Genomic DNA, 57,671 nt, shown 5'->3' with positions numbered 1-57,671 from the left:
GCGTTGGGGGCGGGGATTTTTTCGTTGAGGTAGGGGCCGCAGCAGGCGGAAAAAGGCAGGGGCTGGGGTTGGGCGGCTTTGGCCGGCTTGGCGGGATGTGCGGCAATGCGGCCACAGGGGCATGCGGCACTCATGCGTTCAAGGCCGGGTCGCTTGCGGGTTGCGCGCCCTTCAGGCGCATCCAGAAATTGTTCATGGTGTTGATTTTTACAGATGAGGGCGAGGCGAAAGGCTAGACCCATCACTGAACTGGCCCTATGATTCTGAAAATCCCTTGCGGCCTTGAAACCGCCATGCACCACAGCGGCCCTGACTGAACGTGGAAAACCCCAAGAAAGTTTTTTATGAAACACTTGCGATTTGGCCTGCTCTTTGTAGCCGCTGCCCTGGCGGGTTGTACTTCGACCCAGTTCGACCCCCAGCAGACGGCAAGCGCCCGCACAGAAATCTGCAAAGCGACGTCAGAAGCCGAGATTGCCGGCCTGTTTGATCGCTGGAACCGCTCCCTGCAAACAGGCGATGCGCAGCAGGTGGTCGCCAACTACGCACGGCAGTCCATCTTGTTGCCCACCGTGTCGAATAAGCCCCGGCTCACGCCGGCCGAAAAGCTCGACTACTTCCAGCATTTTCTGGAAAGCAGGCCCTCGGGCAAGATTGATTTGCGGTTCGTTGAGCTCGGCTGCAACACCGCCCTGGACGCTGGCCTGTACACCTTCACCTTCGCCAAAACCGGTGCATCGGTCAGCGGACGCTACAGCTACACCTATCGCTGGGACGGCGCCAAATGGCTCATCACCAGCCACCACTCGTCGGTCATGCCCGAAAAATGAAGCGCTGAACGCGCGCAAGCCCCCGCGCTGCCGTTCCAGATGCGCACGCGGGATGGGTCCCGGCTAGCGCACAAGAACCAACAACTTGACCAGCCCGGCGGCAATCAGCCCCAGCCCCAACAGCGATCCCAGCCGTTCGCCGCCCGGTGCCAATTTCTCCACCGAAACGGCCAGCGACAGCGCGGCGATCCAGGCCAGGTTCATGACCCCACCCACAAACAGCAGGGCCATCAACGCCCAGCAGCAGCCAACGCACAGCAGCCCATGCCGAAGCCCCATCACGAAAGCGCCTTGCCAACCGGCGCGCCACTCTCCGATAAGAAAGCCCATCGGGGTGCGGCAATGCGACAGACAAACTTGCTTGACGCGTGAAAACTGATAGACCCCGGCGATCAACAGCAGCAGCGCGGTCAGCAAAGCCGACGTGCTGACAATCATCGGGTTGACCCAGTTCATGGCTTGCAGCGCCCACTGTGCGGCCGTCGCCCCCACGCTGAAGACGAACCAGACGATCAGGTAGGCGGCGACAAAGCTGATTCCTCGCGTTCGCTCTCGCGTGCGCACGCACAGGTTAACAAAGGTCAGGATCATCGGCAGGGCCGACGGTAGCATCATTGCGGCCATCATGAGCGCCCACATGGCCCAGACCGCGAACACGGTAGCGGCGCGCCAGTTTGAAGAAGCCGGCATCGTCAGTTGCGCAAACGGCTGGCTCATGTCAACCGCGATCCAGACCAGGAATAGCCAGCAGACCATACTGAGGAGCAAGATCCCCGCCGCCAGCCTGGACTGCCCGGTAATCAGCAGAACCATGCCCGGTGGTGACTTGCCGGCTGAATCAGACGCTTGCTGTGGCATGAGTCGACCTCCTTCGCCAGTTGAATATACCGCCTGTACGATGCGTGTGTTCATGCAAAACGTCAAACGCGCGGCTTATTCGTTTCAGCAGAATCAACCTCCACACACACTGCTTACGTCCGTGACAAAGAAACGGCATGGTGAAGCCGCAGGCATCGGCATAGACTGGACGATGAGGTGCTGCCGCATCAGCAGCGAACAGTGTTCCTGCGCGCTGGCGCTCAAACAGGCACCTCCTTTTCAAGGAGTATTGTTATGACGACCTGGAGCATTTCCGGCCATTACATGGAAACTTGCAATTGCACATTTCTGTGTCCCTGCATCACCTCCAACCTCTCGGCACGGCCAACCGAAGGTGACTGCAAAGCCGCAATCGCATTGCAGATCGACAAAGGGGTGAAAGATGGCATCCCGCTTGACGGGTTGTCCTTCGTGGTCATGCTGCATTCGCCGGGGGCAATGGCGCAAGGGAACATGACCGTCGGATTGATTGTTGACGATAGCGCTTCTGACCAGCAAGTTGACGCCATCAGCGCCATTGCCACCGGCTCGGTGGGCGGTCCCATGGCGGCGCTGGCGGCGCTCGTCAGCAAGATTGCAGGCGTTGAGCGGCGGCCCATACGGTTTGAGGAAGACGGGTTGAATTACACCGTGAGCGCCGGTGAATTGCTTGAACAGGCTTGCGAAGGCATCGCCAGTGCCGCCGACCCGAAACAGGCCATTTGCATCGACAACACGGCGCATCCCGTGAACAGCCGGCTGTCCCTGGCCAAGGCCACGCGCAGTCGCTTCCACGTTTTTGGCATCAACTGGGATGATGCCACCGGCACGCGCAACGCGCAATTTGCGCCCTTCGCCTGGGCGGGTTGACGCGTCAGATCACGCGAAAGCATGCACCGGCACCGGCACCGGCATCAACCCAATCCGGTCCAGCGCCGCCGCCAGTTGACCCACCGTGCGGTCCACCCGGTGCCACTTTTCCAGCCCGAACAGTCCAACGCGAAAGGTCATGAAGTCGGCGCCTTCGTCGCATTGCAGCGGCACGCCGGCGGCGGTCTGCAGACCCTGGTCGAGGAATTTCTTGCCTGACTGGATGCCGGGGTCGGTGGTGTAGCTGACCACCACGCCGGGCGCTTTGAAACCCTCAGCAGCGACGCTGGGCAGGCCCCGGCTTTCGAACAGCGCGCGCACCTTTTCGCCCAGCGCTTCCTGCTCGGCCTTCACCTTGGAAAAACCATAGGCATGCGTTTCCTGCATGGCGGCGCGCAGGCGCGTGAGGGCGTCGGTGGGCAGCGTGGCGTGGTAGGCGTGGCCGCCTTTTTCGTAGGTTTCCATGATCTGCAGCCACTTTTTCAGGTCGCAGGCAAAGCTGGTGCTGACGGTGCCGTCGATGGCCGTGCGGGCACGTTCGCTGAGCATGACCATGGCGCAGCAGGGTGAGCTGCTCCAGCCTTTTTGCGGTGCGGAAATCAAGACATCGACGCCCGTGGCCTGCATGTCGACCCACATGGCGCCCGAGGCGATGCAGTCGAGCACGAACAGGCCGCCCACGGCATGCACGGCGTCCGACACGGCGCGCAAATAATCGTCGGGCAGGATCATGCCGGAGGCGGTTTCGACATGCGGGGCAAAGACAACGGCGGGCTTGTGGTGGGCAATGGCGGCCTGCACGTCGGCGATGGCGGCGGGCGCCCACGGGGCTTGCGCGCCGGGGCCGGTTTGCCGGGCCTTGAGCACGGTGGACGAGGCAGGAATGTTGCCCATGTCAAAGATTTGCGTCCAGCGGTAGCTGAACCAGCCGTTGCGCAGCACCAGCACATGCTTGGCCGTGGCGAACTGGCGCGCCACGGCTTCCATGCCGTAGGTGCCGCTGCCGGGCACCAGCGCCACGGAATGCGCGGCGTACACCTCCTTGAGGATGCTGGAGATGTCTGTCATCACGCCCTGGAAGCTGCGCGACATGTGGTTGAGCGCGCGGTCGGTGTAGACCACCGAGAATTCGAGCAGGCCGTCAGGGTCGATGTTGGGCAATAGTCCGGGCATGGTGTGGCCTCACTTTGGTTGGCAGAAGTCGGATGGTCAGCTTAGCACTGTGCGCCGAAAAAAGAGATAAGCGTGTGCAGCTCGAACAAGCGCATCCCCCACCGACCCGGCGGCCAGAAACTGCCCTGTCTCCCGGCGGATAGCGTCCCAATCGCTGGGCGGGGGAGACTCGGCGTCCAGCCGCGAAACCGGGGCGGCTCAATGTGCCGGATCAAGAAAAGGGGTGCCCGGGTCGCTCACATAAAAGATGACGACCCGCAAGGCGTCCGTGGCACTCTTGTTGTAGCCTGTCATTTTCACGTTGGGCGGCTCGACAAAAGCCTGCCCCGCGCTGAGGACGACGGGCGCCCTTCCCTCCAGGTCCAGCGTGAACTGGCCTTCGAGCACATAGACCGTGACCGGGGAGCGGTGCGTGTGAAACACGGTCTGGTCGCCGGGCTTGAACGAGGCGGTCAGCACCCTGACCTCCTGAGTGTCCGACTTGGGCATCTGCAGGACGCTTTCCTTCAGGACCAGATGCGGGGTTGCCTGGCCGGGCGTCTGAGCCTGCGCCGCCAGCCCGAAAACGGCGCCCAACGTCAAGGCCAGCAACGCAGCGAGCGAGCGGAATGTGGGTTGATGGTGCGGTTTCATGGCAAGACCTTTCATCGCGTTGGACAGACCGCCCAGTCTAGGCGCCCCCGCGCTCGGGCGCAAGATCGCCGACTCCCTGTGGGCGGTGTACGGCGGCCGCGACTATCTGGCGCAGCACGGCAGCCCCCACGGCATGCGGGAACTGGCGCAGCACGCCTGGGTCGGGTTCGACGAGACCGTGGCCAGCCACCGCGCAACGCAGTGGCGGCGGCAGGTGGCGCCGGTTGCCAGAAAAATGGCCAAGAGTGGCAGCGGGCTGGGAACGGCTCACTTCGCCAAAGCCAACCTGGGTCTTGCGGCGCTGCCAACGACGATCGGTGATGCCGAGCCCGACCTGGTGCGGGTGCTGGGGCCGGTGGCCGGTGGCCGAATTGACGCGCAGCTTGCGCCTGCTGACCACGCGCCAGCTCGGCGCACGCCCCGGGTTTCGGCCTTTTTAAAATTCATGGTGCAAGAGGTGCAGGCGCTTCGGCCCATGCTCACCGGCTGAGTGGTGCGCAAGCGGCACCGGACTCACGCATTTTGCCTGCGAAGCGCTTCAGCCAGGGCTCTGGCCAAGCAGCAAAACACTCGCTTTTCGGTAGCAACCTGTTGCGACAAAGCGAGGGCTAGCGGCCTCTTTGGCTTGCAACTGGCCACCATCCTGGCAACACCGGGCAGCCCTGCCAGCCTCAGGAACGTCAGCCCTTCTTGGTATTGCGCTCTTCCAGGGTTTCGGTCGGGGCGCCCTGCTTTTTCCACTCGGCATAGCCGCCATCAATGTGGGCGACATTGCGCATGCCCATGTCCTGCAGTGTCTTGGTGGCCAGCGCGCTGCGCCAGCCGGCTCCGCAAAACAAAATGAACTCCCGGTTTTCGTCGGCAAACACCGGCTTGAAATACGGCGACGCCGGGTCAACCCAGAACTCCAGCATGCCGCGCGGTGCATGGAAGGCGCCGACAACCGTGCCGTCCTGCTCCAGTTCGCGCGGGTCGCGGATATCGATGATCTGCACGTTCGGGTCCGACAAGCGGGCTTGCACCGACTCGACCGAATAGGTCTTGACCTCTTCCATGGCCTCATCGACGAGAACCTGGAAACCTTTGGTAATGGGCATGCTGACTCCTTATGCTGAAAAAATCATTATCGACATTGCTGACGCATCACGCTTGTCACCCTCTTCCGCCTTTGCCTTTTAAAAAGGCAAAGGCAACCAAGCCTACTTGCGCCAGAACTGGCCGGTGAACAGCACCAGAAACGACAGCAGTTCGAGCCGGCCCATGAGCATGGCAAAGCTCAACACCCACAGCTGAAAGTCGTTGAGCACGCCGAAATTACTCGCCGGCCCGACCATGCCCAGGCCGGGGCCAATGTTGTTGACAGTGGCAATCACGGCTGAAAACGCGGTGACCATGTCCAGCCCGGTGAGCAGCAGCACCATCGTCAGGCCGACAATCACGGCGCCGTAGATCAGCATGAAGCCAAAGGTGGCGGTCATGACCGACATCGGCAGCACCACGCCGCCCAGCGTGACAGGGTTGACCACGCGCGGGTGCACGATGCGCACCAGCTCGCGGCGCGCCTGCTTGATGAGCAGGATCATGCGGATCAGCTTGATGCCGCCGCCGGTGGAGCCGGCGCATGACACAAAGCAGCCAAGAAACAACAGCAGCACCGGCGCAAACACCGGCCACAGCGCGTAGTTGGCAGAGGCGTAGCCGGTGGTGGTGGCCACCGACACCACATGAAAGGCGCTGGCGCGCAAGGCTCGCGCCACATCGGGATAAACATCGTGCACCCGCAGCAGCACGGTGATCAGGACAATCGAGACCAGCAGCACCATGACGTAGGTACGAAACTCGCGGTCGTGCAGCAATGGGCGGATGGAGCGGTTGCGCAGCACGATGAAGTAGCGCAAAAAATTGATGCCGGCCAGCGCCATGAACAGCGTCGCCACCATCTCGATCTGGGCCGACTTGAAATGCCCCAGGCTGTCGTCGTAGGAAGAAAATCCGCCCAGCCCCATGGTCGAGCACATGTGCATGAAGGCGTCGACCCAGCTCATGCCGGCCCAGCGGTAGGCCAGCATGCAGGCAACGGAAAACACAAAGTACACGCTCCACAAGCCGCGTGCGGTCTCGGCAATGCGCGGCGTGAACTTGGCTTCTTTCAGCGGCCCCGGCGTTTCGGCCTTGTAGACCTGAAAACCGCCCAGCCCCATCATGGGCAGCACCGCCACCACCAGCAGCATGATGCCCAGGCCGCCGAGGTACTGCAAAAAGCAGCGCCACACGTTGACCGAGGCGGGCAACGCATCCAGGCCGCTGAGCGCGGTGGCTCCGGTGGCCGTGATGGCGCTCATGGCCTCGAAATAGGCCTTGACCCAGGTGATGTCGGGCACGGTGTACATCAGCGGCAGCGCCGCATAGGCCGGCAGCACCAGCCACACCAGGTTGACCAGCAAAAAACCGTCGCGCGGCTGCAGCTCGCGGCGCTGATGGCGCGTGGCCAGCATCAGCACCAGTCCGCTGACCAGCGTCAGTGCGAAGCAGGCCGTCCACAGCACCGCCTGCTCCTGGGCATCAAGGGCAATCGCCCAACCCAGGGGAACGAAGAAGGCCGGCGAAAAGGCCAGCAGAATACGGGCAAAAACGCCCAGGACAGGAAGCAGGCTGTACATGCGGGGCGCGATCAGCCGAAGAAGGTCGCGCTGACCTGGAACAGCTTTTCGACCTGGCGCACATCGCGCTTGTTCGGGATGAAGATGATGATGTGGTCATCGGTCTGGATCACCGTGTCGTGGTGCGGCATCATGACTTCACATTCGCTGCCCTGCCCTCGCACGATGGCGCCAATGGCCGCGCCCTTGGGCAGCTTGACTTCCTCAACGCTCCGGCCGACCAGTTTTGAGGTCTTGGCGTCGCCACGCGCCACGCCTTCAAGCGCCTCGGCCGTGCCGCGCCGCAGGCTGTGCACCGCGGCCACGTCGCCGCGTCGCAGGTGGGTCAGCAACTCGCCAATGACGGTGTGCGCCGGTGAGATGGCGATGTCGATGGTGCTGCCCTGCATCATGTCGGCATAGGCGCGGCGGTTGATGAGCGAGAGCACGCGCCCGGCGCCCAGCCGCTTGGCGAGCATGGCCGACATGATGTTGTCCTCGTCGTCGCTGGTGAGCGCCAGGAACATGTCCATCATGCCCACGTTCTCGCCACGCAACAGGTCCTCGTCAACGCCGTCGCCATGCAGAATCAGCGTGGAAGACGGCAGCTGGCTGGCCAGGTAGTCGCAGCGCTCGGCGTCGCGTTCGATGATTTTCACCTCGCACTGGTCCAGCAGACTGCGCGCCAGGCGCAAGCCGACCCGGCCGCCACCGGCAATCATCACGCGCTGCACCGGCTTGTCGCGGTGGTGGATGGCGTGCAGCACCTGCCGGATCTTGCGCGCATCGGCCAGCACGAACACCTCGTCGCCACTCATGATGCGGGTGTCGGGCGTGGCCTCTATCTCGGTGTCGAGCCGGTACAGCGCCACGATGCGCATTTCGATGTCCGGGAACAGTTCACGCAGTTGCGCAATGGTGCGGCCGACCGCATCGCCCCGGGACGCACGCACCACCATCAGGCACGCCCTCTGCTGCGAAAACGTCACCACCTGCAGCGCCTCGGGGTGGCGGATGAGCTGGTGGATGTAGCGCGTGACCGACTCCTCTGGGCAAATCACGTGATCGACCGCAAAACCGCCCTTGCCCAGCAGTTCGCTGCCTTCGACGAAGTCGGGCGAGCGCAGCCGCGCCACCGTGTTGGACACGTTGAAGATCTGGTGCGCCACCTTGCAGACCACCAGATTGGTCTCGTCGTCGGCAGCGCAACCGATCACCATGTCGGCGTCTTGCGCACCGGCCTCGCGCAGCACCGACGGCTGGATGCCGTTGCCCACCACCCCGCGCAAGTCAAAGCGCTCGCCCAACTGGCGCAGCCGCGCCGCATCGGTGTCAATCACAGTGATGTCGTTTTGCTCCAGCGCCAGGCTTTCAGCCACGGTTTCACCGACGCGGCCTGCGCCAAGAATAATAATGTTCATGGAACAAAATAATACGTTAACGACGCGCTGCGCCCGGCAGGCAGGCAAAGCATCAGGGCGTCACAGCGGCCAGACCAGCAGCAGCATTGGGATGCTGACCGCCGCCACGAGGATTTCCAGTGGCAGGCCGAGGCGCCAATAGTCGCCAAAGCGAAAGCCTCCGGGGCCGAGGATCAGGGTGTTGTTCTGATGGCCGATCGGCGTCAGGAAGGCACAGGACGCGCCGATGGCCACGGCCATCAGGAAGGAATCCGGGTTCACGCCAAGCGCCGAAGCCGTGCCCAGGGCAATCGGGCACATCACGGCGGCAGTCGCGGCGTTGTTCATCAGGTCGGACAAAAACATGGTCACCACCAGGATCAGCGCCAGGCCGACGACAGCGTGCCCTTGTGCGACGTTTTCCAGCAGCAAACGCGCAATCAGGTCTGCCGTGCCGGTGGTCTGCATCGCGCCGGCCACGGGAATCAGCGCGGCCAGCAGCACGACAACCGGCCAGTCGATGGCCTCGTACACGCCGCGCGGCGGCACGGTGCGCAGCGCCATGGAGGCCAGCACGCCCATGGCAAACGAGATGGCTGCCGGCAGCAGGCCAAACGCCGCCATGCCGACCGAAAAGGTCATGATGCCGACGGACAGCCAGGCCTTGCGCTGGTTCGGGATGCGCAGTTCTCGCTCGGCCAGCGGAACGCAGCCGTTGTCGGCGGCAAACTCGTTGATGGCGTCGGGCGACCCCTGCATCAGCAGCAGGTCGCCAGGCTTGATCGGCAACAGGCGCAGCCGCAGCCGCTGGGTATCGCCCTGGCGCGACAGCGCCAGCATGTTGATGCCGTAGCGCGTGCGCAGCAGCACATCGCTGGCAGAGCGGCCCGCCAGCATCGACCCGGGCAACACCACCAGCTCCATCAGCACGATTTCCCCCGCCGTGTCGGTCTTGTCGTCATCGGGCTCATCGTCTGCGTCTTCGTCTGCTTTGTCCTCGCCTTTAGCCAAGGCGGCGCTCGCAGCAAGGCCCTGGCCGGTCTTGTCGCGGCGTGGGTCCTGGCTTTGTTCAACCACCTTCGCCTTCGTTTTCGCTTTCTGCTTTGCCTTTGTCTTCGACTCCAGATCAGCGGCAACCGGGTTTTCGTCGTCCTCTGGCTCCGGCGGGCGTCCGGATTCCTCCAGCCTGAGCTCCAGGCTGGACAGCAGGCCGGACAACGCATCGGCCTCGGCCTCGATCACCAGGATGTCGCCGGCATGGACCCGGCGCATCAAACCGGGTGCGGTCATGCGAATCTCGTTGCGCACCAGCCCGACGACCTGTGCGCCCGCCTCGTCCAGCACGGTTTCCAGCTCCAGCAGGCTCTTGCCTATCGACTTGCTGTCAGGCAGTACCCTGGCCTCGGTCAGGTAGGAACTGGTTTCAAAACCATCCAGGCCGGACTGCTTGCGCGCCGGCACAAGTCGCCAGCCAGCCAGCGCCACAAACACCACCCCGACGAGTGCCACCGCCAGGCCGATGGGCGTGAAGTCGAACATGCCAAAGCCGCCCGCGCCCGTTTCGGCACGAAAACCGGAAACGATCAGGTTGGGTGGTGTGCCGATCAGCGTGGTCATGCCGCCCAGGATGGTGCCAAAGGCCAGCGGCATCAGCACCTGGCCCGGTGTGAGTTCGAGCCGCTTGGCCAGCTGGATTGCCACGGGCATCAGCAGCGCCATGGCGCCGACATTGTTCATGAAGCCCGACAGCACGGCGCCCAGTCCCATCAGCGCGAGCAGGCTGAGCGTGGGGCCGGATTTTTTCGGCAGCGCATAGCGGGTCAGTACATCCACCGCGCCCGACGTCAGCAAGCCACGGCTCATGACCAGCACGCAGGCCACGGTGATGACGGCCGGGTGGCCGAAACCGGCGAGCGCATCGACTGCCGGCAACACGCCGGCCAGCACGCACGCCAGCAACGAGCCCATGGCGACCATGTCGTGCCGCCAGCGCCCCCACAGGAACATGCCCACGGTGCAGGCCAGAATGGAAAGAATGAGAATCTGGTCTTGGGTCATGGGCGCTTGGTTGGCTGCAGGATGGAAACGCCCGGCCCCTGCGGGACCAGCGCCACAGCGCGAGCGTCAGCTATGGCGAGGACTTCAAGCCAGCGCGCGCTGGATGATAATCTTTTGCACGTCGCTGGTGCCTTCGTAGATCTGGCAAACGCGCACATCGCGGTAGATGCGCTCGACCGGGAAGTCGCTCACATAGCCATAGCCGCCCAGTGTCTGGATGGCGGCGCTGCAGACTTCCTCAGCCACTTCGCTGGCAAACAACTTGGCCATTGCCGCTTCTTTGAGGCACGGCCGACCGGCGTCGCGCAGGCTGGCGGCGTGCCAGATCAGCTGGCGGGCGGCTTCAAGCTTGGTCGCGCAATCGGCCAGCCGAAAGCCCACAGCCTGGTGGTTGAAGATGGCAGTGCCGAAGCTCTGGCGGTCCTTGGCATAGTTCAATGCCACCTCGAACGCGCTCCTGGCCATGCCGACGCTTTGCGCCGCAATGCCGATGCGCCCGCCTTCCAGCCCGCCCAGGGCAATCTTGTAGCCTTCGCCTTCGGCGCCGATCAGGTTTTCAACCGGAATGCGGCAGTCGTCGAAGTTGACCTGCGCCGTGTCGCTCGAATGCTGGCCGAGCTTGTCTTCCAGCCGTGAGGCGGAATAACCGGGCGCGTCGGTCGGCACGATGAAGGCGCTCATGCCTTTTTTGCCGGCGCCCTTGTCGGTGACGGCAATGACGATGGCGACCTGGCCGTTCTTGCCGCTGGTGATGAACTGCTTGACGCCGTTCAGCACATAGGCGTCGCCGTGCTTGACAGCGGTGGTACGCAGCGATGAAGCATCGCTGCCGGTGTGCGGCTCGGTCAGGCAAAAAGCACCCAGCATGTTGCCCTGCGCCAGCGGCATCAGCCACTGCTTTTTCTGCGCGGCATTGCCGTAGCGCATCAAGATGGCGTTGACCGGGCAGTTGGTCACGCTGATCGCCGTGCTGGTGCCGCCATCGCCAGCGGCGATTTCCTCCAGCACCAGCGCCAGCGTGAGGTAGTCGAAGTTGGCGCCGCCGTATTCCTCAGGCACGCAGATGCCGTAGGCACCCAGCGCTGCCAGGCCCTTGTGCGCCTCGACGGGAAAGTAATGTTCCTTGTCCCAGCGCGCAGCATGCGGCCAGAGTTCTGCCTGGGCAAAAGCGCGCACCGCGTCGCGTACCTGTTCCTGGTCTTGTGTCAGCAGCATGCTTGTGTTCTCCGGATCGTGATGAAGGAAATTACCACCCGGCAAACCGACTGCCATCGTGGTGTAAAAACTGGCCCTTGTGGGCGGCTGTGAGCATGCACAGTGTGGCGCGTAGGTCGTCAAACAGCTCGCGCGTGGGCGGCGACAGCGCCGTGCCGCAGGCATAGACGCCGGCCACGTAGAGCGCGGTGTCGATTTTTTCGCCGTCAAGTTGCCAGGCCAGGCCGCTGACGCTGGCTGGCTGGCTCGCGTCCACGGTCAGCACTTCGGCCCCCAGCGCCTGCACGCGCCCGGCGGCGTCGCGCACGGTGGCAATGACGCAGTCGCCCGCTTCGGTGTACTGGCGAACGAATTCGAGGCCCAGCCCGCGCGAAGCACCGATGACCAAGACGACAGCCATGGCGATTACAAGCCAAAAGTGCCTGTAGCGCATATCCAGAAAGCGCTAGCAGCTATTATTTCAGGAGTAATCATGAAGTCTTTGCCCCTGACTGAGTTGGGCTGCATCATGGCTTCGTATGGCTGGGGCTCAGAGCACTTCAATTGCCAGCGCCGTCGCTTCGCCGCCGCCGATGCACAGCGTGGCAACGCCTTTTGTCAGGCCGCGTGCCTTCAGCGCATGGATCAGCGTGACGATGATGCGCGCGCCGCTGCAGCCAATCGGGTGGCCGAGTGCACAGGCGCCGCCATTGACGTTAACGACGTCATGGCTGATGTTCAGCTCTTTCATGGCGGCCATGGGCACCACGGCAAACGCTTCGTTGATTTCCCACAGCTCCACATCCTTCACGCTCCAGCCGATTTTTTTCAGCAGCTTGTTGACCGCGCCGACCGGGGCGGTCGAGAACCACTCGGGCGCCTGGGCAAAGGTGGCGTGGCCGACGATGCGGGCCATCGGCGTCGCGCCGAGTTCCCTGGCGGTGGATTCACGGGCCAGCACCAGGGCGGCAGCGCCGTCGCTGATCGACGAACTGGACGCGGCGGTGATGGTGCCGCCCGTCTTGAACGCGGGCTTGAGCGAAGGAATCTTGTCGAGCTTGATCTTGCCCGGCGCCTCGTCGATGGCCATCACGGTCTCGCCGGAACGGGATTTGACCGTAACCGGCGTGATTTCAGCCTTGAACGCACCAGACTCGGTGGCCGCCTTGGCGCGCTGCACGCTGGCGGTGGCAAAGGCGTCCTGCTGCTCGCGGGTGAAACCGTATTTGGCAGCACAGTCTTCGCCAAAGGTCCCCATGGAGCGACCAGCCTCATAAGCGTCTTCCAGGCCGTCAAGCATCATGTGGTCCATCACGCGGTCGTGGCCGATGCGCATGCCGCCGCGTGCCTTGGGCAGCAGATACGGCGCGTTGGTCATGCTTTCCATGCCGCCGGCAACCACCACATCGCGGCTGCCCGCGATCAATTGGTCATGCGCCAGCAGCGTGGCTTCCATGCCGGAGCCGCACATCTTGGACAACGTGACCGCGCCGGTGCTGGCCGGCAGGCCACCCTTGAAACCGGCCTGGCGCGCCGGCGCCTGGCCCTGGCCGGCCATCAGGCAGTTGCCGAACAGCACTTCGTCGATGCGTTCGGGCGAAACACCCGCGCGCTCGACAGCGGCCTTGATGGCAGCGCCGCCCAGGTCGTTGGCCGACAGGCTGGCGAACTCGCCCTGGAAAGCGCCCATGGGGGTCCGGGCGGCGCCGAGGATGACGATGGAATCAAGCATGTTTTTCTCCTTGAAGGGGGTTGGAAATAAAGGAAATAGCGAAAATAAAGAAATTGGACTGCGCGGCCTCAATCGGCCTGCGCCGGGGCATGGATGACGGCGAAGCGTTTGTTCTGCTCGTACGGAAACACGTCGTACACATGGCCGGCCCGGATGCGCGTCTGGTGGCTTTGCCAGAAGGCGGCGTCCAGCAAGTCGGCATGGCGCTTCATAAACACTTCACGCACCGTGTCGTTGCCGAGCAAAAAGGGCTCGAAGGTCTCGGGAAACACGTCCTTGGGGCCGACCGAATACCAGATTTCGCCGCTCATTTCCTCTTCTTCATTGCGCGGCGCGGGCACCTTGCGGAACTTGCAGTCGGTGATATATTCGATCTCGTCGTAGTCATAGAAAACAACTTTTCCGTGGCGGGTGATACCGAAGTTCTTCCACAGCATGTCGCCCGGAAAGATGTTGGCCGCGACCATGTCCTTGATGGCATTGCCGTATTCGACCACGGCGCGACTGATCTGCGCCTTGGCGGCGGGTTCGTCCACGCCCATGTCGAACGCTTCCTGCAGGTAAATGTTGAGCGGGATCATGCGCCGCTCGATATACACATGCTTGATGATGACTTCCATCTGGCCGTCACCGTCGCGGTCGCTGATTTCCAGCTGGCTGGGCGCAAATTTCTCGATCTCGGCGATCAACTCGTCGCTGAAGCGGTCGCGCGGGAACGCCACCAGCGTGTATTCCTGCGTGTCGGCCATGCGGCCCACCCGGTCGTGCTGCTTGACCAGCAGGTACTTGCCCTTGATCTGCTCGCGCGTCGTGTCTTTTTGCGGCGGGTAATAGTCCTTGATGACCTTGAACACATACGGAAACGATGGCAGGTCGAACACCAGCATGACCATGCCCTTGATGCCGGGGGCGATGCGAAACTTGTCGGTGCTGTGCCGCAGGTGGTGCAGAAAGTCGCGGTAAAACAGCGTCTTGCCCTGCTTGGCCAGTCCCAGCGCGTTGTAGATTTCGGCGCGCGGCATGCGCGGCATCATGCTGCGCAAAAACTGCACATAGGCCGAGGGAATGCCCATGTCGACCATGAAGTAGGCGCGCGCAAAGCTGAACAGGATCAGCAGGTCGTCTTCGCCAAACAGCGCCGCGTCAATCACCAGCCGGCCAGCGTCGGACTGGCCGGCAATGCCCCGGGTCTCGGCCACCAGCGCCTGCCCGGGTGCCGGCTGGCGGTGCAGGATTGGCAGGGCAAACGCAATCTCGCTGAAGCCGTTGATCAGCTTGCCGACAACGTAGGCGCCCTTGTTGCGAAAGAACAGGCTGGACAGCACCTGGATCTGGAAATTGGCCCGCAGCTTGACATCGCCCAGGCGGCCGGTCATGGCGTCAGCCACGTATCCAGCATCGCGCGCAAGGTCTTCAAACTCGCACGACAGGCCAAAATCGTTCACCAATGCGACCAGCGTCCCGTGCATGCTGGCGCGTGTCGGGTAGTAGGCGCGGTAGGTCGGCTGCGCGGTCGACTCGTCGTTCTCGATGTACTCCGTGCTGACGGCGGGTCGGACAAAGATGAAATCGTTCTGAAAGTAGCTGCGGTGCAGTATCTTGGTGGTGACCGAGTTGAAAAAGGTTTCGGCCAGCTCGGGCTGGTGGTGGTTGACCAGCAGCCCGATGTAGTGCAGCTTGACCTGGTGCCAGACATCCATGGGCTGCTCGCCGGCCTTGAACTCGCGCTCCAGCCGGATCGACGCTTCACGCACCCGCAGGTCGTAGAACTCGATGCGTTCGCGCTGGGCGCGTTGCTGGCCATGCCAGTCGGCAGTTTCAAAGCGGTGCTTGGCGCGGCTTGATTCGGTGCGAAACAGTTGGTAGTGCCGGTTGAAACCGTCGATCATCGCCTTGGCGATGGCGTAGGCGACGGTGGAATCAAGGCGCTGGGGAAACATGGTGGGGCGGTGTTGATGTTGCAGAGGTTGCGGATTGAGGCAGTGTCAACGCCGGGTTTCCGACACCCCGGCAATGGCAGCACGGTACAGGGACGCCATGCCGTCAAGGCTGTTCAGCGTGATGTGCAGGTCCTGCAGCAGCCCGTCCTTCAGGCCATAGACCCAGCCGTGCAGGGTCACGCGCTGCCCGCGCGCCCAGGCGTCCTGCATCACGGTGGTTTGCGCCACATTCATGACCTGCTCGATCACATTGAGCTCGCACAGCATGTCAATCTGCGCTTCCGGCGCTGCCGCCTCAAGCATCGCGGCATGGCGGTCGCGCACATCCTTGACGTGGTGCAGCCAGTTGTCCACCAGCCCCAGGCGCTGGTTGTGCAGGGCGGCCTTCACGCCGCCGCAACCATAGTGGCCGACGACCATCAGGTGCTCGACCTTGAGCTGGTCCACCGCAAACTGGATGGTGGACAGGCAATTGAGGTCGGTCGGCACCACCACGTTGGCCACGTTGCGGTGCACAAACACCTCACCCGGGTCCAGTCCGGTGATCTGGTTGGCAGGCACCCGGCTGTCGGAGCAGCCTATCCACATGTATTTGGGATTTTGCTGGCTTTTAAGGCCGGTGAAAAAACCGGGACGCTCACGTTCCATTTGCGCAGCCCATGCGCGGTTGTCGGTGAAGAGGTCTTGAAGGGAGCTGCTCATAAAGGTATTTTGTCGCCCAGCGCCATCACATGGTTTCGGCAAACAGCTCGCGGCCGATCAGCATGCGGCGGATTTCACTGGTGCCAGCGCCAATTTCATACAGCTTGGCATCGCGCCACAGGCGGCCCAGCGGGTAGTCGTTGATGTAGCCGTTGCCGCCGTAGATCTGGATGCCCTCGCCGGCCATCCAGGTGGCTTTTTCAGCGCACCACAAAATCACCGAGGCGCAGTCCTTGCGCACCTGACGCACATGGTCGGTGCCCAGCATGTCGAGGTTCTTGGCGACGGTGTAGGCGAACGAGCGGCCAGCCTGCAGCACGGTGTACATGTCGGCGACCTTGCCCTGGATCAGCTGGAATTCGCCAATGCTCTGGCCAAACTGCTTGCGGTCGTGGATGTAGGGCAGGACGCTGTCCATGACCGACTGCATGATGCCGAGCGGCCCGCCGGTCAGCACGGCGCGCTCGTAGTCGAGGCCGCTCATGAGAACCTTCGCGCCGCTGTTCAGGCCGCCCAGGATGTTTTGCGCCGGCACTTCGACGTTGCTGAACACCAGCTCGCCGGTGTGGCTGCCGCGCATGCCCAGCTTGTCAAGCTTTTGCGCCACCGAAAAACCGGCCATGCCTTTTTCAATCAGGAATGCGGTGACGCCGCGCGCGCCAAGCTCGGGCTCGGTCTTGGCATAAACCACCAGCGTGTCGGCGTCGGGGCCGTTGGTGATCCACATCTTGCTGCCGTTGAGGACGTAATAACCGCCCTTGTCCTCGGCCTTGAGCTTCATGCTGATGACATCGCTGCCGGCGCCCGGCTCGCTCATGGCCAGCGCGCCGACATGTTCGCCGCTGATGAGTTTGGGCAGGTATTTCTGGCGCTGCGCTTCGGTGCCATTGCGCTTGATCTGGTTGACGCACAGGTTGCTGTGCGCGCCGTAGCTCAGGCCGACCGAGGCGCTGGCGCGGCTGATTTCTTCCATCGCGATCATGTGCGCCAGGTAGCCCATGCCAGCGCCGCCGTATTCCTCGCCGACGGTGATGCCCAGCACGCCGAGCGAACCCATTTTTTCCCACAGGTCCATCGGGAACTGGTCGGTGCGGTCCAGTTCGGCAGCGCGCGGTGCGATTTCCGCCTGGGCAAAGTCGCGCACTGCATCGCGCAGGGCGTCGATGTCTTCGCCGAGCATGAAATTGAGTCCTGGCATGTTGTTCATGGTTGAAATCTTTCTCTAAAAATGATGGAGGGCGCGTGGGAATCAATAGGTTTTGGGCACGGGCGCAAGGGTCTGCTGCATCAGTGCGCAGGCGCTGGTCTTGCCGTCGGCGTCCAGGTGCGTCACGTCAGCCGTGGTCACGATGATGCGCTTGCCGGCCCGCATGACACGGCCCACAGCGCGCAACTCGCCGTCCTTGAAACCGGCCAGGAAATTGATCTTGTATTCAACGGTGGTCACTTCCATGTCCGGAGCCACCTGGGTCAGCGCTGCATAGCCGCCAGCAATGTCGGCCAGCGCCCCCATGGCGCCGCCATGAAAGCCGCCCTGCTGCTGGTTGACACGCTCCGAATAAGGCAGCGCCACCTCGCACAGGCCGGGCTCGACCCGCACCAGCCGCGCACCCAGGTGCTGCATCAGCCCCTGGCGCAGGAAACTGGCTTCGATTCGCTGAAACAGTGCTGACGGTGCGGCGGATGCATCCATGAAAATTCTCTGTGCTGACAGGTCAAAAAAATGCTTTCGATCCGGTTTTTGATTGACGTTTACGTAAACGTTAATTATCGCTTATTTTGACTTTTCAGCCTTTGAAAGCAGCATTCTGGTTTCTTTCTCACGAACGCGAAGTTCGTCCAGATTGGACTGCAGATCGGCCAGCTGCGCTTCAAGCTTTTGGCGGTGATCGGTCAGGATGTCCAGGAATTTCCTCAGTTGTGGCGCCGTGTCGCGCGGGCTGTCGTAAGAGTCGATGATTTCCTTGGCCTCAACCAGGGAAAGCCCCAGGCGCTTGGCACGCAACGTGAGCTTGAGCCGGGTTCGGTCGCGCGCCGAATAGACGCGACTGCGTCCGCCTGGCCCTTCCCTGCCAGGCTGAAGCAGTCCCATGTCTTCGTAAAAGCGCATGGCGCGGGTGGTCAGGTCAAACTCTTTGGCGAGATCGCTGATGGTGTAAGTAGTGGCCATGAGAGGAAATAAAAGCCCAATTAAAGCAACAACACAACAACGCAAACCGGTGCCAAGCTGCAACCGCAATCCGTGGCGTCTTACGTTTACGTAAACGTCAAATATAACGTTAATGGAAGAAGCTGGTTTTCAGGTCGCGCGCTGAAAACAGTCTTGTCACTATGCACCGCACCGCCGATGGTGAAAACCAGGCTCAGGAAACGACGGGTTGCATTTGCGGCAGCGACATGAAGAAGCTTGCGCCCATGTGGTCGGGGCTTTCAGCCCATGCCGTACCGCCATGCAATTGCGCCACACGCTTGATGATGGCCAACCCCAGCCCATTTCCGGGGAAGTCGGCGGAAGAGTGGAGGCGCTGAAACGCCGTGAACAGATTGCCACTGTAGACCGGATCGAACCCTGCGCCGTTGTCTGCCACCACCAGGGTCAATTCGTCCGCCTGCTTGCCAGGCAGCAGCCCGACCTTGATCCAGGCTTCGCTTTTTTTGTCGCTGAATTTCCAGGCATTGTCCAGCAGGCAGTGCAAGGCAGTTACCAGAAGACCCCGGTTTCCGACGACTGTCAGGCTGCTGTCCATTTCGATGGTCACATTCCGGTCCGGATTGAGCTTGCGCAGATCGGCGAACAGGGAGCGACAGACGGGTGCCAGATCAACCATCTCCAGCGTACCGGAGCGAAGCGGCAACTGGGCCAGCGTTCGCAGGTCATCCACCAGCCTGGCGAGCTGGCTGATGCTGGACTGAATGCGCTTGACGTAGTGCAGGCCCTGATCGTCCAGCACCGGAGAATACTTTTCAGCCAGCCTGGCCGCAAAACCCTGGGCTACATGCAGCGAATCCTGCAGGTCGGTAGAGACTGCCTGGGTAAAGGTGAGCAGGTCATGCCTGGCATTTTTCAGTTCGGCCTGTTGCACGAGCAGGGTCTGTTGCAGTTCGGCATTCGATTTTTTGAGGGCCGTGTCGGCAATGTGCCGGTCGCTGGTGTCCGCCAGGCTGACCAGCATCGCCTGGCTACCATTCCACTTGACCTGGCTCCAGGCGAGTTCTACCAGGACTTCCTTCCCGTCCATTCTTTTCTGCCGACACAGCCGCATCTCGGACTGGCCTTCCTTGCCGACATGCATCGAATCCAGCAATTCAGCGCCTTCTCCCTCGGGGAAAAGCGCATTCATACCAAGCGTCGTAAAGGTCTTTCGCGCGATTCCATAAAACCTGATGGCGGCCTGGTTGACCGCAAAGATTTGCAGTGAAGTCCGGTCGAATACCCACATGGCGTTCGGATTGGCTTCAAAGATCAACTGGTTGTAGCGCTTGCTGTCTTCCAGCAGACGCTGGTATTTTTGCGCCGGTCCCGCTTCGCGCAGATTGACGATGTAACCGGCAGCGCATCGCCGCAGTGTGTATTCAGCCCAGCTGTTCGTATGACTTTCATGGATAACGAAAACGTATTGGTCCGAATCCGCGAGTGCCCGTTCGGCTGCCTCTTCATGCTGGCTGGCGATCTCCTGCGACACAACATCCCACAGGCTGTAGCCGCTGATAGCAGACAGGGAGGTGTGCAGAAAAACGAGAGCGCGTGGATTGGCGTCAACAATCACGAGCTTTTGGTCAAGCAGAACGATGCCGTCCAGCGTCAGGTCCCCAACGCCCCATTCATGCCGTGCTGGTGGCACGATGGCGTTGACATCATGCGGGTTGTCTGCGGGCACGTTGTCTGGCGGGTTTGGCTGGAAATTGTCCAGAAATCGGGTCATGGCAGGCAAACGCGCGCAGGTGGTCAGGGTCTGGAATAAGCATCGGCAAGCAGGTCAGCGCCACTTGGCATTGGCCATGACCAGTGCCGTGACATAACCTTGCAGCCAGTCGAAATTGACCGGCTTTTGAACCAGGCGTGCCTGTGGCGGAAGACCGCCGCGAGCAGCAATGGCTTCCACCGCCATTCCGCTGATCACCACAATCTGCATGTCTGCAAGTTGCTGGTTTCGCTTGATGGTCCTGAGCATCTCGATCCCGTCGACGCCTGGCATGGACAAATCGGCAATCAGCAAGTCAGGCCGCATGCTTGCAATGTCCATCAGGGCATCCAGCGCCGATGGCATCCAGGTGCAGTCAACCGGCAGGTCCCACTCGTCAAAATGGCATCGGTACAGGTCACGCGTTGCCTCGTCGTCTTCGACCACCAGCACGCGCAAGCGGTGCTTCGGGTGAAGATCGGCACGCGAAAGTTGTGGACTGTGCTTGGCCAGATAGGCATTGAGCGATTGCAGGGCAATGCGCCGATGACCACCGAGCGTTTTCCAGGCATCGATTTCACCTTTTTCAACCAACGACTGGACTGTGGCCACGGACAAGCCCAGCATCTTGGCTGCATAGCTGGTCCCGCAGTAATCATCGCTGGAAAAATCAGTGGCGGTAATGGCAGCTTCGAAAGTTTTTGGTTCACGCGACATCAAGGGACTTTAAAAATGGTTTAAATTTGTCACAGTTGTAATCTTAATCAGTTTAGTGAATTTTATTTTGATAGGGGCAAAATTCACATTCAAATACACAATCAGACAACAACTGATGCCGCTTGGCGTGTGTTGGACTAGGACAGAGTGAAGAAAAATGTCGTGCCACATTCCGGAGCTGACTCAACCCAAATGCGGCCCCCGTGGCGCTTGACAACGCGGCTGACAGTGGCCAGGCCGATGCCAGTCCCTAAGAACTCAGACGCACTGTGCAGCCGTTGAAATGGATGAAACAGCTTGTCGACGTAAGCCATGTCAAAGCCGGCACCGTTGTCTTTTATAAAATAGACCGGCAAACCTGCATGGTCAGGTTGCTGACCAACGCTGATTTCAGCCTGCGCCTTTTGCCCGGTGAATTTCCACGCATTCGCCAGCAGGTTTTCCATGAGAACCTGGACCAGTCGTTCATCGCCATGCGCCTGCAGTTTATTTTCCACTGTCACGCTCACCTTCCGCTCAGGTTCGCGGGTGCGCCATTCCTGCAGCAGTTTGTGCGCCATAAGGGACAGGTCTACAGATGCTCTGTGCAGGGGCGCTCGAGAGACCTGTGACAGGGACAGCAAATCCTCGATCAACTGCCCCATTTGTGCCACGCCTGCCTGAATACGTGTCAGGTAATGGCCCACTTTGTCACCGACATTCCCTGCTATATGTGGCGTCAACTCCTTGGCGAGCAGCCGACTGAATCCATCGATGGTGTTGAGCGGCGAGCGAAGGTCATGGGATACGGAATATGAAAAGGCTTCCAGTTCCTGATTCGACAGCCGCAATGCCGCTTCAATGGCTTTGACTTCCGTGATGTTTGCATCGATTCCAACCCAGAAAGCCAAATCGCCGTTTTCATCCATCACCGGGGATGCGCGGTAAGCCATCGTGTGAAAAACGCCATCGCTGGCCAGAAATCGCCGAAGTCCCGCGTACGCGGACTGGTTTTTCCTGGAAACGGCCCATGCACACTTGACATCAGCAACATCGTCCGGATGAACAGCCGTCAGCCATTGGTAACCGCTCCAGTCGTCCAGTGTTCCGCCCATCAAGTCAAACCATGCCCGGTTGAAGTACGTGGCCCGCCCGTCCGGGCTGGCAGTCCAGACCATCTGCGGGGCCTGCTCGGAAAGCGCCCGAAATAATGCTTCCTGGCGCACCAGCGCAGCTGTTCGTTCAGCTACTTTCTGTTCCAAGCCTTCATTCAGTCCACCGATTTCCTCGAGGAGTTTCGAGTTTTCCAGGCCGGCTGAAGCCAGGTGGCTCAATTCCAGTGCAACGTATTCGTCCTGCTTGGTGAAATCGCCTTCGTATTTGTCAGACAGTTGCAGGACACCGATATTTTTTCCGTTCCGGCTCATCAATGGGACAGCCAGCCATCCCCGCACGGGAGGAGGCAGGCCCCCGTAGCTGCCAAAATTTCGCCATCCGGGGTGCGATTCAAGTTCGGCCTGGGTCATCCGTACAACACGGTTGTTCTCGCAGACGTCGGCATGGATGGCGCTGCCGTCGGTCGGCTTTGCCAGGCGGCGATAAGATTCATACTTTTGCGAGAGCGAGAGCGCATGCATTGTTTGTGGATACATGCTGTTGGCGCTCAGGCACACGGCTGCTTGGTGCGCACCGATAACGCCTCGTGCCTGCTCGGCGATCTCCTGCATGGTCCCTTCGAGCGTCTGATGCCAGATGATGGCCTGGGCGGCATCTGCCGCGCGCTGAAGGGTGAACAAATATTCCTGCGCATCCTTTTCGGTTTTTTCCTGGGCGGTCTTGTCCAATGCAATGACAAAGCACGCATTTCGGCCGGCATACTGCACAGGCTGGGAAACCGTCTCGACCGCGAACAGTGAACCATCCTTGCGCATATCGTGCCACTCGGCATTTTTTCGCAGCGGATTGCCCAGCGACCGGCGCAGTTCCTCATGTTCGGCGGCGGGTCGCATGTCAAAAATGCTCATCGCCAGGAATTCTGTTTCCGAATACCCATAAGCCTGGCAGGCAGCTTCGTTCACGGCGAGATAGCGTTTGGTCGCAATGTCGTAGACCCACATGGAAACCGGCGCTGTATTGAACAGTGCGGCATAACGCTGTTCGCTGTTGACGAGCGCTTGCTCAGCCCGTTTGCGTTCGGTGATGTCGCGTTCTACAGCCACCCAGTGAGTAAGCCCACCTTTCTCGTTTGCGAGGGGAACAATGTCCATTTCGACCCAGAATTCGCTTGCATTTTTGGTGTAGCTGACCAGTTCGGACCGGACCGGTTGCCCTTTTTCAAGCTTTTTCTGTATGGGGTCAAGTTCGCTGTGCTGGGTGTTGTTGCCCAGCAGAAATTGCGGCGACTTTCCCACTGCTTCTTCACGGCTGTACCCGGTCATGCGCTCGAAGGCATGATTGACAAAAACGATGTGCGGCTCCGGCGTCTCGACCGATCCGGCTTCGGTGATCATCACCACGTCGTTCAGGTGGGAAAGACAGGTTTCCAGCAAGCGCGCATGCGCGTGCGCCTGATGCTGCGCGGTGATGTCCTGAATTGCCCCCATCAACCGTACAACCTTGCCGTTCTCGAGCTGGGCATAGCCCTGGATGCGCACCCAGATCAACCGTCCCGTGGCAGTGACCAGAGGAAGCTCGATATCGCATGTTGTTGCGTTTTCGATGGCTGATCGGACTGCCGCCCTGAACACGCGCCGACCATCGATTTCAAAAAATTTGACGGCATCTTCGAAGCAGACATCCTGCGAAGGATCGACACCATGGATACGGTAGGTTTCTATCGACCAGCTCAGTGTCATGCTGCTGACAAGCAGCTCCCAGCCCCCCACCTTGGCCAGCTCTCCCATGCGGTTCAGCAGTTCGGTGCTGCGGGTAATGGCCAGTTCGGCATTTTTTCGCGCGGTAATGTCCTGAATGACTCCGGTGCGCTGCATGGACTGCATGGCTTCGCTGCTGGCACTGGCCAGGCCAAACTGATGAATCCAGTGAACAGCTCCGCCGCACACCACCACGCGAAATTCAATGTCCAGGTTGGTCCCGGTTCGAATGGCTATATCGCATGCGGCCTTGAAGGCCTCCCGATCGCTGCGGTGGACCCGCTTGAGCAGGCTGCCAAGATCTCCTTTAAACACAGAAGCGTCAATACCAAGAAATTCAAAAATCTCGTCGGACAGGCGAAGCTGCCCGGTGGCCAGGTCAAACTGCCAGTAACCGATGCGCGCAGCGCGTTGCGCATGCTGCAATTTTTCCTGTATCGACTTGCTGCGCACCAACTCATCTTCAAGCGCCAGCTGACTCGCCTGCAAGGATTCGGCCATGCGATTGAAACCCGTCGAGATTTGCGTCAATTCATTCGGATCATCTTCAGACTGCAGCGCAATGCGCACCTCAAGCCGTCCCGCCTGGAGCTGGCGCGTGGCAGCCAGAATTTCAGCGACGGGCTTCACAATGGCGCGACCGCCCAGCATCCAGGCAATCCAGCTTCCAAAAATGGCGACCAGCGTCAGTGCAAGACAAACCAGCACCAGCCGCTGACGGGCAGGCGCAAGCACTTCGCCTTTGTCCACACTGACCGCCACAAAAAACGGCACTTCAGCAGTCCTGCCGCTGGGCTGAAAGGCATAAATCCGTTGCGTACCTGTGAAGTCCTTGCCCTCGTATCTCCCTGCCACACCTGCTTTGACCGCTGCCAGAAGCGCAGAATCACGCAGTGCTTGCCCGATCGCCATGGGATTTTCAAGATTGGCGGTCAACACAATGCCTTGGCGGTCTGTCACGACAAAGTGTGTGCCCTTTGGCAAGGGTGCATCGGAAAGGGATTTTGAAAGTTCTCCCAAGCTGACAGCAGCGAAGGCGACAGCGCTGATGCTCCGCTGTTTATTAAAAACAGGCTGGGCAAAGACAACCACGGGCATTCCGCTGACGCGTCCCTTTGAAAAACCACTCGCCACAAAGCCCTGACGTGCAATGGCTTCCTGGAAATAAGGGCGGTCCCCGGCGAATTCGCCTGGGCGCCCCTCAATGGCAATACAACGCAAATAGCCGTCAATGCCCACAATGCCGAGATTCACATACCCTAGCGCCCGAGGGTTCAGAACCTGCAGATACTGCTGGCAATCTGCATCCCTGCCAAGCTGCACGACCGGCATATTGGCAATGGCGGTCAGGATTTGATGCGCAGATGCGGCAACGCGCTCCTGGGTGGCGGCAACCAGGGATGCAGAGAATTCCAGATTGTTCCGGGCCTGGCTGACGGCTTTGTCGGATGTCAGCACCGCGCCGACGACGGCCAGCCCGAACAGGGGAACAATGGCCGCTAACACCAGCATGACCAGGCGAATGCGCAGCGTGATGTCAAACTTTTTCACATCATGCCTTCAATCGGCGAACAGTCAGCGAACCATCGACAGGCAAATGACAGAACCCAACGAACGGCTAGCCAGCCGTGGCGTCAGACAGCCGCAAGGGACTCATTGACGCCCAGCCAGTAGGCCTGCAGACGGTTCAACTTTTCCGTGAAGTCGACAAAATCGACAGGCTTGCGCACAAAGCTGTTGGCCCCGCTCTGGTAGCAGCCGACCATGTCCGAATGTTCACTCGACGACGTCAGCATGATTACCGGCACCATTGTGGTCAGCGGATTGCTGCGAACACTGCGCAGCACGTCCAGTCCTGACAGCTTGGGCAGTTTCATGTCCAGCAAGATGAAAGACGGTTGCCTGCGGACATTGCGCCCGGCATGCTTGCCTTGGCCAAAAAGGTAGTCCAGCGCTGCAGCGCCGTCACAAGCCACGGCAATTTCTGCGTCCACACCCAGTTCTTCAAGCGTCAATACCGTCAGTTCCAGATGGTCCGGGTTGTCTTCAACCACCAGTATCAGCTTATCGGACATGCTTGGTTCCATAGTTAGTCGTGAATTTTAGCCAATTTTGATTGGCTTCCAATTTTAATAATGTCTCAAAAGTTTCTTTTTTTTACAACAGCTTGTTGACTGCTTTTTATTCTTGTCTTTGCCTGATTACTTCGTTTTTAAGTTGCCGACGCAACGCGGCATAGCCAGGCATGACGCTTTGCACAGTGGCCCAGAAACGCGGGCTGTGGTCCATGAAACGCAGGTGGCTGAGTTCATGCACCACCACATAGTCGATCAAGGCCGGGTTCAAGTGCATCAGCTGCCAATTCAGCCGGATTGCGCCGCTGCTGCTGGCACTGCCCCAGCGCGTAACGGCGCTGGACAGGCTGAGCTTGCGCCACTGCACGCCGAGTTGCGGCGCAAAAAAGTCCAGTCTGGCTGTAAAAAACAGCCTCGCCTGCTGCATCACCCAGGCCTGGACGCTGGCCTGGACATGGAACGACAAGGCATCCGCCGGCAGCTTGAGGCGCAGGACGCGCACTGCCCCTTCGCCGACGGCCTTGCCGTCCAGGGCGCTGTGCGGCTGGGTCGCATCCAGCGCCAGCCGCACCGGCTCGCCCAGGAAAGGGACCACGGCGCCATCCTGCCAGTCGATACGCTGAGATGCCTGCTGACAGTGCCGTTCGCGCGCTTGATGCAGTTTTTTAACGATCCACCCCGACTTGCCCAGCACGGCCTGTTCAATTTCCGCGAGGGGCACCCATTTCGGCACGCTGACGCTCAGACCTTCGCGGCCCACGGAAAAACCGATGGTCTGGCGCTTTCGGCGCCTGACTTCATACGCCACCAGCTGACCGGCCAGCATGATTTCGCGCGTGGCGCGCGGGTGTCGGAAAGCCGCTGTTACCAGAGAATCCGGATTAGCTATTATTTTCATAGCATTAAACTCATTATCCACGTGCGGAAATGGCTTATTTGACACTGAATCAACCCGTTTTTTGACCCCAAAAGTCAGTTCGGGCCCGGGCGCGAACAAGTCGAGCGCCAACTGCACAAGCCTGCGCGCCTTGCCAACGGGTTGACGTGACGGGGCAGCCACCCTGGCCTCCTTCAGGAACGGGGCCTGGCCGGCATGGCGTCGCGGTCGACGTAGGCCTCAGGGTCGAGCCGGCGCATTTCGGCCTCGATCCAGGCTTCGACTTCGCGCATCAGCTCGTCGGGCTTGCGACCGGCGCTGGGAATCGGCTTGCCGATGGAAATGTCAACGATGCCCGGCCGCTTGATGAAGGCTTTTCGCGGCCAGCATTTGGCCGAGGTCACGGCAATCGGGATCACCGGCGCGCCGGTCTCGATGGCCAGGCGGGTGCCGCCCGACTTGTACACGCCTTTTTGCCCCCGGTTGATGCGCGTGCCCTCGGGAAACATGATCACCCAGGTACCCTTTGCCATCAGGCGCTTGCCCTGCGCCACGACCTTGCTGAAAGCCTGTGTGCGCTGGCTGCGGTCGATGTGGATCATGTCCATGCGCGCCATGGCCCAGCCGAAAAACGGGATGTAGAGCAGTTCCTTCTTGAACACATAAGCCAGCGGGTGCGGCATGATCGCCGGCATGGTCAGCGTTTCCCAGGTCGACTGGTGCTTGCACAGCAGCACGGCCGCGCTTTTGTCCCCGGTCGGCAGGTTTTCCATGCCGGTGATGCGGTTCTGGATGCCCAGGATGACCGTGCCGCTGTCGACTGCCAGCTTGAGCCAGCGGGCGCACATCCAGTACATCGTCGTGCTGTTGACAAACAGCGAGGCAATGACGACAAACAGCGCCCAGGGAATGACGGTCAGGATCAGCCACAGCATGTGCAGGATGGAGCGAATCAGGGGCATGGCGAAACTTCCGGCGGTTGGGTTGGTAGCTTGTCGAGCTTGATGCGACACATGTGTGCCTCAAGCCTGAAATTCAGTGGGTTTTAGTGCGCTGGCGCATACTGGCCTTGCACAAGCCGCTATTATTTTCATGTCGTCGTTGGTCGCGTCTGCTCACTGCGCATCAGAATGAAATCGGCAAACGCAGACAGGTCCTGGTGCACCAGCGTGCCCGGCGGTAAACCTTCGGGCGGCGCACTGCCCCGGAATTTTTTCGACTTGCCGGTGAGCACCAGGTGCGGCTCGCAACCGGCAGCTGCGCCAGCTATCACGTCGCGCACCGAATCGCCAACCGTCGGAACGCCCGCGAGTTGCACGCCAAAACGCATGCCGATCTGCTCGAACAGGCCTGAGCGCGGCTTGCGGCAGTTGCAGTTTTCCTCGGCGGTGTGCGGGCAGAAAAACACCGCATCGATGCGCCCGCCCTGGACGGCGAGCAGTTTTTGCATCTTGGCATGCATGGCGTTGAGCGACTCCACGTCGAACAGGCCGCGCCCCAGCCCCGACTGGTTGGAGGCAATTACCACGTGCCAGCCGGCATGGTTGAGCCGGGCAATCGCTTCCAGCGCGCCGGGCAGCGGCAGCCACTCGTCCGGCGTTTTGACAAAGTCGTCGCTGTCGCTGTTGATGGTGCCGTCGCGGTCAAGGATGACAAGTTTCATGGGGTTTTCATCAAGGGGAAACGGACGGCGCAGCTTGCCAGCCGGTGACAAACAGACCGTTGAAGCGGCCGGGGGCGAGTTGCAGCGCCAGCGTGTCGCCTGGCTTGAGCGAAGCAGCACCGGCATCGTCCAGCAGCAGGCGGTTCGGAATGTCCAGGCCGTCAATCTGCAGCACCATTTCGGTGCCGCCCAGGCTGCGCAGGCTGGCCGGCTTGAGATAGGCGCTCACCACCCGGGCCCGTGTCGATGCCTGCGGTGCGGCCGCTGCGGCTGTCATGCCCTGCAGCAACAAGCCCTGCCGGTTCAAATGGCGCTGCAGCAGCGCGCCGGTGCCGAGAAGCCAGAGCAGCAGCCAGGCTGCGCCAATCACCGGCATGACACGCCGCCAGCCCAGCCGGTAGATCACCAGCCCCGCCCCGACCAGCAAGGCCAGTGCCAGCGCCACGGGCCAGAGCAGGTCCAGCGCTCCGGCCGTGGTCGACACCGGCGCCAGTGGCAGCGCCGGCACGGTGTTCTGGCGGTCGTCCACCAGTTGCAGCAGCCAGCGCACCGCAACCATGAACGCGGGCGGACAAAAGATCAGCCAGGCGGTGCGCTGCGAAGTCCAGCCTTGTACAGCGGGAGCCGGTGCGTTGCGGTTCAGGGGCTCGGTCGAAGGCATGGACGCTTCAGGCTACCAGGCGCGACAGGTCGGCCACCCGGTTCATGGCGTCGTGCAGGCTTTTCAGCAGGCCCTGGCGGTTCAGCCGCAGGTCCAGTTCTTCGGCATTGACCATCACGCCGTCGAAGAACGCATCGACGGGCGCGCGCAATGCCGCCAGCGTTTGCAGCGACGCGGCGTAGTCGCCGGCATCGAACTGCGCGTTGGCAGCAGGAACGATGTCCTTCATGGCCGCGTACAGGGCGATTTCAGCAGGCTCTTTCAGCAGCAGTTCACTGACATGGGCGTCCACTTCCAGGGCTTTTTTCAGGATGTTGCCGATGCGCTTGTTGGCGGCGGCCAGCGCGGGGGCTTCTGGTAATGCCGAAAAAACGCGCACGGCGGACAGGCGCCGGGCCACGTCGCCCAGGCGCTGCGGTTTTTGGGAGACGACTGCATCGACTTCCTGGGCGCTGTAGCCCTGCTCGCGCAGGGAGCCGGCGAGGCGGTCGTAGATGAAATCGGTCAATGCCGGCGTTGCGTCGGTGATTTTTTCACCAAACACCGGAGCCGCACCGGCCACCAGTGCCTTCAAATCCAGCGGCAGGTCTTTCTCCACCAGCATCCGGATCACGCCCAGCGCATGGCGGCGCAGCGCAAACGGGTCCTTGTCGCCGGTTGGCAGGTTGCCGATGCCGAACATGCCCACCAGCGTTTCGAGCTTGTCGGCCAGCGCCACGACCACACCGGTCAGGTTGCGCGGCAGTTCATCGCCGGCAAAACGCGGCTTGTAATGGTCTTCGATCGCGTCGGCCACGTCCAGACTCAGGCCATCGTTGAGCGCGTAATAGCGGCCCATGGTGCCCTGCAGTTCCGGGAATTCGCCCACCATGTCGGTGACCAGGTCGCTCTTGGCCAGCTGCGCGGCCTGATCGGCTTGCGCAGCCAGCGCATCACCGCCAAGTTGATGGCCGATGGCCCGGGCAATGGCCCGCACGCGCTCGGCGCGCTCGCCTTGTGAGCCCAACTTGTTGTGATACACCACCTTGTCCAGCCCGGCCACGCGCGACGCCAGCGTCTTTTTCCGGTCCTGGTCAAAGAAAAACTTGGCATCGGCCAGGCGCGGACGCACCACGCGCTCGTTGCCGCCAATCACCGCACTGGCGTCTTCCGGGCTGATGTTGCTGACGACCAGAAAACGGTTTGTCAGCTTGCCGCCAGCGTCCAGCAGGGGAAAGTACTTCTGGTTGGCCTTCATCGTCAGGATCAGGCATTCCTGCGGCACGCCCAAAAACTCTTGTTCAAATTCGCAGACCAGCACATTGGGCCGCTCGACCAGCGCTGTCACCTCGTCGAGCAGCGCATCGTCCTCGATCGGCTGGACGCCGCCACCCAGTTCTGCAGCCACGTCGGCCAACTGGCGGGCGATCTCGGCCTTGCGCTGGGCAAAGCTGGCAATCACCGCGCCGTCGATTTCCATCGTCACCGCATAGCTGTCGGCGTCACTCAGCACCACCGGGTCAACGGCGGCTTCAAAGCGGTGGCCGTGGGTGAAGTTGCCCGCCTTGAGCCCCAGCACCCTGACCGGCACCACGATGCTGCCGTGCAGCGCAACCAGCCCGTGCGCCGGGCGCACGAAGTTCACGCTACTCCAGCCGGGCAGTTCGCAGTCGGTTTCCAGCTGATAGCTCATGACCTTGGGAATCGGCAGCTTGGCCATCGCTTCTTCCAGCGCTTTTTGCAGGCCGGTGTCGAGCGTGGCGCCGGTCACCAGGCTGTCGTAGAACAATGCTTCGGCCTTGCCGTCGGGCGCGCGTTTAAGTGCAGCCACGGCGGCGACCGGGTCGGACACATCAGCCCCCAGCGCCTGCAGTTTTTTCAGCAGCGCAGGCATTGCTTCGCCTGCAGCGTTCAGCCCGACGGACACCGGCATGAGCTTTTGCTGGACTGCCTTGTCGTCGGCCTTGCGCCAGACCTGGGTGATGTGCGCGGCCAGCCGGCGTGGGGAGGCGTAAGCCGTGACGACCGATTCGGCAGTGGCCAGGCCCAATGCCCGGAGTTGCTCGGCCAGCACGCCGGCAAATGCGTCACCCAGCTTTTTCAACGCCTTGGGCGGCAACTCTTCGACAAACAATTCGACCAGAAGGTTTTGGGAGGTCATGGTTCAGGCGCCCTTCTTCTTGGTGGTGGCCGGGGTCGCAGTGCTTGTTTTTGTCATCTGCTCGACCCATTCGCGCGGCGCCATCGGGAAACCCAGGCGCTCGCGGCTTTCGTAATAGCTTTGCGCCACCTGACGCGACACATTGCGGATGCGGCCCATGTAGGCGGCGCGCTCGGTCACGCTGATGGCGCCGCGCGCGTCCAGCAGGTTGAAGCTGTGCGCGGCTTTCAGCACCTGCTCGTAGGCCGGCAGGGCGAGCTGCTGCTCGATCAGGTGTTTGGCCTGCTTTTCATGCGCGGTGAAGGCGGTGAAAAGAAAATCGGTGTCGGAATGCTCGAAGTTGTAGGTTGATTGTTCAACTTCGTTTTGCTTGTAGACATCGCCGTAAGTCAGCCCTTCGGTCCAGGTCAGGTTGTAGACGTTGTCCACGCCCTGCAGGTACATCGCCAGGCGCTCCAGGCCGTAGGTGATTTCGCCGGTGGCGGGCTTGCAGTCGATGCCGCCGACCTGCTGGAAATAGGTGAACTGCGTGACTTCCATGCCGTTGAGCCAGACTTCCCAGCCCAGGCCCCAGGCGCCCAGCGTCGGGTTTTCCCAGTCGTCCTCGACAAAGCGGATGTCGTTTTGCTTCAGGTCAAAACCCAGCGCCTCCAGGCTGCCCAGGTAGAGCTCCAGAATATTCGATGGCGCGGGCTTGAGCACCACCTGGTACTGGTAGTAGTGCTGCAGGCGGTTCGGGTTTTCGCCATAGCGGCCGTCTTTCGGGCGGCGGCTGGGCTGCACATAGGCCGCTTTCCAGGGCTCGGGGCCAAGCGCTCTTAAAAACGTCGCGGTATGCGACGTCCCGGCACCGACTTCCATGTCATAGGGTTGCAAAAGTGCGCAACCCTGGTCAGCCCAGTAAGACTGCAGCTTCAGGATGATTTGCTGGAAAGTGAGCATAGGAATTGTTGTTTTCAATGGCAGGTGCCGCGTCAAGGCACCGAAAAATCATGGAGTTGGGAATGCCGGGGATGGCATTGCACAAAAGTGCATTTTACGCGGCCACAATTCTGCCCCGGCGCCTGAAAAACAGCGCCAGCCCGAGCGCCGCCAGGCCAAGGCCCCAGAGCGGCCAAAGCCCGAAACGCCCAGCCCACCAGGCATACGGCGTGATGCCGCTCCGGCCCTTTACGTCGCCGCTCAGCGTGCCCCGGGTGTGGCGCGGCAGCGCATGCGTGACTTCGCCAAGGCGGTTGATGATGACAGTGGCGCCGGTGTTGGTGGCGCGGATCATCGGCCGGCCAAACTCCAGCGCGCGCATGCGGGAAATCTGCAAATGCTGGTCAATTGCCACGGTGTTGCCGAACCAGGCAATGTTGCCGACATTGACAAACACCGTCGGCGCTTGCCCCGCATCGACAAAGCGCGCGGCCAGTTCCTCGCCAAACAGATCTTCGTAGCAAATATTGGGCGCCAAACGCTGGCCCTGCCAGGCGAACGACGGCTGGCCGACGGCGCCGCGGTTGAAGTCGCCCAGCGGAATGTGCATCAGCTGGATAAACCAGTGAAAACCGGTCGGAATGACCTCGCCAAAAGGCACCAGGTGGTGCTTGTCGTAGCGGTAAAGTGCGGGCGGCTCCAGCGGGACCGGCTGGCCAGCAGGCGCGGGCTTGAATCCCAGTACCGAATTGGAGTAGCCGGTATTGAAGTCGCCCAGCGGCAGGCCGATCAGCGCGGCCTGGTCGCCGCTGGCAAAGCGCGCCTGCAGTGCCTGCCAGTAGCCATCGGGTAATTGCTGCGGCAGCATCGGCAGCGCCGTTTCGGGGGCAACGACCAGTGCGCCTTTGGCGCCCTGCAGTTGCTCGCCATACCAGCGCAGCGCGGTGGCCACACCGGTACCGCTGACGAATTTTTCGTCCTGAGGAATATTTCCCTGCAGCAGCGTGACCGACATCGGTTGCGCCAGCGCCAGGTCAGGCTCGACATCGCCGACATTGAACACCGGCAGCCAGGCGATGGCGGCGCTGACCACCACGCCGGCCAGCGCCGAGCGCCAGCGCGTCCGGGGCGCCAGCAGGCAAAACGCCAGCCAGGCGGCAACCGACGCGGCGATGAAGGTCAGGCCATGCACGCCGACCCACGCGGCCAGCGGCCTGGCCCAGCCGTCCACATGCGCATAACCGCCCTCACCCCACGGAAAGCCGGTAAAGAACTTGACCCGGGCAAGTTCGGCCAGCAGCCACATCGCCGCAAAAAACAGAGCACGCCATGCAGTCTGGATGGGCGCAAAAGCCACAAACAGTGCAGAAGCGGCAGCGTAGTAGAGCCCTAGCAGGGCAAACAGCAGCACAATTGCCAGCACGGTCAGCGGCGCGGCCAGTCCGCCGTACACATGCAGGGAAATAAACAGCCACCAGGAGGTGGCGCACTGCATGGCCACGGCAAACAGGCCGCCCAGCCAGGCGCCGCGCCGCCAGTTTTCGGTGCCATCGAGTTGCCCGGCCAGCAGCGCCAGCGCCAGCAGTTGCAGCCATCCCGCAGGCTGGCCCGGGACCAGGCCGAGCACCGACGCACCCAAGGGAAAAGGCCAGGCCATGCTGACGGCATGCAAACCACCGGCCACCAGGACGATGGCAACTTGAAGCCATGACAGCCGGTTGACAGCCGGCGGGGCGATGCGCCGGATGCCTTGGGCGCCGAAGCGTTGCGCCGCTAAAGGGCTCATGCGCCCCACACGGACAGACAGCCCATCGACCGGCTCACGGCGCGTCGCTTGCCGGGACCGCCGCAACGGCCGCTGGCGACACCTTGAACCAGCGCACCGCGCCGCCCTTGGTGTGCAGCACCGTGAACTGCAGGCCGGCCAGCGCGTAATGCTCGCCGCGCTTGGGAACGTGGCCCATTTCATGCGCAACCAGACCGCCGATGGTCTCAAAGTCGGTTTCCGGCAGCAGCACCTCGAACGATTCATTGACCCGCTCAACCGCCGTGTCGCCACTCACCCGGTAGGTGTGGTCCGTCAGGGCAAAGATGTCGCCGACGTCTTCTTCGATGTCGAATTCATCCTCGATCTCGCCGACGATCTGCTCCAGCACATCCTCGATGGTGATGAGCCCGGCAACGCGGCCAAACTCGTCGATGACGACGGCCAGGTGGTTGTGGTTGACGCGAAATTCGCGCAGCAACTCGTTCAGTCCCTTGCTTTCAGGCACGAACACAGCTGCTCGCAACAGCGCCCGGATGTTGAGTTCGGGCGCACGCTGCAGTTTCAGCAAATCCTTGGCCATCAGGATGCCGATGATGTTTTCTTTTTCGTCTTCGTAGACCGGAAAACGCGAGTGCGCGGTGTCGATGATCAGGTGCAGCAGTTCGTCGAACGGCGCATCGATGTTCACCAGGTCCATGCGTGGCGCGGCGACCATCACATCGCCTGCCGTCATGTCGGCCATGCGGATCACGCCTTCAAGCATTTCCCGGCTTTGCTGGCCAATGACATCGTTGCCCTGGGCTTCCACCAGTGTTTCGATCAGCTCGTCCCTGGAATCGGGACCTGGGTGGAGCATTTCCGCAAGCTTTTGCAAAAAGCCGCGCTTGTCTTCGGTCTTGAAAGACCGACTGGGAGGAACATCGGACACGTAGGGGCGGTCGGTAGTGGAGAAGCGGTCTAGGATAGCCGAAATTTTTTGACCACCCGGAAGTTTGGGTAACCCAAGTCTGCGATTGAAACGGCTGAACAGCCCGCAACGTGCAACGCCGGACCAAAGACGCAGCACCTTTCACTGGGACAACGAAACCTACCCAATGGGGCGTATAAAAAAATCGACTTCAAACCAGCCGGGTCCGCAGAAGCGGCTTCGCCGGGCCGCAGGCGCAGCGCTCCCGCAGGGGAAGCCACGAACCACACGCAGCGGGAAGCGCAGGAACCCCATTCACCAGCAGGGGCCGCGGAACCGGCTTCGCCGGACCGCAGGCGCAGCGGCCCCCTCGGGGGGCAGGAAGCCACACGCAGTGGGCGACCGTGGGGGCTTAATACACCCTCATGCGGTCCCGGCTGTCACGCACGCCGCGACGGACTTCCTGCAGCAGCGCCAGGAAATCCCAGAACTTCTTGGCCTGAACCTTGAGCCGGTAATCGGTCTGCGCAATCTGCTCGTCGAGCATTTCACTCACGCGCGAGTCCAGATCTGCCGGCTGAACCTTGAGGTAAGCCTCGGTTTCCGAACCGTCGCGCTCGACGGTGGCGCCGGCCTTGCGGGCTATGTTGAGCATGGCGGTGTTTTCGCTCAGCGCATGGATGAACATCATCTTCACGCCTTCATTGCGCGAATGCATCGCTGCCCGGTCGAACAGGCGCGCACCATAACCCCGGCCGCGTGCATGGGCCAGCACGGAAACGCCGAATTCTGCGCAGCTTTGGAGTTCGGGATCAGTGGAAAAAGCCAGGTGCGCCATGGCGATCAGTTCAAGGTTGCGGTTGTAGATCCCGAAAATCTCGTCTCGCTCGAAATTGAGCCCGGCAACATAGCGCCGGATCTGCTCGTCGTTGGCGGAATAACCAAAACGCAGGTAACGATCCTGAGGCTCAAGCGCCAGCAGATGCGAAGCAATACGGTCAGTGTGGCGCGGACCGATGGAGCGGATCGGCACCACCACCGACGGCGCGGCAGAAGTCACCGGAAGGCGGGGCACAACACCCGGAGCCGGCGAACGAAAAAATGCCCTGCTCGCCATCAAGGATGCTTTTAAAAGTGTGGCGGGATGGACCATGCCTCTAATATAAGGGTTATCCCTATATCTCATGTGCCGGCAGCACAAAGCCCTGCAGCAATAGAGAAGCCTTTAACATCAATCAAATCGCTACTTTGCGCAATTACTGCATCAATTAGTAGCTATAAAAATCATAGCAATTGCATGTCAGCGCAATTCAACGCTAGGTAATACTACGGATACAAAATGTTGCAGTGCAACAACGCCATTTTGCTGGTTGGCGGTCGCCAAAATAGCGCGGCAGATGCGGCTGACAATTTGATGCATCGCATCACAAGGGAACGGCAGTGGTGGACTTCACCCGGTCCAGCACAAAGCTGGTCTTGCAGTCCTGCACGCTGGCGTGCTTGAGCAGCGTGTCCATGATGAAGCGGCTGTAGTGCGCCATGTCCGCCACCAGCACGCGCAACAGATAGTCCATCTCACCGGTCAGCGCGGCGCATTCGACCACCTCGGGCCAGGTTTGCACGCTGGCGCGAAACAGGTCCATCGGGTTGCGCTTGTGGCTTTCCAGGTGCTTTTCAAGCCGCACGGTGATGTAGGCCGTCAGCCCCAGCCCGACCGACTCGGGCTTGACCAGCGCCACGTAGCGGTCGATCACGCGGGTTTCCTCCAGCCGCTTGACGCGCCGCAGCACGGCACTGGGCGACAGGCCGACCTCAGCGGCCAGCTGGTCGTAGGTGGCGCGGCCATCGGCCTGAAGGCTGCGCAAGATCTGCCGGTCAAGCTTGTCAAGTGTCTGCATCCTGCCTATTTTGCAGCTTTCCTGCGTCAAGTAGAAAGCACGCGCCTTGATTTGCATGAATCCATACCGTCAGTGCGCCTAGAGTAGACCCACCAACCACGGAGACAACCATGAACCAGCCTCTTTCCACCCAAGCCGCTCAAGCTGAGGCAACCTGGGACAACCCGATGGGCACCGACGGCTTTGAATTCATCGAATATGCCGCACCCGACCCCAAGGCGATGGGGGCCGTGTTCGAGCGCATGGGCTTCAAGGCGATTGCGCGGCACCGGCACAAGAATGTGCTGCTGTACCGCCAGGGCGGCATCAACTTCATCCTGAATGCCGAGCCCGACTCATTCGCCCAGCGCTTTGCGCGCCAGCATGGCCCCAGCGTCTGCGCCATCGCCTTCCGGGTGCAGGACGCCAAGGCGGCCTACGAGCGGGCGATTGCACTGGGTGCCTGGGGCTATGCCCAGACAGCGGCGCCGGGCGAGCTGAACATTCCGGCGATCAAAGGGGTCGGCGACTCGATCATCTATTTCATCGACCGCTGGCGCGGCAAGAACGGCGCACAGCCCGGGGACATTGGCAACATCGGCTTTTACGACGTTGATTTCGAGCCCCTGCCCGGGGCCGAACTGAACCCGGCCGGCCATGGCCTGACCTACATCGACCACCTGACGCACAACGTGCACCGGGGCCGCATGGCCGAATGGGCGGGTTTTTACGAGCGGCTGTTCAACTTCCGCGAGGTGCGCTACTTCGACATTGAAGGCCATTCCACCGGCGTAAAAAGCAAGGCCATGACCAGCCCCTGCGGCAAGCTCCGCATTCCGATCAACGAGGAAGGCAACGAAAAAGCCGGCCAGATCCAGGAATACCTCGACCTTTACCAGGGCGAAGGCATCCAGCACATCGCGCTGGGGTCAAGCAACCTGCCGGCGACGGTGGATGCGCTGCAGTTCGCCGGCATGAAGCTCCTGAACACCGGTGACACTTACTACGAACTGCTCGATGCGCGCATTCCGGGGCACGGCGAGGACGTGGCATCGCTGCAGGCGCGCAACATTCTGGTGGACGGCAAGCCGGGCGACCTGCTGCTGCAGATTTTCAGTGAGAACCAGCTCGGGCCAATCTTTTTCGAATTCATCCAGCGCAAGGGCAACCAGGGCTTTGGCGAGGGCAACTTCAAGGCGCTGTTCGAAAGCATCGAACTGGACCAGATGCGCCGCGGCGTGCTGGAAAAAGCATGATGACCGGCAACGAACCACGCGCTGCGGGAAGCGCAAGAGCTTTGAACAAGTCCGCCCTGGATCAGCCGGGGCCGCAGGACCGGCTTTGCCGGACTGCAGGCGCAGCGGCCCCCTCGGGGGGCAGCGAACCACGCGAAGCGGGGAGCGTGGGGGCCACATCTTCGCGGGGTGACTACGGCCGCGCCGGCAGCGACTTCACCTGCGCGCAGGACTATGCCGCCTACACCGAAGCGCACCACGACACCTATCGCCGCCTGTATGCGCGGCAGTCGGCGCTGCTGCCGGGGCTGGCCTGCAGCGCCTTCATCGACGCGCTGCCGCACCTGGGTGCCAGCGACGCGATTCCGCGTTTCGAGGACATCAACGCGCGCCTGCTCCCGGCGACCGGCTGGCAGCTGGTCGGCGTGCCCGGGTTGATTCCCGAGGTGCCCTTCTTCAGCCTGCTGGCAGCGCGCAAGTTTCCAGTGACCGACTGGATACGCACACCGGCGGAGTTTGACTACATCGTCGAGCCGGACCTGTTCCACGACCTGTTCGGCCATGTGCCGCTGCTGTTCGAGCAGCGCTATGCCGACCACATCCAGGCCTATGGCGAAGGCGCGCTGAAGGCGCATGCGCTGGAACACGGGCCGGAGCCGGTGCGCGGCGCAGTGGAGATGCTGTCGCGCCTGTACTGGTACACCATCGAGTTCGGGCTGATGCGCGACGCGCAGGCCAACGGCCAGATGCGGGCCTATGGTGCGGGGCTTCTGAGCAGTCCGGGCGAACTGGCGCATTGCGTGCAGTCGCCAGAGCCCCGGCGCACGCCGTTGCAAAACACGGCCGACCTGCTGCGCTGCATGGCGTCAAGCTACAAGATCGACAGCTACCAGCAACAGTATTTCGTGATCGACAGCTTCGACACGCTGCGGGCGCTGACCGAGCCCGACTTCAAGCCGCTTTACCAGGCGCTGAATGCAGGACATTCCCAGGCAGGCTAACGCCCAAGCGCCCTGAAAAGAAAACGGGTTTGTTGCATCAAAAGTGCTGCTGGCGCATATTGCATAAGCCCCGGCAGCTCTTAATTCAGTAGCATTAAATACTGCTCCCGGTTCTTTGCATGCAGTGATTTTCTGTCGGGGGTGTTGCTGTTCAGACAGCCGCCGGAGCGGCGGGCCAGTCTTCCAGTGACTGGCAGCTTCTTTCGGCCAAGACCAACAGCCTTGCCACCTGCAATGCGGCATCGGCAGGCCACAGCCCCTGCAGGCAGGCATGCTCCAAAGCGGCGCAGGCATCGCTCAGGGACTGCGCGCCCACGTTGGAAGCCGCACCTTTGAGCGCATGGGCCGCCTGCGACAGCACGGCACTATCGCAAGCGGCCAGGGCGCGGCGGATGTCGTCGGTGCGCTGGGGCATCTCGGTGATGAAAAGCATCATCACCTCGCGCGTCATGCTGAGGTCTTCATCGTCAAACTCCCGGAACTGCTCCAGCCGACTCCAGTCGATGAGCAGTGGCTCTGGCTCCAGACCCGCAGAAGCATCCTGTGTTACAGGCGCGATGGGTTCTGGCGCAATTTCTTGCCCGGGTTGCCGGGCATAACGCGCCAGCGCCTCGGACAACTCGTCCATACGCAAAGGCTTGGGCAAAAAGCCGATCATGCCGGCCTGCAGGCAGCGCTGGCGGTCCTCTTCCAGCACCGAGGCGGTCAGCGCAATGAGCGGCGGCGCCGACGCGCCGTGCGCAGCAAGAATCAGGCGCGAAGCGACATAGCCGTCCATCACCGGCATGTTGGCATCCATCAGGATTGCGGCGTACTGACGCGGCGGGTCGCCCAGGCCGGTGCGCAGTGACGCATCGACCATCTCTACCGCCTCCCGGCCGTTGACCGCAGTAGCGGCCTCATAACCCAGCTTGGTCAGCATGGCCAGCGCGACCTTGAGGTTGATGGCATTGTCATCAGCCACCAGGATGAACTGGTTCCGGAACACGATCGGCGAAGTCCGTGATATTTTTTCAATAGCGGCTGAAGCAGATGTGACGCGCGCCAGAGCCTCAAACAACTGTGATTGGCGGTAGGGCTTGAGCAGCCGGGCATCGAACACCCGCGCTGTCTCGCCAGTCGGCATGGTGCCCGAGGTCAGCAGCACGATGGGCGTGGCAGGCATGCGTTCGCGCAGCAGGCGGGCAAAGTCCAAGCCGTCCATCTCGGGCATGTGCATGTCGCTGATCACCACATCGACCACTTGTCCGGCCAGCCAGTCCAGCGCTTCGGCAGCGCGCTCAAACAGCACGGGCGTCATGCCCCAGCGCCTGAGCTGCTTGTCCAGAATGCGCAGGTTGAGCGGTGTGTCGTCCACCACCACCACCTGCTTACCGGCCAGGCTGACCAGGTGCAGGTCAGACAGCATGGCAACTTCGGGCGCCTCTGCATGCCCCAGCCGGGCGGTAAACCAGAAGGTCGAACCTTCTCCGGGCGCCGACTCCATGCCAATCTGGCCACCCATCAGCTTGACCAGACGCTTGCAGATCGCCAGTCCGAGTCCAGTACCACCGTATTTGCGGGTGGTGCTGGCATCGACCTGGACAAAGGACTGGAACAGGCCGGTCTGGCGATCCGGCTCAATGCCGATGCCGCTGTCCTTGATGCGGAATTCAATCAGCCCACGCTGGTCCGAACCAAAGTCCTGCAGCATGCGGGCCGAGACCACAACCTGTCCGTTGTCGGTGAACTTGACCGCATTGTTCACCAGGTTGAGCAGTACCTGGCGCAGGCGCGTCACGTCGCCGCGCGCCCAGCCGGGCAAGTCGTCGCCCAGGTCCACCAGCAGTTCCAGTCCTTTTTCACGGGCGCGGGGCGCGCCGATGTCGCAGGCTTCCTCTATCGTGGCCAGCAGGTTGAGCGCCTCGTCCTCAAGCTCAAGCTTGCCCGATTCGATCTTGGAAAAATCCAGCACATCGTTGATCACGCCGAGCAGCTGGTCGCTGGAAATGCGCATGGTGTGCACATAGTCACGCTGCTCGGCGTCCAGCGGTGTGTCGGCCAGCAGCGTGGTCATGCCGACCACGCCGTTGAGCGGTGTGCGGATTTCATGGCTCATGGCGGCCAGAAACGCTGCCTTGGCACGGGCGGCGCCCAGCGCCTCGTCACGCGATGCGTTCAGTTCGGCAGTGCGGCTTGTCACCCGCTCTTCCAGCGTCTCGTTGGCCTCGTGCAGGGCCACGGTCTGCGCCTCGATTTCTGACCGGTTGCGCTTGAGTTCTTGCGCGCTGTCATGCAGGGACCGGGACAGCCGGCGCACTTCGTCAATGCGGCTGGCCGGGTACGTGGGCAGCACCTCGTGCTGCGCCAACAGCGCCGCGGCCTCTCCCAGGCGCCTGAAATGCAGGCTCAGCCGCCAGGCCAGCGCAATCGCCAACAGCGCGCCCAGCGCCAGAATCAGCGCGGTCACGGCCAGCGTTTCCTTCAGGGCCGCTCGTGTCGCGGCGGTGAAGTCGCTTTCGGGCGCAGCCACCACCAGACTCCAGCGCACGCCGATGCTTTCACCAAAGGGTTTCAAAGCGACCACCAGGGTATCCCCCTCAATCGGGATGCGGCGCAGGAAAGACACGCGCTGCACACTGGACTCCAGTGTTTTTCCCAGACTGGAAAGAGTTTCGCCGTAAGCCTGCCGGATGATGGCGTTTCGGCTTTGCAGGGGTTTGTAGCGCTGCAAAACACCGGAGTTATTGGAAAAAAGTTTATCGCCGGTCGAACTGGCCACGTAAAAACCTTGTTCGTCGAGCAGGAACACCGTGCCATGGGAGCTGATTCGCATGCCCTGAAGCATCTGGTTCAATCGCTTGAGCGGCAGGTCGACAGCCAAAACGCCCAGGGAACCGCCATCGGCGCCGTAGACGGGCTGCGCCAGCGTCAGGCGCAATTGCGGGTCATTTGCAGAAACCGATATTGGCGTGAACACCCGCTCCTTGTTTTCCATTGCCGCCTGGTACCAAGGCCGGTTGCGCGGCTCAAAAATGCTGGTTTCTGCAGGCAGTTCAACTCGGCGGTCGCCGGGCGACGTGGCCATGAAAAACCGCCGGCCTTCGCCGCCTGTCTGGCGTTCGCTCACGCGCACCAAGGCAGTGGCGTCCTGGGCGGAGGCGTCAATCGCCAGGAAGTCCCCATGCTGGCTTCCCAAATACATCCGGGGCACATCGGGCGTCATGCGCGTCATGGCAAACGCCGCCTGCTCGAACAATTCGGGCGAAGCAATCAATTGGCGCGCACGCAGCACGGCTGACGCATCGGGTTGAGCGGGAACCATGCCATTCAGCACGACATGTGCCTGTGCCAGGTGACCTTCAACATCCGTCTTGATGCGTTCGGTCATGTCCTCGATGATTTTTCCTGACAGCAGTTGCACGCTTTGCACATTGCTGCGGTACAAAAACCAGCCCACGGTAGCGGCCGGAAGCAGCGAAAACAGCAGCAGGCTGGCGATCAGCACCGTTCGCAACGAGAACGTCTTCGGTGGCCTCAGGCTTGATCTCATGCAAGACCCAGGATTTCCAGCGTATCCATGGGCTGACCACGTCCGGGAAGCTGGACCAAGGCGCGCTCACCGGTGCGCACCGCACCGGTGACCAGGCGATACGCCTGCACGCTGGCGGCCACCGACCAGGACAAGCGCGGCTCCCCCTGAAACAGCTTGAGCGTTGCCGACACGGTTTCTCCAACAGGGGTGCTCTGGCCGGTGCGGCTGATCAATCCGTCCAGTTGGGCAAAAGCCACCGGGCCGCTGTGCAGCGCAACACCCAGTGAAAACTTCGGCAGCCCGCGACCCGCCAGGTTTTTCTGCACATGGGCGTCAATACGCCGGGTTGCATTCGTCAGCCCCAACGCGGCGCGGACCGCCCGCAACCCGTGGTTCACCGACTGGGTGTCGGCGGCATCGACAAAAATACACAACATTCCGTCGCCGACAAACTGCATGTAATGCGCGCCAAACAGATACACCGTGTCGCCCACACTGCTGTAGAGCAGCTGGACGATCTCGCCAAGTTCGCTGCTGCTCAGCGCCTGGGTCCACTGGGCGTAATCGCGCATGTCGGCATACAGTACCGTGGCACTCGAGAACTTCTCGCTGCTGGGCCCCGTGTTGCTGTCGGGCCACTGCGCACTGAGTGCCTTGACCATGCGGCTTTCGTACAGAGCGCCAATCTTGTGACGCTGCGCGTTGAGCGCCAGTTGCACCGCCTTGTCAACCACCTGGGTGCGCATGGCGTCGGCCCGGTCGCGCTTGTGCAACTGCGCGCTGACGGCTTCGCGCAGTTCGTGCGGCGCAAAGGGCTTGGTCAGATAATCGTCGGCGCCGGTGGTCATGCCCAGGCGCATATAGCTGCGGTCCTGTAGCGAGGTGAGCAAAATCACCGACGTGGCCGCAAGCAGCGGATCGCTTCGCACCTGGTCAAGTACTTCGAAGCCATCCATCAGCGGCATTTGCACGTCGCTGACGACCAAGTCAGGCTTGTGTTCGCGAACCAGCGCCAGACCCTTGACGCCGTCTTCTGCGGCGAGTACCTGATAGCCTTCTTTTTTCAACACCTGGCTTACCAGCAAGCGTGTGCCTGCATCATCATCAATCACCACGATCGCGGGCATAACATTTCTCGCTAAATTTCAACTGCTGACCGTGCAGAACGGCTACCGGACAAGCCTTGTTCGACCAATGCCCGGCATTGCTTGCACAACACGCGATGCATGCGGCTGTTGATTCATGCTCAACACATATCTTTTTGTTTTTGCAAAAAGGCAGTCCGACGGAATCTCTATTCCGAAGATTTTAATTGTCACAAATAAACAAGTATTTATTTTAAATATTACATATTTAGATTTCGCACTCAGGAAAACGTGAAATTTTTTGTTCCCCGCATAGTTACCCTCACTCATCACCTGCCAGTGAAACTCAGGCAGGTACGGGATCCAGCAAGGCCAGCGTGGCATGCATGATTTCAGGCTCGAAAACCATTTGCACATGCGCCACGCCGCGAACCAGCCGGTTGCAGGCACTTGGCAGCGTGGCGGTACTGGCCGGAAACACGATGTTGTCGCAGTTCGAATACCAGCAGGTGAACAGCGCATGGCGGTCCGCTGGCATTTGATGGTCCAGTCCGGCGTTCCACGCTGACAGCAGGCGCATTTGGCGGCCATTCAGGCCATGGCCAAAACGCGCCAGCCAGGTGCCCCGATGCGGCGTGCCGATCGTCACCACATGGTGCACGCGAGCCTCGGCCTTCATGCGCTTGAGCCAGGCCCGGGCCGCCAAGCCGCCCATGCTGTGGCAGACGATCAGTGGTGGCAGCCCGCTCGCTTGGGTGACACGCAGGACGGCCTCGTCGATCTGTGGCGCATAGTCGTCGATTGAGCCGAACAACGGCTCCAGATTGATGGCGATGAAGGCGTGACCACTGCCTTGCAAGCGTTCAAGCCACGGCGTCCAGAGCCCGCGGTTGCAAAAGAACCCATGCACGAACACCACGCCACGGTGCCCTTTGACCTGAGCAGGCCCCCCCAGCTGGTCAGCAATGGCATTCGGCCTAAAGGGCTGGCGCCAGCAGAAAACTTGGGGCGCAGTGACAGTTTCGCCCCACCAGGCGGTGAAAATTTCGCGCCAGCGCGCTTGCGGCACCGGATCGTTTTTGCTCAGTTGCCTTGAAAGTATCAATTCAATAGCAAGAAGCCCTGAGTAGCCCAGCGCAATCACCATGAAACCTGCCCAAGCCAAGAAGGGTGAGATCCCCCCAAAAAACCACAGCCATCCCCCAGCCGCAGCGATGATCGACAAAGTAATGATCCGTTGCAGCAATGCGAGCATAAGGTCAGACAGAAGCAATGTGCACCGGCCGCTTGGTGTTTCCTGGTGGAAACCGTTGCGCAGCAGTGCCAGTTAGGGCATGGTTGTGAGGAAGCGACATTAGCAGGTCGTGCTGTCCCTTGCCCAAGCCTGACGCGGTAAATGCAAAGACCAGCCTATGCAGCGGCGGTCTCTGCAGCTTGTTCAATATGAAGCCGTCGACAGGCTGGTCCATGCGCTGACAGAAATGCTGGACCACACGATGTCCCAACGCCTGGCGCATGGACAGCCGGGTTAGCGCCAAAAAATAGCGAGCTTGTCCGGTATGTCGGCTGCTGGTGCCAGTCGGGCAACCAGGCCAAGCGCCAGCATCAGCTTGACGTGCTGCTGCTGCATCTCGGACAAAACTTGACAGCCTGCCCCCCGCATCTGGGCTACGCACCCTGTTCAGGATGATGCGCCGCCCGTGGCCACCGCCGCTGGCCGGGACGCGCTTCCACAGTTTCTGGAAACCGGCTTTGACGCCTTTGCGCAAATGGGCCGTTTGGAAAAAGTTCTGCCGCAGGTCAGGCAGCGCGAATCCGAATGGATTCGTTTACTGTTCGATCATGGCGATGTCGCCTGTGCGACTAAATTGAGCCATTTGCTGGCAGCCGACAGCATGCATTAGGACAAGCCCGCGGAAGCTTCCACCGCCAGGCTTTCACAATGGTCCGAAAGGAGTGTTTATGGAACGACATTGGCTCAAGAGTTATCCGGAAGGCGTACCGCACGACATCCAGCCGGAGCAGTTCACTTCTCTGAGCCAGTTGCTGGAAGAGTCATTCAAGGCCCACGCGGACAAGCCATTTTCAGTCTGCATGGACCGCTGGATGTCATACCGTGAACTGGACAATCTGTCGGCAGCCTTGGGCGCCTGGCTGCAGCAGCTTGGCCTGGAGCCAGGCGCCCGGATCGCCATCATGCTGCCCAACGTGCCGCAGTTTGCAGTTGCCATGGCGGCAGTCCTGCGCGCCGGCCATACCTGCGTCAACGTCAATCCACTGTACACGGCACGTGAACTGGAGCATCAGCTCAAGGACTCGGGTGCAACATCGATTGTCATTCTTGAAAACTTCGCGGCCACGCTGGCCCAGGCGATCAAGCGCACGGCGCTCAAGCATGTCGTCATGGCGTCGATGGGCGATCTGCTTGGCGCCGCGTATGGCCAGTGGATCACTTTTGCCGTCAGGCATCTGGCGAAAATGGTTCCTGCATATATGTTTAGCCTGGACAGCGGGCTGACGGTCACGCCGTTCGCGCGTGCAATAGTCGAAGGTCAACGGCTCACGCTTAAACCGGGGCATTGCACGCTGGACTCCATCGCTTTCCTGCAATACACCGGCGGCACGACAGGCCTGTCAAAAGGGGCGGTGCTTACACATCGCAATATCGTGGCGGCCATCCTGCAGGCAGAGGCCTGGTTTACGCCGGCCTTGGGGCGGATCGGCGATGTCAGCCGGATCAACAACATCGCAGCACTGCCGCTGTACCACATCTTCGCGCTGACCCTGTGCCTGTTGACCATCCGCTGGGGGGCGCACCTCACGCTGATTCCCAATCCCCGCGATGTGGGGAAATTCATCGAGGTATTAAAAAAACGTCCCTTTCACATGCTGCCGGCCGTCAATACGCTGTTCAACGCCCTGCTTCAGCATCCGCACTTCAAAACCATCGATTTTTCAAGCCTTTGCATTTCGCAGGCCGGCGGCATGGCGGCGTCTGAAGGAACCGCCCGGCAGTGGTTGCAGGCCACCGGCAGCCCCATGATCGAAGGCTGGGGCATGAGTGAAACCTGCGCCATCGGAACCAACAATCCGGTCAACAGCCAAGTGTTCTCGGGCACCATCGGTTTGCCCCTGCCCGGCATCTGGATTGCCATCAAGGATGACGCGGGGAACAGCCTTGAATCCGGTCAGGATGGCGAGATTTGCATCAAGGGTCCGCAGGTCATGACGGGGTACTACCAACAAGCACAGGAAACAGAAAAAGCCTTCACTGCTGACGGTTTCATGCGCACCGGTGACATCGGCAGCATGGACGAGCACGGATATACCAGGATCATTGATCGCAAGAAGGACATGATCATCGTTTCGGGCTTTAATGTCTTTCCCAACGAACTTGAAAATGTCATTTCCCTGTGCCCTGGCGTTGTCGAATGCGCGGCGATCGGCATTGCCGACGAGAAACAAGGCGAGGCCATCAAGGTCTTTGTGGTTAAAAATGATCCCGCGTTGACAGAAGACGACATCAGCGCGTATTGCAAGCAGCACCTGACGGGCTACAAACGGCCCAAATACATTGAATTTCGCGAAGCCCTCCCCAAGACCAATGTCGGAAAAATCCTCAGGAGGGCATTGCGTGCAAAACCCTGACTCAAACAAAGCGAGAGGCTTGTGATGGATGCACACGTTCTGCCAGAAGGTATGCATGTCTTTGAAAGAGGATGGCTTTCAAGCAACAATATCCTGTTTACCGGCGGCGACAAAACCTTGCTGGTTGACAGCGGCTACTCAACGCACGCGGAACAAACACTGTCATTGGTTGAAACGGTGCTGAGTGACAGCCCGCTTGATGCGTTGGTCAACACCCACCTGCACAGCGACCATTGCGGAGGCAATGCCGCCTTGCAAGCACGATATCAAGCGATTCAAACATGGATTCCACCCGGCCATGCCCGGCAGGTTGCCCAATGGGATGCCGTAGCGCTTACTTATGTACCGACCGGCCAGTTGTGTCCAAGGTTTAATTTCAACCAGACGCTTCAGCCCGGGACCGACATCCGATTCGGGACGACTGACTGGCAAATTCACGCAGCCCCCGGGCATGATCCGCATTCGGTTGTTTTTTTTGAACCTTCCACCCAAGTCTTGATTTCAGCGGACGCCTTATGGGAAAACGGCTTCGGCGTGGTGTTTCCGGAGCTTGAAGGCGAGGACGCCTTTTCTGAAGTTGCTGCTACGCTGGCCCTGATCGGCCGGCTCAATCCAAAGATCATCATTCCAGGGCATGGAAGGATTTTCAATTACACGCCAGAGACACTGTCCAAAGCGTATCAGCGCCTGGATGCGTTCACCACCAGTCCAACACGACATGCAAGGCATGCGGTGAAGGTATTGCTTAAGTTCAAGCTGCTTGAGGTCCAGCGCCAGTCAACCCATCAATTTACACAATGGGCCATGGAAACCCCCTATTTTCAACAGATCCGGCAGCATTTCTTTGCAGATATACCGATGCGTCAATGGATAGAGCAGTTATGCAACGAACTGGTCTCCACCGGCGTAGCGGGCCACCAAGGCGAATACCTCGTCAATTTATAAGACCAAATGGTTGACGACAATTACCTTGGTCGGCGGTCAAGATTGTTGACATCGACGACGCCCGCCTGAACCTGTCGGCCCGCACCATCGAAAACATGGTCAAAGCACGCGAATTCCCCCCTGGCGTGCGTGTCGGCAAGTATGTGTACTGCACCGAAGCCGTGGTCGCGACCTGGCACACGCGGGTTTTCAGCGCTCAACTGGGCTGGCGCCCCTGAACAGCAGGATTGCCTGAATATCCCGCAGGACGACACCGGCGAAGCAACCCCTGCGCCTGAAAAAAAAGACCTGCCGTGCAGGCTAGCCGTTCTGGCTAGGAGCTGCTTTTCCCTGCAAAGACCGCTCCAGCGCCACTGGTGCGGTTCTTTCATGTCTGAAGATGATTTTTTCTTCAGGCATGAATCAGCCCGGCTGAAATGCCGTCTCCTTTATGCAGCGGGCAATAGAACGTGAGCCGGGCGTCGAACGACTCCGGTTGGCATCACTCGCGTGGTCGCAGACTGGTCTGTCCTGTGAGGTCGTCAGGCGCGCCGAAAGGGGCTTGCTTTCTTTTTCCTCGCCGGCGCGGACTGAAACCGGGTTTGGTCAAAGTCAATGCGCTGGGTCAAGAGTTCTGCGCCGTCGATGCGCTCGGCCAGACTCTCAATGTCATGCTCCGACACCCCAGCGTGCACGAAGTGCTGCTGCCAGGTGTTCACGACATGAATGACGGCGGCGACTTCTTTCGCAGCCTGCGCGGGCAGCAGCCCGAATGCAGCGCACTGCGACATCGCGTTTTCGAGCGTCGAGTCTCGGCCGTAGTCGCCGCAGATGAACTCCTGGAACCCCTGCCCCGAATTCGTCGGCAGGACGTCGTACGCCGGCGCCAGCTTAAAGCGGCCATTATCTAACGTGTTTACAACCAGTAGGGCGTGGTTCTTCTCGTGGTCATCCGTGTTGTCGACCAGGATGTTGAAGACCATGCGACGAAAGAGCTCGCGCGCGTCCTCAAGGTTGATGTCATCCTGGGTAATGCCTACCCGGCGGAGAATTTGCGCCAGTGCGGGGTATCCCATCTCGGGCTCGGCACCCGCTGCGGTTGCCGCCCGGATGGCAGTGCCTGCCGAGATGCTGTGAATTCTCTGACCACGCTCGCGGTCGAAGCGGCGAATGGCGACCGCGTGCATCCCGACGAGAGGAATGAGCTGCGTCTCGGCCACCGTGATGCCTGCGCGCGCGGCCAGCGTCATCGTCGCGTGCTCGATGAGCGGTGTGTCGACGGGCTCGTTATTGAAGAACTTGATGACCCATTGCTGGCCATCGATGTCGATGAGCGCCTTGGGCTTTGCGCCACCGAGCGGACTACCGCCACCCGCAATGATTTTGGCTTCCAAGGCAGTAAGGGGCTCGGAGGCTTCAACCTTGGCCGCCACCTCACTGAGTTGTTGCGCATCCTCTAGCCGAGGCAGCGGGCCCAGGGCTAGAGGGCTGTAGTTGCTCGACGAAGTAGAAACACCGAGCGCGCCGAATCGGTCGTCGCCGGCGTAGTACAGGTACTCCATCAGAGAGAGGCGCTTGGGTTTGTCCACGAAGCGAATGACTTTCTCACCCCATCGGTCTGGCCGCGCGTCGTCGACTGCACCGACCGCGCGCTGCGTGTCGGCGGTCAAGCGGCCTGGAGGAAAGAACTCCGTGTCAACGAGCGGGAGGTCCTCACTCAGTGCGAACCCGTTGGCCAGCCACTGCTTCCCGTAATGCAAGGAAACGCCCTTGCCAGCGGGGACGAGCTTTAATGCACCGACGTAGCGCGGCGTTGCCGGGTTACCCAGGTGCCAGAGGTACAAGTCGTCCAATCGCATCTCAGCTTTTCGTCCGGTTTGCGCTTATATGTGCTTCTGCGGAGGCTCGGGCGCGCGCGCGACCCAGTTCAACGGCCTCCCGGACATTCATTTCGATGGCGCCTTGGTCGTGTTCCGGCGCCGCTAGATGGCTCAGTTCGCCGTCGCGCTTGATAAGCCAAAGTGCGGTCGCGACGATGCCGATGCCAACTCCAGGGTCACCGGCTTCAAGCCGCTGCAGCGTGGGCACAGATACGCCCATGCGCTTTGCCCATGTCTTCAATGACTCCTTGCGGCGCAAGCGGGCGACAGCCAAGTCAGCACCAAGCTTTTCGATGGCGGCGGCAGTTGCTGACGGAAGATGCAGGAGCGCGCGCGCGGTTTTTGGCATACACATAGAATGTAGCTAAATAGGCTATAAAGTCAATATCTATATTTACGTAAGACCAAAAGTCGCCCGGATCACCTAACTAATTTCGCGCTCGTTGGTTACGTCCTGCACCCGGGACGTCGAGGCGCCCGTGAGCTGTCGGCCGGCGCTCGCATTGCGTCTGCCGGCGCAGCTGTGGTGTAAGCCGCGAGCAAGGCGGGTGGCGTGACGGCGCGCAGAAAGTGCGGTATTCGCAATAGCGCAAAACCCGCCGGAAGCACCGCGCCGCAAACTACCCAGCCCGGCGGAATGTGCGCGTCGGGCTAACAGCCGCGAAAAGCGTTGTCGACCTCTTGCGGGGTCATGAGCCGGCCGAGCGACAGCCGCTTTTGCTGCTCGGCCTGCGCGAGCAGCAGTACCGAGACCAGTTCGGAAATTTTTAGTGGGCTATAGTTTTCGAAAATTTAACCTTTTATTCATTCGTTAGGTGCTCCTTCTGCCATGTACTTGCTAGACGACAACAACGAAATTATCGAAGCCGAATGCAGTTTCGATCAGTTCGAGGGATCGCCGTGCGTGGTTATCAAGAATAGTGGCGGAGCAAACCCCGCCCGAGGAGTCAAAAGGCGGAACCCGAACTACAACAAGCTTTTGGGTATCCTGTTCCAACAAGCTGGCGAAATCTAACGCTCAAATCACCCGCGTCGTACTGGATTCAAGTAAAGTTTCAAACCTTCCTGTAGGCGAACGAATTGCCAAACTAGCGACCACATACCCAGTCAATCTCAACTCAATTGATATTAAAGAATTTCGGAAAATACTACAGCGTGAAATCGCGCAAATGCACCGTGATCCGAATGTCAAGCAAGGCGGGAATGCTCAGAAGAGAATCCGAATTTGCCTAAACAAGTCAGTCGACCCGGATGAGCTGATTTCTAGAACGGAAGGTCCCGGTATTGAATATGCTGAGGCGGAGTTTGCGCCCGGCGTCACTGGAACGGAACGGAGCTACCTTCGGACGTCTCGTGTCGGCCAAGGACAGTTTCGGCAAGACCTCATCAGAGTGTATGAAGGTAGGTGCCCGATTTCGGGCATCGAACACGACCAGCTATTGATTGCGTCACACATCAAACCCTGGAAGGTTTGCACAAATGCAGAACGTCTGGATTCAAGCAACGGAATCTTACTCTCCGCTTTGGTAGACCGGCTCTTTGACAAGGGTTTAATCACGTTTTCACAAGGTGGCGCTGCGATCGTCTCTCCGTGGTTATCGACCAACGACAAGGCAAAGTGCGGCATAGAAAACTGGCAAGCACTTCAACTTACGGCCAGAAGCAAGCGCTATATGGAGTATCACCGTGCAGTTGAGTTCAAGAGCACTTAACAAATCGCTATGGACAGCGGTTGACCCGCAGCCCGCGTTTGCCGCCGCAAACGCAGTCGTCGCTTCAAACGCCACTGAACTCCGGCGTTAACGACCGCTTCTGATCGACCTGCCAGTCCGCTTTCAGTCTGTAGCGGGCCTGGGCATCGCTCCGATCAATGACCGGATTTGTAGAAACCGGCCGTTGGAATTGGCGTCGACGATTTCATGACCCATTTCGCTGCAACAGTCCATCTGTCAAACCGCATTTTCCAACACGCGCCTAAGTTATTGAAGGCAAAGGCATTGTGCGTGTGCCAAATCTGCGCGGTTCTCCATTATTTTTTGAGAACACAGAACAGAACGGAATCGAAACGGGCCGAAAACAGCCGGACTTGCGGCGTGTCTCGGACTGGGTGGCATACACAAAACCGGCCGGAACCCTACGCGACGCGGGGGAACCCCAGAAACGACAAAGCCAACCGAGAACAGTTGGCTTTGAATTTTGGTGGCCTGGGGCGGAATCGAACCACCGACACAAGGATTTTCAATCTCCTGCTACTTGGTGTCGGCGCCGATTGAATATTGACCCACCCTGCCGATCCAATAGTGACCCAGGGCGGGTCGCTGGTGTTGGAACCAGCAACTGTGGATAAGTGTACTCAGCAGCTGGTTCTTGGCTTTCCTTATCCAGGCTTTTTGAATTCCTAGACTGCACGGGGAAAGGAGCGAAGGGCGTAGCCCGTAGCGGATTTCCCCGTGCGCGCCCGGCTCAGAACGGCTCGTCTGGCCGTGCTGCTTTTGCCTCCTTGCGCACTTGCTCGCGCGCTTTGATCCGCGACTTGGCGGCCAGGGTGCTGTGCTGAAACCGGTACGACTCGTTGCCCGTCTCCACGATGTGGCAGTGGTGGGTGAGCCTGTCGAGCAGCGCTGTTGTCATTTTGGCGTCCCCAAAGACGCTCGACCATTCGGAGAAACTCAAATTGGTGGTGATGACCACGCTGGTGTGCTCGTACAGCTTGGAGAGCAGGTGAAACAGCAAGGCGCCGCCCGCCTGGCTGAACGGCAGGTAGCCCAGCTCATCGAGAACGACCAGGTCCATGCGCATCAAGCTCAGAGCCATGCGTCCGGCCTTGCCGTCACGCTTTTCCTTCTCCAGCACATTGACCAGATCGACCGTGGAGTAAAAGCGCACGCGCTTGCCCTGCGCGGCAATGCCCGCCACGGCGATGGCCGTGGCCAGATGCGTCTTGCCCGTGCCGGGCCCACCGATGAGCACCGCGTTTTGCGCCGTGTCGGTAAACGCCAGCGTGGCCAGTTGCCTGACCAGCGGCTGATCGACCCTGGACGCGCCAAAGTCAAACCCGGCCAGATCGCGGTGCATGGGCAGCTTGGCCGCGTTCATTTGGTGGCTGACCGAGCGCATCGCCCGGTCGGTGTGTTCGGCCTGCAGCAGGTGCTCGATCAGCCAGCGGGAGGTGGCCGTTGACGATTCCCCTTGACTCATCAGGTCCGTCCAGGCGCTGGCCATGCCGTGCAGGCGCAGCTCTTTGAGCTCAGCGGTGACATCACGCATGGTGGACCGCCACCGCGCCGCCTGGCGCCCCAATGACACAGCGCAGGGTGTCGTAGCGGCCGGTGTTGGCCAGCGGCGCATCGACGAGTTGCAGCGTCGTTTGCACCGTCTCGGGCAGCGCGCAGGCATTGAGCCGGGCCAGCACGTTCAGCACGTGCTCGGCGCTCAGGGCGCCGGACTCGACGACCAGCTCGACGGCCACCAGCACCGCTTCCAGCCCGGCCGTCGGCACGGCAGCAAGCACCTGCGCCATGATCCGGTCCCCGCCGGGGTGGCGCAGCAGGCCGAGCTTGAGCTGCTTCAAGGGCGCGGGCATGTCGGCAAAGGGCGCGCCGTTGCGCAGGGCGCCGGGCTTGCGCTGCACCAGCGCGATGTAGTGCTGCCAGTCATACACCGTCTGCCCCCGGTTGACGACCCGCTCATGGCTGGCGACCACGGCATCACCGGCCACCACGCAGATGCGCGTCGGGTACAGCCGGGTGCTCACGCGCTGGCCGGCGAACTCGCACGGCACCGAATACCGGTTGCGCTGCACGCTGACCAGACAGGTGCTCGATACGCTCGCCTGCCTTTCCACGTAGCCGTCAAAGGCCGCCGGCATAGGCATCATCTCGGGAAGTTCTTGCGCCAGCATCTCCTGCACGCTGAACTGCTTGTACTCGGGGTGGCGGATCTCGCTCCACAGGGCCCGGCAGCGCTCGCCCAGCCAGGCGTTGAGCGCCTCGAACGAGCCAAACTGGCACTTCTGCGCATCGAGCCAGATGCGCCTGCGGCTGTCTTGCACGTTTTTTTCCACCACGCCTTTTTCCCAGCCCGAGGCGACGTTGCAGAAATCGGCATCGAACAAGTAGTGCGCGCACATCACGGCAAAGCGCGCATTGACCACCCGGCCCTTGCCTTTTTTGACCTTGTCCACCGCCGTTTTCATGTTGTCATAAATGCCGCGCCGGGCAATGCCGCCCAGCGCCGCGAAGGAGCGTGTGTGGGCATCGAACAGCATTTCATGGCCCTGGCTGGGGTAGGCCACCAGCCAGAAAGCGCGGCTGGCGCACAGCTTGAGGTGCGAGACCTGCAGCCGGTAGTAAATGCCGCCGACGACCAGGCCCTCTTCGCTCCAGTCGAACTGGAAGGCTTCACCAAGTGCAAAACTCAGCGGCACAAAGGCATGGGGAGCCTTGCCGGCACTGCCGCGCCAGGCGCGCGTGAAGTCCGTCACCGCGCTGTAGCCGCCCGCATAGCCGACCGCCTGGATTTGCGCAAACAGCGCCTTGGCCGTGCGCCGGTTTTGTTTGCTGCGGTGGCCATCGGCTTGCAGGGCCTGCTCCAACTCTGAAGTGAAAGCGCTCAGCTTGCCCAACGCCTGGGGCCTGCTGTAGACGGGCACCTGCACCGCTTCTGGCGCCCTGAGCCAGCGGCGCAGCGTGTTGCGCGACAACCCCGTGCGCTTGGCTATTTCATGCAGCGAAAGCTTGTCGCGCAAATGCATCCGTCGAATCTTGCCTAACATTTCCATGGTGATCACCTTTTTCGCTCCTGCCTAAAAATAAGGCAGGGCAAGTAAAACACCTGGGTCAGTTTTGGATCGGCACAACTTCTATAAGTGGGTCAGTTTTCGGTCGGCGTCAACAGTTGATCAGCCCGATGGGCATGTAGTCAACGTCTTGTCCGTTGTCCATCATGTCCATGCGTGCGAGTGCCCTCTATGACCCCTGCCTGACTCCTTTGGGCACCTTGCCGAAATCCACGAACAGCGGCTGACCGGTACTCAAAGAATCTAGATGGACTGCCAATCACGAAACGAGTAATCGCTGACTATTTTGCTCGATAGTACAACCACATACTGATAGTTCTTTCCGGCACAGCCGGCACACCGACACGATAAACATGCTTGCTGCGCAGTGCCAGTGTGCCAGTGTGCCAGTGTGCCAGTGTGCCAGTGTGCCAGTGTGCCAGTGTGCCAGTGTGCCAGTGTGGAGCATTGAGGCTGGATAGGCGCGCTTCTAGCTCACCTCAATAGGAACTGCGAGAGATTGCTCGATCTCTTGCTGGACAGCGGCGTAGAGGTCTTGAACAACCTCTGGCGCTTCAATCGAGACCAGCAGTGCATATCTCGCCATTTGCTCGTGTCGATCAAGAGCCGGTCGATTGCGCCACCAGCCCATTGTTGGATAAATGGCGATCTGGCCACGATTTGCCAACTCAGCAGCGGGACCGGTCCAGGTATCACTTAACAATGACCCACGGCGCCGCAACATCTCGCCAATAAACCAATTTCCATCACCGACAGTTTGCGCTGGAAGCCCATCCTCTTCATCACGTGCGCGAGCATTTATACGTGCACGAAAGGTGGCTTCATTCTCCAGCGGTCGGCGAACGGCGAAGCGTAGTGCATGCGACTGATACGCATATTTATTGGCTGCGCCCCGGTCACCAGGATTTGGTTCAATAAAGTAGGAAAGTGTCACGCGCAAGGTGACATTCGTATTGCCCAAGCCCTCCAGTATGTCGGTCGGCCATGGCAAAGCATGGAGATGCATATCCCGCGTCTTGATGGCACTCTTGACCTTTTCATAGGGCTGCAACTGGTCTTGCACGATCAGGGTCAGCGAATTCGCGGCGCTCCACAATGCGCGTTGTACATTTGGCACACCGTAGCCGCAATGGCGCAGCAACCTCGTGAGCGAGACTCGGCTTTTCTGATGGCCGAGATACTGCTCCAGCATCTTTGGCGTCCAGCGCGCCGAATGAACCATAAGGGCTCGCACGGTCTCCGGCCAAAACGAGGGATAAGCAACCCCAATTTCTGCACCAAGCTTGGTTGCAAGCGCCGTAGCTGCGCTGGTGGCGTGTGTGGTCGTGAAGGACCGTAGCAAAGGCTCGCGATGGGTTGTAAGCAGCGAAAGACTCGACGCTGTGCTAGTAAACCCGCCCGGCTCAATCGCTGCATTCCCCCCCTCCATGACGATGTCTGGCTTGAAGGGCCAGTCGGAGGACCATGTACACGAAGTGGTTGTGAACGGACTCAAATCATCCACGGCTGCAATGGCTTGGTAATGTGCCATGTTGGGTTCAGTGATGTTGGTCAACTGAGAGTAGGCACCAACCGTAATGGCATTCCATGCCTGAGATGGATCCTGAATTCCATTGGTTGCCAGACTGGCTGGATGCTCAGCCCATGCATGGGTGTCCTGAGTATTGCCTGCTGAAAGGAAAAACAAACGTGGGGTCGCGCCCTGATATTCATAATCGGAAGCTAGGCGATCAATGACTGCCGACCAAGAAGACGGTCGACCACGGTCGCGCCCGTCATCAGCGGTCACAGACATACTGAAGATTCGCCGACGATTTGCGGCGGATATCTCAACACGTCCTACGGCCTCTATTGTCAAGTCGCCGTATGATTCACCTTGGTTTCCACCAGCGTGCTGCAGAACCTTAACTGATTCAAGTCTATGAGCAACGAGCAAAGGCATACCATCAGCCAATGCAGGTCCGAGATCGCCGAGCAATGATAGTCCAGCAAGTTCAGTTCCATGACCGTCAGCATCGGCAACGCCCCAACCAGGCTCCACACTATGCAGGTCGGCACTAGCCACAAATGGCGCAAGCAGCGGATGGCCGTTGTTAACGCCGGTGTCTAGAAGTGTCACATAGAGCGAATTTTCCTCAGTATTACCGGTACCAAGCCGCGACTGCAATTCATTGGCCCACTCAGCCTGTTCGTGAGGATTAAGGGAGTCAAAGAAAGCGGCAGTGTCTTTCGCACGCCGTAGCTCAGCGATGGAGTTCAGCAGAAGCGGGGCTTGAAGTAGCTGCGCCTTTGTCCCATGCAATGTTACGACTGATCGCTCCGGGAAGAACAGCGCTCGTTCTCGGGTCTGCATTCCAGCCAGCGAAGCAAGGTGGCGAAAATCATCAATAGATTGCTGCCGATGTTGGCCGGCGGGCAACCATACCTCCCACCAGATCGCCTGCTGGTCGTCGGTCGGAAGTACCTCAGTAGAGTCAGTCCACACAGCGTCGAAGGTGGCAACACGAACTGACCGGATGGCGTCGACGAGTTTTTGGTTGTCTATAGGACGCTGAAGCGAATTTTTTCGCTCAGCAACGTAGTCCACCAACAAATTCTCAAAGTGAAGGATTTTTCCGTCTGGCACAAACACGGTAGCAAAAACCTGGTCACCCACCTTACGCACATTCATTAGCTCAATGCCGCTGTGATCCCGAGCCGTAAGCGTCCGACGAATACCATTCTTGCGCGAGGTTGATGGGCCGGGCAGTATCCGGGGAGTTGCACGCCATCATGGTGTGCACTCAACCCGGACAAGTGCACACCGTCATGGAACCTCCCAAAGATCCCCTCAAGGCCACCAAGCGCAGACACAGCGCAGCCTTCAAACGCAAGCTCGTCAAGCTGACCGAGCAGGCCGGCGCCTCGGTCGCGGCCATCGCGCTGGCGCACGGCATCAATGCCAATTTGCTGTTCAAGTGGCGGCGCGCACAATCTGGCCGCCCGGCGCGGCTCAAGCCCGTCACGCAGGCCGTACTGCTGCCGGTCACGATGGATCCCTTGCCACCGGCAAGCGCGGTCATCGATTTGCCAGCGCCAACGGTGCGGGCACCGGCGGCCGGCGTCATCGAGATTGAAGTGGGCGGCGCGCGCGTGCGACTGCGCGGCAGCGTCGATCCGGCCAGTGTGCGCTGCGTGCTCCAGGCCCTGCGGGACGC

General features: G+C 60.6%; 48 protein-coding genes and 1 pseudogene (2 of these 49 only partly in view). 11 read left to right on the top strand and 38 right to left on the bottom strand.

Annotated elements, in window-relative coordinates; genetic code table 11:
* Window positions 1-134: the 5' portion of a YchJ family metal-binding protein gene (locus H4V98_RS05090; protein ID WP_196864001.1), read on the bottom strand. 286 nt of this gene lie to the left of the window's left edge; 134 of the gene's 420 nt are visible here — the first part of the coding sequence; it begins with the start codon at window positions 132-134; the stop codon falls past the left edge of the window.
* 210 nt (window positions 135-344) lie between these two features.
* On the opposite strand from H4V98_RS05090, the gene H4V98_RS05085 reads away from it, so the two are divergent.
* Entirely contained in the window at window positions 345-830 is a 486-nt protein-coding gene (locus tag H4V98_RS05085; RefSeq protein ID WP_196864002.1) for a DUF4440 domain-containing protein, read from the top strand.
* Window positions 831-893: 63 nt separating this feature from the next.
* Here H4V98_RS05085 and H4V98_RS05080 read toward each other — a convergent pair whose 3' ends face one another.
* The gene (locus H4V98_RS05080; protein WP_196864003.1) at window positions 894-1,688 is read right to left on the bottom strand and encodes a DUF2182 domain-containing protein; all 795 of its coding nucleotides are present in this window, start codon (window positions 1,686-1,688) and stop codon (window positions 894-896) included.
* A gap of 255 nt (window positions 1,689-1,943) precedes the next feature.
* Between H4V98_RS05080 and H4V98_RS05075 the strand changes: the two genes are divergently transcribed.
* Entirely contained in the window at window positions 1,944-2,558 is a 615-nt protein-coding gene (locus H4V98_RS05075; protein WP_196864004.1) for a DUF1326 domain-containing protein, read from the top strand.
* Window positions 2,559-2,567: 9 nt separating this feature from the next.
* Here H4V98_RS05075 and H4V98_RS05070 read toward each other — a convergent pair whose 3' ends face one another.
* Together H4V98_RS05070 and H4V98_RS05065 are read right to left on the bottom strand one after the other, a co-directional pair.
* Entirely contained in the window at window positions 2,568-3,731 is a 1,164-nt protein-coding gene (locus H4V98_RS05070; protein WP_196864005.1) for an aminotransferase class V-fold PLP-dependent enzyme, read from the bottom strand.
* 198 nt (window positions 3,732-3,929) lie between these two features.
* Window positions 3,930-4,364: a cupin domain-containing protein gene (locus H4V98_RS05065; protein WP_196864006.1), complete on the bottom strand. Its 435-nt coding sequence runs from the start codon at window positions 4,362-4,364 to the stop codon at window positions 3,930-3,932.
* Here H4V98_RS05065 and H4V98_RS05060 point away from each other — a divergent pair.
* A complete protein-coding gene (locus tag H4V98_RS05060) occupies window positions 4,363-4,854 on the top strand; it encodes a LysR substrate-binding domain-containing protein (protein ID WP_196864007.1) in 492 nt (163 codons plus the stop codon). The genes H4V98_RS05065 and H4V98_RS05060 overlap by 2 nt on opposite strands.
* Before the next feature lie 190 nt (window positions 4,855-5,044).
* On the opposite strand, the gene H4V98_RS05055 is transcribed toward H4V98_RS05060, so the two are convergent.
* The 26 genes and pseudogenes from H4V98_RS05055 to H4V98_RS04930 all read right to left on the bottom strand — a co-directional run bounded on the left by H4V98_RS05055 (window position 5,045) and on the right by H4V98_RS04930 (window position 36,410).
* Window positions 5,045-5,461: a rhodanese-like domain-containing protein gene (locus H4V98_RS05055; protein ID WP_196864008.1), complete on the bottom strand. Its 417-nt coding sequence runs from the start codon at window positions 5,459-5,461 to the stop codon at window positions 5,045-5,047.
* A gap of 102 nt (window positions 5,462-5,563) precedes the next feature.
* Entirely contained in the window at window positions 5,564-7,024 is a 1,461-nt protein-coding gene (locus tag H4V98_RS05050) for a potassium transporter TrkG (protein ID WP_196864009.1), read from the bottom strand.
* Between the two features lie 11 nt (window positions 7,025-7,035).
* On the bottom strand, window positions 7,036-8,424 hold the full coding sequence (gene trkA, locus H4V98_RS05045) for a Trk system potassium transporter TrkA (RefSeq protein ID WP_196864010.1): 1,389 nt from the start codon (window positions 8,422-8,424) through the stop codon (window positions 7,036-7,038).
* 60 nt (window positions 8,425-8,484) lie between these two features.
* Entirely contained in the window at window positions 8,485-10,461 is a 1,977-nt protein-coding gene (locus H4V98_RS05040; RefSeq protein WP_196864011.1) for an SLC13 family permease, read from the bottom strand.
* A gap of 84 nt (window positions 10,462-10,545) precedes the next feature.
* Window positions 10,546-11,676, bottom strand: a complete 1,131-nt coding sequence (locus tag H4V98_RS05035) for an acyl-CoA dehydrogenase family protein (RefSeq protein WP_196864012.1) — start codon at window positions 11,674-11,676, stop codon at window positions 10,546-10,548.
* A gap of 118 nt (window positions 11,677-11,794) precedes the next feature.
* Window positions 11,795-12,076 (bottom strand): annotated as a pseudogene (locus tag H4V98_RS05030) (SDR family NAD(P)-dependent oxidoreductase); the annotation flags it as partial.
* Between the two features lie 129 nt (window positions 12,077-12,205).
* Entirely contained in the window at window positions 12,206-13,387 is a 1,182-nt protein-coding gene (locus H4V98_RS05025) for an acetyl-CoA C-acyltransferase (protein ID WP_196864013.1), read from the bottom strand.
* A gap of 68 nt (window positions 13,388-13,455) precedes the next feature.
* Window positions 13,456-15,327: a bifunctional isocitrate dehydrogenase kinase/phosphatase gene (gene aceK, locus H4V98_RS05020; protein WP_196864014.1), complete on the bottom strand. Its 1,872-nt coding sequence runs from the start codon at window positions 15,325-15,327 to the stop codon at window positions 13,456-13,458.
* Window positions 15,328-15,372: 45 nt separating this feature from the next.
* On the bottom strand, window positions 15,373-16,029 hold the full coding sequence (gene can, locus H4V98_RS05015; RefSeq protein WP_196864015.1) for a carbonate dehydratase: 657 nt from the start codon (window positions 16,027-16,029) through the stop codon (window positions 15,373-15,375).
* Between the two features lie 25 nt (window positions 16,030-16,054).
* Window positions 16,055-17,236, bottom strand: coding sequence for an isovaleryl-CoA dehydrogenase (locus tag H4V98_RS05010; RefSeq protein WP_196864016.1), 1,182 nt, complete (start codon window positions 17,234-17,236; stop codon window positions 16,055-16,057).
* A gap of 42 nt (window positions 17,237-17,278) precedes the next feature.
* The gene (locus H4V98_RS05005; RefSeq protein WP_196864017.1) at window positions 17,279-17,722 is read right to left on the bottom strand and encodes a PaaI family thioesterase; all 444 of its coding nucleotides are present in this window, start codon (window positions 17,720-17,722) and stop codon (window positions 17,279-17,281) included.
* A gap of 81 nt (window positions 17,723-17,803) precedes the next feature.
* Window positions 17,804-18,199: a MerR family DNA-binding transcriptional regulator gene (locus tag H4V98_RS05000; RefSeq protein ID WP_196864018.1), complete on the bottom strand. Its 396-nt coding sequence runs from the start codon at window positions 18,197-18,199 to the stop codon at window positions 17,804-17,806.
* Between the two features lie 193 nt (window positions 18,200-18,392).
* On the bottom strand, window positions 18,393-19,952 hold the full coding sequence (locus H4V98_RS04995) for a PAS domain-containing sensor histidine kinase (RefSeq protein WP_280757317.1): 1,560 nt from the start codon (window positions 19,950-19,952) through the stop codon (window positions 18,393-18,395).
* Window positions 19,953-20,006: 54 nt separating this feature from the next.
* A complete protein-coding gene (locus H4V98_RS04990) occupies window positions 20,007-20,648 on the bottom strand; it encodes a response regulator (RefSeq protein WP_196864020.1) in 642 nt (213 codons plus the stop codon).
* A gap of 137 nt (window positions 20,649-20,785) precedes the next feature.
* Window positions 20,786-25,012 carry a PAS domain S-box protein gene (locus H4V98_RS04985; RefSeq protein WP_280757841.1) on the bottom strand — a complete coding sequence of 1,409 codons (4,227 nt, stop codon included), beginning with the start codon at window positions 25,010-25,012 and terminating at the stop codon, window positions 20,786-20,788.
* Window positions 25,013-25,134: 122 nt separating this feature from the next.
* Window positions 25,135-25,575, bottom strand: a complete 441-nt coding sequence (locus H4V98_RS04980) for a response regulator (RefSeq protein WP_196864022.1) — start codon at window positions 25,573-25,575, stop codon at window positions 25,135-25,137.
* A 106-nt stretch (window positions 25,576-25,681) separates the two neighbouring features.
* Window positions 25,682-26,473, bottom strand: a complete 792-nt coding sequence (locus H4V98_RS04975) for a SprT family zinc-dependent metalloprotease (RefSeq protein WP_280757316.1) — start codon at window positions 26,471-26,473, stop codon at window positions 25,682-25,684.
* 173 nt (window positions 26,474-26,646) lie between these two features.
* Window positions 26,647-27,414, bottom strand: coding sequence for a lysophospholipid acyltransferase family protein (locus H4V98_RS04970; protein ID WP_280757315.1), 768 nt, complete (start codon window positions 27,412-27,414; stop codon window positions 26,647-26,649).
* A gap of 128 nt (window positions 27,415-27,542) precedes the next feature.
* Window positions 27,543-28,115: a D-glycero-beta-D-manno-heptose 1,7-bisphosphate 7-phosphatase gene (gene gmhB, locus H4V98_RS04965; protein WP_196864025.1), complete on the bottom strand. Its 573-nt coding sequence runs from the start codon at window positions 28,113-28,115 to the stop codon at window positions 27,543-27,545.
* 10 nt (window positions 28,116-28,125) lie between these two features.
* On the bottom strand, window positions 28,126-28,776 hold the full coding sequence (locus tag H4V98_RS04960; RefSeq protein WP_196864026.1) for a hypothetical protein: 651 nt from the start codon (window positions 28,774-28,776) through the stop codon (window positions 28,126-28,128).
* 7 nt (window positions 28,777-28,783) lie between these two features.
* Window positions 28,784-30,916: a glycine--tRNA ligase subunit beta gene (glyS, locus tag H4V98_RS04955; protein ID WP_280757314.1), complete on the bottom strand. Its 2,133-nt coding sequence runs from the start codon at window positions 30,914-30,916 to the stop codon at window positions 28,784-28,786.
* A gap of 3 nt (window positions 30,917-30,919) precedes the next feature.
* Entirely contained in the window at window positions 30,920-31,858 is a 939-nt protein-coding gene (glyQ, locus tag H4V98_RS04950) for a glycine--tRNA ligase subunit alpha (protein ID WP_196864028.1), read from the bottom strand.
* Between the two features lie 94 nt (window positions 31,859-31,952).
* Window positions 31,953-33,494, bottom strand: a complete 1,542-nt coding sequence (gene lnt / locus H4V98_RS04945; protein ID WP_231374789.1) for an apolipoprotein N-acyltransferase — start codon at window positions 33,492-33,494, stop codon at window positions 31,953-31,955.
* 163 nt (window positions 33,495-33,657) lie between these two features.
* Window positions 33,658-34,533, bottom strand: a complete 876-nt coding sequence (locus H4V98_RS04940) for a transporter associated domain-containing protein (RefSeq protein ID WP_196864030.1) — start codon at window positions 34,531-34,533, stop codon at window positions 33,658-33,660.
* Between the two features lie 391 nt (window positions 34,534-34,924).
* Window positions 34,925-35,665: a GNAT family N-acetyltransferase gene (locus tag H4V98_RS04935; RefSeq protein WP_196864031.1), complete on the bottom strand. Its 741-nt coding sequence runs from the start codon at window positions 35,663-35,665 to the stop codon at window positions 34,925-34,927.
* Window positions 35,666-35,936: 271 nt separating this feature from the next.
* Entirely contained in the window at window positions 35,937-36,410 is a 474-nt protein-coding gene (locus H4V98_RS04930) for an Lrp/AsnC family transcriptional regulator (RefSeq protein ID WP_196864032.1), read from the bottom strand.
* Window positions 36,411-36,520: 110 nt separating this feature from the next.
* On the opposite strand from H4V98_RS04930, the gene hppD reads away from it, so the two are divergent.
* Window positions 36,521-37,645, top strand: coding sequence for a 4-hydroxyphenylpyruvate dioxygenase (gene hppD / locus H4V98_RS04925; protein WP_196864033.1), 1,125 nt, complete (start codon window positions 36,521-36,523; stop codon window positions 37,643-37,645).
* A 146-nt stretch (window positions 37,646-37,791) separates the two neighbouring features.
* Window positions 37,792-38,625 carry a phenylalanine 4-monooxygenase gene (gene phhA, locus H4V98_RS04920; RefSeq protein WP_196864034.1) on the top strand — a complete coding sequence of 278 codons (834 nt, stop codon included), beginning with the start codon at window positions 37,792-37,794 and terminating at the stop codon, window positions 38,623-38,625.
* A 151-nt stretch (window positions 38,626-38,776) separates the two neighbouring features.
* On the opposite strand, the gene H4V98_RS04915 is transcribed toward phhA, so the two are convergent.
* The 3 genes from H4V98_RS04915 to H4V98_RS04905 form a co-directional block, all read right to left on the bottom strand.
* Window positions 38,777-42,157, bottom strand: a complete 3,381-nt coding sequence (locus H4V98_RS04915; RefSeq protein ID WP_196864035.1) for a response regulator — start codon at window positions 42,155-42,157, stop codon at window positions 38,777-38,779.
* Entirely contained in the window at window positions 42,154-43,266 is a 1,113-nt protein-coding gene (locus tag H4V98_RS04910; RefSeq protein ID WP_196864036.1) for a response regulator, read from the bottom strand. Before H4V98_RS04910 ends, H4V98_RS04915 begins: the two co-directional genes overlap by 4 nt.
* Window positions 43,267-43,570: 304 nt before the next feature.
* Complete coding sequence (locus tag H4V98_RS04905) at window positions 43,571-44,479, bottom strand: alpha/beta fold hydrolase (RefSeq protein WP_196864037.1); 909 nt, start codon at window positions 44,477-44,479, stop codon at window positions 43,571-43,573.
* 445 nt (window positions 44,480-44,924) lie between these two features.
* On the opposite strand from H4V98_RS04905, the gene H4V98_RS04900 reads away from it, so the two are divergent.
* The 4 genes from H4V98_RS04900 (at window position 44,925) to H4V98_RS04885 (ending at window position 48,035) form a co-directional block, all read left to right on the top strand.
* Window positions 44,925-45,128: a hypothetical protein gene (locus H4V98_RS04900; RefSeq protein ID WP_196864038.1), complete on the top strand. Its 204-nt coding sequence runs from the start codon at window positions 44,925-44,927 to the stop codon at window positions 45,126-45,128.
* 58 nt (window positions 45,129-45,186) lie between these two features.
* On the top strand, window positions 45,187-46,872 hold the full coding sequence (locus H4V98_RS04895; RefSeq protein ID WP_196864039.1) for an AMP-binding protein: 1,686 nt from the start codon (window positions 45,187-45,189) through the stop codon (window positions 46,870-46,872).
* A gap of 24 nt (window positions 46,873-46,896) precedes the next feature.
* Entirely contained in the window at window positions 46,897-47,817 is a 921-nt protein-coding gene (locus tag H4V98_RS04890) for an MBL fold metallo-hydrolase (RefSeq protein ID WP_196864040.1), read from the top strand.
* 95 nt (window positions 47,818-47,912) lie between these two features.
* Window positions 47,913-48,035, top strand: a complete 123-nt coding sequence (locus H4V98_RS04885; protein WP_255532186.1) for a hypothetical protein — start codon at window positions 47,913-47,915, stop codon at window positions 48,033-48,035.
* A 303-nt stretch (window positions 48,036-48,338) separates the two neighbouring features.
* Here H4V98_RS04885 and H4V98_RS04880 read toward each other — a convergent pair whose 3' ends face one another.
* Together H4V98_RS04880 and H4V98_RS04875 are read right to left on the bottom strand one after the other, a co-directional pair.
* Window positions 48,339-49,655: a HipA domain-containing protein gene (locus H4V98_RS04880; protein WP_196864041.1), complete on the bottom strand. Its 1,317-nt coding sequence runs from the start codon at window positions 49,653-49,655 to the stop codon at window positions 48,339-48,341.
* Between the two features lies 1 nt (window position 49,656).
* Window positions 49,657-50,025, bottom strand: coding sequence for an XRE family transcriptional regulator (locus H4V98_RS04875; RefSeq protein ID WP_196864047.1), 369 nt, complete (start codon window positions 50,023-50,025; stop codon window positions 49,657-49,659).
* A 571-nt stretch (window positions 50,026-50,596) separates the two neighbouring features.
* Between H4V98_RS04875 and H4V98_RS04870 the strand changes: the two genes are divergently transcribed.
* Window positions 50,597-51,388 (top strand): HNH endonuclease signature motif containing protein, encoded by a 792-nt coding sequence (locus H4V98_RS04870; protein ID WP_280757313.1) that lies wholly within the window; start codon window positions 50,597-50,599, stop codon window positions 51,386-51,388.
* A 751-nt stretch (window positions 51,389-52,139) separates the two neighbouring features.
* On the opposite strand, the gene istB is transcribed toward H4V98_RS04870, so the two are convergent.
* The 3 genes from istB to H4V98_RS04855 all read right to left on the bottom strand — a co-directional run bounded on the left by istB (window position 52,140) and on the right by H4V98_RS04855 (window position 57,145).
* Window positions 52,140-52,943 carry an IS21-like element helper ATPase IstB gene (gene istB, locus H4V98_RS04865; RefSeq protein ID WP_196865127.1) on the bottom strand — a complete coding sequence of 268 codons (804 nt, stop codon included), beginning with the start codon at window positions 52,941-52,943 and terminating at the stop codon, window positions 52,140-52,142.
* Window positions 52,936-54,456 carry an IS21 family transposase gene (istA, locus tag H4V98_RS04860; RefSeq protein WP_280757312.1) on the bottom strand — a complete coding sequence of 507 codons (1,521 nt, stop codon included), beginning with the start codon at window positions 54,454-54,456 and terminating at the stop codon, window positions 52,936-52,938. Before istA ends, istB begins: the two co-directional genes overlap by 8 nt.
* A 487-nt stretch (window positions 54,457-54,943) precedes the next feature.
* Entirely contained in the window at window positions 54,944-57,145 is a 2,202-nt protein-coding gene (locus H4V98_RS04855) for a S8 family peptidase (RefSeq protein WP_280757311.1), read from the bottom strand.
* Window positions 57,146-57,282: 137 nt separating this feature from the next.
* Here H4V98_RS04855 and H4V98_RS04850 point away from each other — a divergent pair, with 137 nt between their 5' ends.
* Window positions 57,283-57,671, top strand: the 5' portion of a protein-coding gene (locus H4V98_RS04850) for a transposase (RefSeq protein ID WP_280757188.1). The gene runs 7 nt beyond the window's last position; 389 of the gene's 396 nt are visible here — the first part of the coding sequence; its start codon is at window positions 57,283-57,285; the stop codon falls past the right edge of the window.

This window comes from Polaromonas sp. CG_23.6 (assembly GCF_029892315.1).
Lineage (GTDB): Bacteria > Pseudomonadota > Gammaproteobacteria > Burkholderiales > Burkholderiaceae_C > Polaromonas.
This window is presented reverse-complemented; position numbering and strand designations above follow the sequence as displayed.

Coding starts and splice junctions, on each gene's coding strand:
- hppD (WP_196864033.1), top strand. CDS start 36,521: ATGAACCAGCCTCTTTCCACCCAAGCCGCTCAAGCTGAGGCAACCTGG.
- H4V98_RS05075 (WP_196864004.1), top strand. CDS start 1,944: ATGACGACCTGGAGCATTTCCGGCCATTACATGGAAACTTGCAATTGC.
- H4V98_RS05080 (WP_196864003.1), bottom strand. CDS start 1,688: ATGCCACAGCAAGCGTCTGATTCAGCCGGCAAGTCACCACCGGGCATG.
- H4V98_RS04905 (WP_196864037.1), bottom strand. CDS start 44,479: ATGCTCGCATTGCTGCAACGGATCATTACTTTGTCGATCATCGCTGCG.
- H4V98_RS04995 (WP_280757317.1), bottom strand. CDS start 19,952: ATGACCCGATTTCTGGACAATTTCCAGCCAAACCCGCCAGACAACGTG.
- H4V98_RS05060 (WP_196864007.1), top strand. CDS start 4,363: ATGGCAAGACCTTTCATCGCGTTGGACAGACCGCCCAGTCTAGGCGCC.
- H4V98_RS04990 (WP_196864020.1), bottom strand. CDS start 20,648: ATGTCGCGTGAACCAAAAACTTTCGAAGCTGCCATTACCGCCACTGAT.
- aceK (WP_196864014.1), bottom strand. CDS start 15,327: ATGTTTCCCCAGCGCCTTGATTCCACCGTCGCCTACGCCATCGCCAAG.
- H4V98_RS04935 (WP_196864031.1), bottom strand. CDS start 35,665: ATGGTCCATCCCGCCACACTTTTAAAAGCATCCTTGATGGCGAGCAGG.
- H4V98_RS05050 (WP_196864009.1), bottom strand. CDS start 7,024: ATGTACAGCCTGCTTCCTGTCCTGGGCGTTTTTGCCCGTATTCTGCTG.
- H4V98_RS05035 (WP_196864012.1), bottom strand. CDS start 11,676: ATGCTGCTGACACAAGACCAGGAACAGGTACGCGACGCGGTGCGCGCT.
- glyS (WP_280757314.1), bottom strand. CDS start 30,916: ATGACCTCCCAAAACCTTCTGGTCGAATTGTTTGTCGAAGAGTTGCCG.
- H4V98_RS04980 (WP_196864022.1), bottom strand. CDS start 25,575: ATGTCCGATAAGCTGATACTGGTGGTTGAAGACAACCCGGACCATCTG.
- H4V98_RS04885 (WP_255532186.1), top strand. CDS start 47,913: ATGGTCAAAGCACGCGAATTCCCCCCTGGCGTGCGTGTCGGCAAGTAT.
- H4V98_RS04915 (WP_196864035.1), bottom strand. CDS start 42,157: ATGAGATCAAGCCTGAGGCCACCGAAGACGTTCTCGTTGCGAACGGTG.
- H4V98_RS05040 (WP_196864011.1), bottom strand. CDS start 10,461: ATGACCCAAGACCAGATTCTCATTCTTTCCATTCTGGCCTGCACCGTG.
- H4V98_RS04985 (WP_280757841.1), bottom strand. CDS start 25,012: ATGCTGGTGTTAGCGGCCATTGTTCCCCTGTTCGGGCTGGCCGTCGTC.
- H4V98_RS04960 (WP_196864026.1), bottom strand. CDS start 28,776: ATGCCTTCGACCGAGCCCCTGAACCGCAACGCACCGGCTCCCGCTGTA.
- H4V98_RS05070 (WP_196864005.1), bottom strand. CDS start 3,731: ATGCCCGGACTATTGCCCAACATCGACCCTGACGGCCTGCTCGAATTC.
- H4V98_RS04895 (WP_196864039.1), top strand. CDS start 45,187: ATGGAACGACATTGGCTCAAGAGTTATCCGGAAGGCGTACCGCACGAC.
- can (WP_196864015.1), bottom strand. CDS start 16,029: ATGAGCAGCTCCCTTCAAGACCTCTTCACCGACAACCGCGCATGGGCT.
- lnt (WP_231374789.1), bottom strand. CDS start 33,494: ATGGCCTGGCCTTTTCCCTTGGGTGCGTCGGTGCTCGGCCTGGTCCCG.
- H4V98_RS04880 (WP_196864041.1), bottom strand. CDS start 49,655: ATGCGATTGGACGACTTGTACCTCTGGCACCTGGGTAACCCGGCAACG.
- H4V98_RS05085 (WP_196864002.1), top strand. CDS start 345: ATGAAACACTTGCGATTTGGCCTGCTCTTTGTAGCCGCTGCCCTGGCG.
- gmhB (WP_196864025.1), bottom strand. CDS start 28,115: ATGAAACTTGTCATCCTTGACCGCGACGGCACCATCAACAGCGACAGC.
- H4V98_RS05025 (WP_196864013.1), bottom strand. CDS start 13,387: ATGCTTGATTCCATCGTCATCCTCGGCGCCGCCCGGACCCCCATGGGC.
- H4V98_RS05065 (WP_196864006.1), bottom strand. CDS start 4,364: ATGAAACCGCACCATCAACCCACATTCCGCTCGCTCGCTGCGTTGCTG.
- glyQ (WP_196864028.1), bottom strand. CDS start 31,858: ATGCTCACTTTCCAGCAAATCATCCTGAAGCTGCAGTCTTACTGGGCT.
- H4V98_RS05010 (WP_196864016.1), bottom strand. CDS start 17,236: ATGAACAACATGCCAGGACTCAATTTCATGCTCGGCGAAGACATCGAC.
- H4V98_RS04855 (WP_280757311.1), bottom strand. CDS start 57,145: ATGAATGTGCGTAAGGTGGGTGACCAGGTTTTTGCTACCGTGTTTGTG.
- trkA (WP_196864010.1), bottom strand. CDS start 8,424: ATGAACATTATTATTCTTGGCGCAGGCCGCGTCGGTGAAACCGTGGCT.
- H4V98_RS04975 (WP_280757316.1), bottom strand. CDS start 26,473: ATGAAAATAATAGCTAATCCGGATTCTCTGGTAACAGCGGCTTTCCGA.
- H4V98_RS04930 (WP_196864032.1), bottom strand. CDS start 36,410: ATGCAGACACTTGACAAGCTTGACCGGCAGATCTTGCGCAGCCTTCAG.
- H4V98_RS04970 (WP_280757315.1), bottom strand. CDS start 27,414: ATGCCCCTGATTCGCTCCATCCTGCACATGCTGTGGCTGATCCTGACC.
- H4V98_RS04910 (WP_196864036.1), bottom strand. CDS start 43,266: ATGCCCGCGATCGTGGTGATTGATGATGATGCAGGCACACGCTTGCTG.
- H4V98_RS04890 (WP_196864040.1), top strand. CDS start 46,897: ATGGATGCACACGTTCTGCCAGAAGGTATGCATGTCTTTGAAAGAGGA.
- H4V98_RS05055 (WP_196864008.1), bottom strand. CDS start 5,461: ATGCCCATTACCAAAGGTTTCCAGGTTCTCGTCGATGAGGCCATGGAA.
- H4V98_RS04875 (WP_196864047.1), bottom strand. CDS start 50,025: ATGCCAAAAACCGCGCGCGCGCTCCTGCATCTTCCGTCAGCAACTGCC.
- istB (WP_196865127.1), bottom strand. CDS start 52,943: ATGCGTGATGTCACCGCTGAGCTCAAAGAGCTGCGCCTGCACGGCATG.
- istA (WP_280757312.1), bottom strand. CDS start 54,456: ATGGAAATGTTAGGCAAGATTCGACGGATGCATTTGCGCGACAAGCTT.
- H4V98_RS05005 (WP_196864017.1), bottom strand. CDS start 17,722: ATGGATGCATCCGCCGCACCGTCAGCACTGTTTCAGCGAATCGAAGCC.
- H4V98_RS05000 (WP_196864018.1), bottom strand. CDS start 18,199: ATGGCCACTACTTACACCATCAGCGATCTCGCCAAAGAGTTTGACCTG.